60 protein-coding genes and 1 pseudogene are annotated in these 53,376 nt (G+C 66.1%); 26 read left to right on the top strand and 35 right to left on the bottom strand.

What is annotated here, in order from left to right:
• Positions 1 to 8: 8 nt before the first annotated feature.
• The 4 genes from ACTOWJ_RS20105 to ACTOWJ_RS20090 form a co-directional block, all read right to left on the bottom strand.
• Positions 9 to 737 (bottom strand): HAD family hydrolase, encoded by a 729-nt coding sequence (locus tag ACTOWJ_RS20105; protein ID WP_441336397.1) that lies wholly within the window; start codon positions 735 to 737, stop codon positions 9 to 11.
• Between the two features lie 179 nt (positions 738 to 916).
• Positions 917 to 1,297: an EF-hand domain-containing protein gene (locus ACTOWJ_RS20100; protein WP_441336396.1), complete on the bottom strand. Its 381-nt coding sequence runs from the start codon at positions 1,295 to 1,297 to the stop codon at positions 917 to 919.
• Between the two features lie 640 nt (positions 1,298 to 1,937).
• Positions 1,938 to 3,038, bottom strand: a complete 1,101-nt coding sequence (locus tag ACTOWJ_RS20095) for a winged helix DNA-binding domain-containing protein (protein WP_441336395.1) — start codon at positions 3,036 to 3,038, stop codon at positions 1,938 to 1,940.
• A gap of 239 nt (positions 3,039 to 3,277) precedes the next feature.
• A complete protein-coding gene (locus ACTOWJ_RS20090) occupies positions 3,278 to 3,466 on the bottom strand; it encodes a CPXCG motif-containing cysteine-rich protein (protein ID WP_441336394.1) in 189 nt (62 codons plus the stop codon).
• 343 nt (positions 3,467 to 3,809) lie between these two features.
• Between ACTOWJ_RS20090 and ACTOWJ_RS20085 the strand changes: the two genes are divergently transcribed.
• Positions 3,810 to 4,259 (top strand): hypothetical protein, encoded by a 450-nt coding sequence (locus ACTOWJ_RS20085; protein ID WP_441336593.1) that lies wholly within the window; start codon positions 3,810 to 3,812, stop codon positions 4,257 to 4,259.
• Positions 4,260 to 4,499: 240 nt separating this feature from the next.
• Complete coding sequence (locus ACTOWJ_RS20080) at positions 4,500 to 5,663, top strand: PQQ-dependent sugar dehydrogenase (protein WP_441336393.1); 1,164 nt, start codon at positions 4,500 to 4,502, stop codon at positions 5,661 to 5,663.
• Between the two features lie 130 nt (positions 5,664 to 5,793).
• Here ACTOWJ_RS20080 and ACTOWJ_RS20075 read toward each other — a convergent pair whose 3' ends face one another.
• Positions 5,794 to 6,588 carry a lytic transglycosylase domain-containing protein gene (locus ACTOWJ_RS20075; RefSeq protein WP_441336392.1) on the bottom strand — a complete coding sequence of 265 codons (795 nt, stop codon included), beginning with the start codon at positions 6,586 to 6,588 and terminating at the stop codon, positions 5,794 to 5,796.
• A 264-nt stretch (positions 6,589 to 6,852) separates the two neighbouring features.
• The gene (locus ACTOWJ_RS20070; RefSeq protein ID WP_441336391.1) at positions 6,853 to 7,029 is read right to left on the bottom strand and encodes a hypothetical protein; all 177 of its coding nucleotides are present in this window, start codon (positions 7,027 to 7,029) and stop codon (positions 6,853 to 6,855) included.
• Positions 7,030 to 7,863: 834 nt separating this feature from the next.
• Between ACTOWJ_RS20070 and ACTOWJ_RS20065 the strand changes: the two genes are divergently transcribed.
• Positions 7,864 to 9,102, top strand: a complete 1,239-nt coding sequence (locus ACTOWJ_RS20065; RefSeq protein ID WP_441336592.1) for an APC family permease — start codon at positions 7,864 to 7,866, stop codon at positions 9,100 to 9,102.
• 13 nt (positions 9,103 to 9,115) lie between these two features.
• Here ACTOWJ_RS20065 and ACTOWJ_RS20060 read toward each other — a convergent pair whose 3' ends face one another.
• A complete protein-coding gene (locus ACTOWJ_RS20060; RefSeq protein ID WP_441336390.1) occupies positions 9,116 to 11,284 on the bottom strand; it encodes a TonB-dependent siderophore receptor in 2,169 nt (722 codons plus the stop codon).
• A 451-nt stretch (positions 11,285 to 11,735) separates the two neighbouring features.
• Here ACTOWJ_RS20060 and ACTOWJ_RS20055 point away from each other — a divergent pair, with 451 nt between their 5' ends.
• The 3 genes and pseudogenes from ACTOWJ_RS20055 to ACTOWJ_RS20045 form a co-directional block, all read left to right on the top strand.
• Positions 11,736 to 12,311: an NADPH-dependent FMN reductase gene (locus tag ACTOWJ_RS20055; RefSeq protein WP_441336389.1), complete on the top strand. Its 576-nt coding sequence runs from the start codon at positions 11,736 to 11,738 to the stop codon at positions 12,309 to 12,311.
• Positions 12,308 to 12,820 carry a RidA family protein gene (locus ACTOWJ_RS20050; protein WP_441336388.1) on the top strand — a complete coding sequence of 171 codons (513 nt, stop codon included), beginning with the start codon at positions 12,308 to 12,310 and terminating at the stop codon, positions 12,818 to 12,820. Before ACTOWJ_RS20055 ends, ACTOWJ_RS20050 begins: the two co-directional genes overlap by 4 nt.
• A 33-nt stretch (positions 12,821 to 12,853) precedes the next feature.
• Positions 12,854 to 12,922, top strand: a pseudogene (locus tag ACTOWJ_RS20045) (DUF6053 domain-containing protein); the annotation flags it as partial.
• A gap of 89 nt (positions 12,923 to 13,011) precedes the next feature.
• Here the strand turns inward: ACTOWJ_RS20045 and ACTOWJ_RS20040 are convergent.
• A complete protein-coding gene (locus ACTOWJ_RS20040; protein WP_441336387.1) occupies positions 13,012 to 13,797 on the bottom strand; it encodes an N-acetylmuramoyl-L-alanine amidase in 786 nt (261 codons plus the stop codon).
• A 266-nt stretch (positions 13,798 to 14,063) separates the two neighbouring features.
• Here ACTOWJ_RS20040 and ACTOWJ_RS20035 point away from each other — a divergent pair, with 266 nt between their 5' ends.
• Complete coding sequence (locus ACTOWJ_RS20035) at positions 14,064 to 14,255, top strand: hypothetical protein (RefSeq protein WP_441336386.1); 192 nt, start codon at positions 14,064 to 14,066, stop codon at positions 14,253 to 14,255.
• Positions 14,256 to 14,312: 57 nt separating this feature from the next.
• Here the strand turns inward: ACTOWJ_RS20035 and ACTOWJ_RS20030 are convergent, their stop codons facing one another.
• The 6 genes from ACTOWJ_RS20030 to ACTOWJ_RS20005 form a co-directional block, all read right to left on the bottom strand.
• Entirely contained in the window at positions 14,313 to 14,804 is a 492-nt protein-coding gene (locus tag ACTOWJ_RS20030) for a hypothetical protein (RefSeq protein ID WP_441336385.1), read from the bottom strand.
• A gap of 280 nt (positions 14,805 to 15,084) precedes the next feature.
• On the bottom strand, positions 15,085 to 16,332 hold the full coding sequence (locus ACTOWJ_RS20025) for a glycosyl hydrolase family 8 (RefSeq protein ID WP_441336384.1): 1,248 nt from the start codon (positions 16,330 to 16,332) through the stop codon (positions 15,085 to 15,087).
• A gap of 283 nt (positions 16,333 to 16,615) precedes the next feature.
• Entirely contained in the window at positions 16,616 to 17,917 is a 1,302-nt protein-coding gene (locus ACTOWJ_RS20020; RefSeq protein WP_441336383.1) for a DUF1624 domain-containing protein, read from the bottom strand.
• A 104-nt stretch (positions 17,918 to 18,021) separates the two neighbouring features.
• Positions 18,022 to 18,927, bottom strand: a complete 906-nt coding sequence (gene gnd, locus ACTOWJ_RS20015) for a phosphogluconate dehydrogenase (NAD(+)-dependent, decarboxylating) (protein WP_441336382.1) — start codon at positions 18,925 to 18,927, stop codon at positions 18,022 to 18,024.
• Between the two features lie 160 nt (positions 18,928 to 19,087).
• Positions 19,088 to 19,528 (bottom strand): hypothetical protein, encoded by a 441-nt coding sequence (locus ACTOWJ_RS20010; protein WP_441336381.1) that lies wholly within the window; start codon positions 19,526 to 19,528, stop codon positions 19,088 to 19,090.
• An 81-nt stretch (positions 19,529 to 19,609) separates the two neighbouring features.
• Positions 19,610 to 20,689 carry an alpha/beta fold hydrolase gene (locus tag ACTOWJ_RS20005; protein ID WP_441336380.1) on the bottom strand — a complete coding sequence of 360 codons (1,080 nt, stop codon included), beginning with the start codon at positions 20,687 to 20,689 and terminating at the stop codon, positions 19,610 to 19,612.
• Positions 20,690 to 20,968: 279 nt separating this feature from the next.
• Between ACTOWJ_RS20005 and ACTOWJ_RS20000 the strand changes: the two genes are divergently transcribed.
• Complete coding sequence (locus tag ACTOWJ_RS20000) at positions 20,969 to 21,376, top strand: YciI family protein (protein ID WP_441336379.1); 408 nt, start codon at positions 20,969 to 20,971, stop codon at positions 21,374 to 21,376.
• A gap of 46 nt (positions 21,377 to 21,422) precedes the next feature.
• A complete protein-coding gene (locus ACTOWJ_RS19995; protein ID WP_441336378.1) occupies positions 21,423 to 21,962 on the top strand; it encodes an SRPBCC family protein in 540 nt (179 codons plus the stop codon).
• Positions 21,963 to 22,128: 166 nt separating this feature from the next.
• Here the strand turns inward: ACTOWJ_RS19995 and ACTOWJ_RS19990 are convergent, their stop codons facing one another.
• From ACTOWJ_RS19990 to ACTOWJ_RS19980, 3 genes are all read right to left on the bottom strand, one after another.
• A complete protein-coding gene (locus tag ACTOWJ_RS19990) occupies positions 22,129 to 23,031 on the bottom strand; it encodes an aldo/keto reductase (RefSeq protein WP_441336377.1) in 903 nt (300 codons plus the stop codon).
• Positions 23,032 to 23,085: 54 nt separating this feature from the next.
• On the bottom strand, positions 23,086 to 24,051 hold the full coding sequence (locus ACTOWJ_RS19985) for a GGDEF domain-containing protein (RefSeq protein WP_441336376.1): 966 nt from the start codon (positions 24,049 to 24,051) through the stop codon (positions 23,086 to 23,088).
• 140 nt (positions 24,052 to 24,191) lie between these two features.
• On the bottom strand, positions 24,192 to 24,617 hold the full coding sequence (locus ACTOWJ_RS19980; protein WP_441336375.1) for a RidA family protein: 426 nt from the start codon (positions 24,615 to 24,617) through the stop codon (positions 24,192 to 24,194).
• 176 nt (positions 24,618 to 24,793) lie between these two features.
• Between ACTOWJ_RS19980 and ACTOWJ_RS19975 the strand changes: the two genes are divergently transcribed.
• A complete protein-coding gene (locus ACTOWJ_RS19975; protein ID WP_441336374.1) occupies positions 24,794 to 25,072 on the top strand; it encodes a pentapeptide repeat-containing protein in 279 nt (92 codons plus the stop codon).
• Between the two features lie 22 nt (positions 25,073 to 25,094).
• On the opposite strand, the gene ACTOWJ_RS19970 is transcribed toward ACTOWJ_RS19975, so the two are convergent.
• On the bottom strand, positions 25,095 to 26,609 hold the full coding sequence (locus tag ACTOWJ_RS19970) for an amidohydrolase family protein (RefSeq protein WP_441336373.1): 1,515 nt from the start codon (positions 26,607 to 26,609) through the stop codon (positions 25,095 to 25,097).
• A 185-nt stretch (positions 26,610 to 26,794) separates the two neighbouring features.
• Here ACTOWJ_RS19970 and ACTOWJ_RS19965 point away from each other — a divergent pair, with 185 nt between their 5' ends.
• Positions 26,795 to 27,478, top strand: a complete 684-nt coding sequence (locus ACTOWJ_RS19965; RefSeq protein ID WP_441336372.1) for an SIR2 family NAD-dependent protein deacylase — start codon at positions 26,795 to 26,797, stop codon at positions 27,476 to 27,478.
• A gap of 138 nt (positions 27,479 to 27,616) precedes the next feature.
• On the opposite strand, the gene ACTOWJ_RS19960 is transcribed toward ACTOWJ_RS19965, so the two are convergent.
• The gene (locus ACTOWJ_RS19960; RefSeq protein WP_441336371.1) at positions 27,617 to 28,042 is read right to left on the bottom strand and encodes a hypothetical protein; all 426 of its coding nucleotides are present in this window, start codon (positions 28,040 to 28,042) and stop codon (positions 27,617 to 27,619) included.
• 131 nt (positions 28,043 to 28,173) lie between these two features.
• Here ACTOWJ_RS19960 and ACTOWJ_RS19955 point away from each other — a divergent pair, with 131 nt between their 5' ends.
• The 3 genes from ACTOWJ_RS19955 to ACTOWJ_RS19945 are packed head-to-tail and all read left to right on the top strand — an operon-like array spanning position 28,174 to position 29,790.
• Positions 28,174 to 28,671, top strand: coding sequence for an SRPBCC family protein (locus tag ACTOWJ_RS19955; RefSeq protein WP_441336370.1), 498 nt, complete (start codon positions 28,174 to 28,176; stop codon positions 28,669 to 28,671).
• Complete coding sequence (locus tag ACTOWJ_RS19950; RefSeq protein ID WP_441336369.1) at positions 28,671 to 29,555, top strand: sterol desaturase family protein; 885 nt, start codon at positions 28,671 to 28,673, stop codon at positions 29,553 to 29,555. The genes ACTOWJ_RS19955 and ACTOWJ_RS19950 overlap by 1 nt, the downstream gene beginning before the upstream one ends.
• A 37-nt stretch (positions 29,556 to 29,592) precedes the next feature.
• The gene (locus ACTOWJ_RS19945; protein ID WP_441336368.1) at positions 29,593 to 29,790 is read left to right on the top strand and encodes a hypothetical protein; all 198 of its coding nucleotides are present in this window, start codon (positions 29,593 to 29,595) and stop codon (positions 29,788 to 29,790) included.
• A 19-nt stretch (positions 29,791 to 29,809) separates the two neighbouring features.
• Here ACTOWJ_RS19945 and ACTOWJ_RS19940 read toward each other — a convergent pair whose 3' ends face one another.
• The 3 genes from ACTOWJ_RS19940 to ACTOWJ_RS19930 all read right to left on the bottom strand — a co-directional run bounded on the left by ACTOWJ_RS19940 (position 29,810) and on the right by ACTOWJ_RS19930 (position 32,663).
• A complete protein-coding gene (locus ACTOWJ_RS19940) occupies positions 29,810 to 30,265 on the bottom strand; it encodes a hypothetical protein (RefSeq protein WP_441336367.1) in 456 nt (151 codons plus the stop codon).
• A gap of 239 nt (positions 30,266 to 30,504) precedes the next feature.
• The gene (locus ACTOWJ_RS19935) at positions 30,505 to 31,122 is read right to left on the bottom strand and encodes a glutathione S-transferase family protein (protein WP_441336366.1); all 618 of its coding nucleotides are present in this window, start codon (positions 31,120 to 31,122) and stop codon (positions 30,505 to 30,507) included.
• A gap of 23 nt (positions 31,123 to 31,145) precedes the next feature.
• A complete protein-coding gene (locus tag ACTOWJ_RS19930; RefSeq protein ID WP_441336365.1) occupies positions 31,146 to 32,663 on the bottom strand; it encodes a M20/M25/M40 family metallo-hydrolase in 1,518 nt (505 codons plus the stop codon).
• Between the two features lie 199 nt (positions 32,664 to 32,862).
• Between ACTOWJ_RS19930 and ACTOWJ_RS19925 the strand changes: the two genes are divergently transcribed.
• From ACTOWJ_RS19925 to ACTOWJ_RS19915, 3 genes are all read left to right on the top strand, one after another.
• Entirely contained in the window at positions 32,863 to 33,339 is a 477-nt protein-coding gene (locus ACTOWJ_RS19925; RefSeq protein ID WP_441336364.1) for an Lrp/AsnC family transcriptional regulator, read from the top strand.
• 84 nt (positions 33,340 to 33,423) lie between these two features.
• Positions 33,424 to 34,470 (top strand): pyridoxal-phosphate dependent enzyme, encoded by a 1,047-nt coding sequence (locus ACTOWJ_RS19920; protein WP_441336363.1) that lies wholly within the window; start codon positions 33,424 to 33,426, stop codon positions 34,468 to 34,470.
• Position 34,471: 1 nt separating this feature from the next.
• Entirely contained in the window at positions 34,472 to 34,642 is a 171-nt protein-coding gene (locus ACTOWJ_RS19915) for a hypothetical protein (RefSeq protein WP_441336362.1), read from the top strand.
• 217 nt (positions 34,643 to 34,859) lie between these two features.
• On the opposite strand, the gene ACTOWJ_RS19910 is transcribed toward ACTOWJ_RS19915, so the two are convergent.
• Complete coding sequence (locus tag ACTOWJ_RS19910; RefSeq protein ID WP_441336361.1) at positions 34,860 to 36,005, bottom strand: fatty acid desaturase family protein; 1,146 nt, start codon at positions 36,003 to 36,005, stop codon at positions 34,860 to 34,862.
• A gap of 7 nt (positions 36,006 to 36,012) precedes the next feature.
• Positions 36,013 to 37,119, bottom strand: a complete 1,107-nt coding sequence (locus ACTOWJ_RS19905; RefSeq protein WP_441336360.1) for a ferredoxin reductase — start codon at positions 37,117 to 37,119, stop codon at positions 36,013 to 36,015.
• Between the two features lie 100 nt (positions 37,120 to 37,219).
• Between ACTOWJ_RS19905 and fabR the strand changes: the two genes are divergently transcribed.
• The gene (gene fabR / locus ACTOWJ_RS19900) at positions 37,220 to 37,879 is read left to right on the top strand and encodes an HTH-type transcriptional repressor FabR (protein WP_441336359.1); all 660 of its coding nucleotides are present in this window, start codon (positions 37,220 to 37,222) and stop codon (positions 37,877 to 37,879) included.
• 28 nt (positions 37,880 to 37,907) lie between these two features.
• On the opposite strand, the gene ACTOWJ_RS19895 is transcribed toward fabR, so the two are convergent.
• Positions 37,908 to 38,378, bottom strand: a complete 471-nt coding sequence (locus tag ACTOWJ_RS19895) for a hypothetical protein (protein ID WP_441336358.1) — start codon at positions 38,376 to 38,378, stop codon at positions 37,908 to 37,910.
• Positions 38,379 to 38,718: 340 nt separating this feature from the next.
• Here ACTOWJ_RS19895 and ACTOWJ_RS19890 point away from each other — a divergent pair, with 340 nt between their 5' ends.
• The 3 genes from ACTOWJ_RS19890 to ACTOWJ_RS19880 are packed head-to-tail and all read left to right on the top strand — an operon-like array spanning position 38,719 to position 40,237.
• Complete coding sequence (locus ACTOWJ_RS19890) at positions 38,719 to 39,408, top strand: glutathione S-transferase family protein (protein ID WP_441336357.1); 690 nt, start codon at positions 38,719 to 38,721, stop codon at positions 39,406 to 39,408.
• Entirely contained in the window at positions 39,405 to 39,770 is a 366-nt protein-coding gene (locus ACTOWJ_RS19885; RefSeq protein ID WP_441336356.1) for an ArsR/SmtB family transcription factor, read from the top strand. The genes ACTOWJ_RS19890 and ACTOWJ_RS19885 overlap by 4 nt, the downstream gene beginning before the upstream one ends.
• The gene (locus ACTOWJ_RS19880; protein WP_441336355.1) at positions 39,767 to 40,237 is read left to right on the top strand and encodes an SRPBCC family protein; all 471 of its coding nucleotides are present in this window, start codon (positions 39,767 to 39,769) and stop codon (positions 40,235 to 40,237) included. The genes ACTOWJ_RS19885 and ACTOWJ_RS19880 overlap by 4 nt, the downstream gene beginning before the upstream one ends.
• Positions 40,238 to 40,374: 137 nt before the next feature.
• Here the strand turns inward: ACTOWJ_RS19880 and ACTOWJ_RS19875 are convergent, their stop codons facing one another.
• Both ACTOWJ_RS19875 and ACTOWJ_RS19870 read right to left on the bottom strand, forming a co-directional pair.
• Complete coding sequence (locus tag ACTOWJ_RS19875; RefSeq protein WP_441336354.1) at positions 40,375 to 41,391, bottom strand: hypothetical protein; 1,017 nt, start codon at positions 41,389 to 41,391, stop codon at positions 40,375 to 40,377.
• A gap of 529 nt (positions 41,392 to 41,920) precedes the next feature.
• Entirely contained in the window at positions 41,921 to 42,178 is a 258-nt protein-coding gene (locus ACTOWJ_RS19870) for a hypothetical protein (RefSeq protein WP_441336353.1), read from the bottom strand.
• Between the two features lie 232 nt (positions 42,179 to 42,410).
• Here ACTOWJ_RS19870 and ACTOWJ_RS19865 point away from each other — a divergent pair, with 232 nt between their 5' ends.
• The 3 genes from ACTOWJ_RS19865 to ACTOWJ_RS19855 all read left to right on the top strand — a co-directional run bounded on the left by ACTOWJ_RS19865 (position 42,411) and on the right by ACTOWJ_RS19855 (position 45,989).
• Positions 42,411 to 44,075 (top strand): alkaline phosphatase, encoded by a 1,665-nt coding sequence (locus ACTOWJ_RS19865; RefSeq protein ID WP_441336352.1) that lies wholly within the window; start codon positions 42,411 to 42,413, stop codon positions 44,073 to 44,075.
• Complete coding sequence (locus ACTOWJ_RS19860) at positions 44,075 to 44,791, top strand: hypothetical protein (RefSeq protein ID WP_441336351.1); 717 nt, start codon at positions 44,075 to 44,077, stop codon at positions 44,789 to 44,791. Before ACTOWJ_RS19865 ends, ACTOWJ_RS19860 begins: the two co-directional genes overlap by 1 nt.
• 229 nt (positions 44,792 to 45,020) lie before the next feature.
• A complete protein-coding gene (locus ACTOWJ_RS19855) occupies positions 45,021 to 45,989 on the top strand; it encodes a DUF2268 domain-containing putative Zn-dependent protease (protein WP_441336350.1) in 969 nt (322 codons plus the stop codon).
• Between the two features lie 158 nt (positions 45,990 to 46,147).
• On the opposite strand, the gene ACTOWJ_RS19850 is transcribed toward ACTOWJ_RS19855, so the two are convergent.
• The 7 genes from ACTOWJ_RS19850 to ACTOWJ_RS19820 form a co-directional block, all read right to left on the bottom strand.
• Positions 46,148 to 46,432: a DUF6959 family protein gene (locus tag ACTOWJ_RS19850; RefSeq protein ID WP_441336349.1), complete on the bottom strand. Its 285-nt coding sequence runs from the start codon at positions 46,430 to 46,432 to the stop codon at positions 46,148 to 46,150.
• Between the two features lie 216 nt (positions 46,433 to 46,648).
• Positions 46,649 to 47,254, bottom strand: coding sequence for an energy transducer TonB (locus ACTOWJ_RS19845; protein WP_441336348.1), 606 nt, complete (start codon positions 47,252 to 47,254; stop codon positions 46,649 to 46,651).
• A 399-nt stretch (positions 47,255 to 47,653) separates the two neighbouring features.
• On the bottom strand, positions 47,654 to 48,148 hold the full coding sequence (locus ACTOWJ_RS19840) for a hypothetical protein (RefSeq protein WP_441336347.1): 495 nt from the start codon (positions 48,146 to 48,148) through the stop codon (positions 47,654 to 47,656).
• A 143-nt stretch (positions 48,149 to 48,291) separates the two neighbouring features.
• Complete coding sequence (locus ACTOWJ_RS19835; protein ID WP_441336346.1) at positions 48,292 to 49,743, bottom strand: XVIPCD domain-containing protein; 1,452 nt, start codon at positions 49,741 to 49,743, stop codon at positions 48,292 to 48,294.
• Positions 49,744 to 49,793: 50 nt separating this feature from the next.
• Positions 49,794 to 50,525 carry a hypothetical protein gene (locus ACTOWJ_RS19830; RefSeq protein WP_441336345.1) on the bottom strand — a complete coding sequence of 244 codons (732 nt, stop codon included), beginning with the start codon at positions 50,523 to 50,525 and terminating at the stop codon, positions 49,794 to 49,796.
• Positions 50,526 to 50,757: 232 nt separating this feature from the next.
• Complete coding sequence (locus ACTOWJ_RS19825; protein WP_441336344.1) at positions 50,758 to 51,204, bottom strand: hypothetical protein; 447 nt, start codon at positions 51,202 to 51,204, stop codon at positions 50,758 to 50,760.
• A gap of 8 nt (positions 51,205 to 51,212) precedes the next feature.
• The gene (locus ACTOWJ_RS19820) at positions 51,213 to 51,455 is read right to left on the bottom strand and encodes a helix-turn-helix domain-containing protein (protein ID WP_441336343.1); all 243 of its coding nucleotides are present in this window, start codon (positions 51,453 to 51,455) and stop codon (positions 51,213 to 51,215) included.
• A gap of 561 nt (positions 51,456 to 52,016) precedes the next feature.
• Here ACTOWJ_RS19820 and ACTOWJ_RS19815 point away from each other — a divergent pair.
• The gene (locus ACTOWJ_RS19815; RefSeq protein ID WP_441336342.1) at positions 52,017 to 52,859 is read left to right on the top strand and encodes a serine/threonine-protein kinase; all 843 of its coding nucleotides are present in this window, start codon (positions 52,017 to 52,019) and stop codon (positions 52,857 to 52,859) included.
• Between the two features lie 10 nt (positions 52,860 to 52,869).
• Positions 52,870 to 53,292: a hypothetical protein gene (locus tag ACTOWJ_RS19810; RefSeq protein WP_441336341.1), complete on the top strand. Its 423-nt coding sequence runs from the start codon at positions 52,870 to 52,872 to the stop codon at positions 53,290 to 53,292.
• On the opposite strand, the gene ACTOWJ_RS19805 is transcribed toward ACTOWJ_RS19810, so the two are convergent.
• Positions 53,284 to 53,376, bottom strand: a 93-nt coding sequence (locus tag ACTOWJ_RS19805) for an IS3 family transposase (RefSeq protein WP_441336591.1), incomplete at its 5' end; no start/stop codon positions are given. The two genes, ACTOWJ_RS19810 and ACTOWJ_RS19805, sit on opposite strands and share 9 nt — an antisense overlap.

Raw genomic sequence — 53,376 nt, 5'->3', positions numbered from 1 at the left:
GCCGCCGTTCAGTCGGCCGCGGCGCGGGCCAGTTCGCGCACCGCCTGCGGCAGCGCGGCGGCGTGCTCGACCCGGCGCAGGCGCGGCGCGTCGGCGGCGATCTCCGCCTCGTTCTCGTGCGCCCAGGTGGTGTGGTACGGCACGTGGATGCCCCAGCCTCCCAGCGCCAGCACCGGCGCGATGTCCGAGCGCAGCGAATTGCCGACCATCACGAACTGCGAGGCCGGCAGTTCGAACTCGCGCAGCAGCCGCGCATAGGTCTCGATGTCCTTCTCGCTGACGATCTCGATGCGCCGGAACAGATCGGCCAGACCGCATTGCTTGACCTTGGCCTCCTGGTGGAACAGATCGCCCTTGGTGATCAGCACCACTTCGTATTCGGCGGCGATCTGCGCCACCGCCTCGGGGATGCCGGGCAGAATCTCGACCGGATGCCGCAGCAGGTCCTTGCCGAGCTCGACGATGCGATGCAGATCGGCGGCGCTGATGCGCTGGCCGGTGATCTCCACGGCGGCCTCGATCATCGACAAGGTCATGCCTTTGACGCCGTAGCCGAACACGCCGATGTTGTTCTTCTCGATCGCGTACAGGCGCTCGTGCAGGCGCGCGTCGTGCAAGTCGACGTAGGCGCCGACGATGGCTTCGAACTCCAACTGGGCCTGATCGAAATAATCCTGGCTGCGCCAGAGCGTGTCGTCGGCGTCGAAACCGACCATGCGGAGGGAGGAGGTGCTCATGGCCGGCATTATCCCGCATCGCGGCGCCGATCCGGCGGTCGGTGGAACGTGCTTGCCGCCCTACTCACCCCGGGCGCGCTCGCTGGTCCTGTTCCGGCAGTCGAAGCAAAAAAGAAGGGCGGCCGAGGCCGCCCTTCGCACAACGCAGGAATACCTGCACCCCAAGGATGCGGCCGGAATCAGCCGCCCTTCTTGCCGCCGCCGTTGGATTGCACCTTGGCGACGTAATTCTTGTATTCGTCCGGCGTCAGCGAGCCATTGGCGTCGGCGTCGGCCTGATCGAATACCTGACCCAGCGCAGGTACCGCGGCGGCTTCGTTCTTGCTCAGATTGCCGTCCTTGTCGCCGTCGACATCGGCCCAGCTCTTCTTCTGCGGGGCGGCGGCCGGCTGCGCCGCGGTGGCCGCGCCTGCGTCCTGGGCGGCGCTGGTCGGGGTCGCGGCGTCGCTGGCCGGCGGCGCCTGGTCGGCGGTGGATTGGGCGAAGGCGAGCGGCGTCGCCAGAGTGGCGGCCAGAGCCAGAGCAGCGATCAGGGGCTTGCGGGACTTGATGTTGTTCATGAGTCGGTCTCCTGGAATGAGTGTGCTGGGCTGCGCGGTTGCATCGTCTGGTCGGACTGGTGTGGAGCCGGCCAGTAGGTCGCGCAGTGGCGCTTACCGCACGGCCCCAACCTTGCCGATGCGCGTCTGAACGAAACGGCGCGCGCGGGTGTTAAAGCTACGTTCGCTTAACCACAGGCCGGCGCGTGCGCGTTAGGCCGTCGGCGAAAGTCGTGGACGGAACACGGCAAAACGTGACCTGGGGCGGCAAATCGTTAGCGCTTCGTTGCCGCGGATTCGCTGAACAAAACACAACGTTTACGAATGGACGTGTCAACGCGGTTGCCGCGGCGATGCGGGCTGGCTCGATTGGGCCGCGAATGGCTGTGAGGCGATGGGGCGATGGCCTGGGCTGAGGCCGCCACCAGACGGTGTTGCGATCGGACCGAAAAGCGTCGGGGCTGAAGCCCCTCCCACAAAAGACTTCACGCAGTGCTTGAGCTTGAAGCCCTGTCGCGGGGGTCTTTCGACATTGAACCTAAGGCTTATCGCTCCATCGAGGATGCGATGGCCGGCTTCGGGTCAGCGGCGCTTTTGTGACAGGGCCTTCAGGCCCGACGCGTTTCGAGCCGTTGCGGTCGAATCGCAGCCCGCGAGCCTGTCACGTCCCCGCCGCGGCGAGGCGCAGCTCATGGCGCGTCTGCCCCGACGCGGCCACGCGCAGGCAGTCTTGCGCTTCGCACTCCAGCGCCGCGCGATCGGCGGCCTTCAAGCGTTTGAACGGCTGGATCGTCAGCGTCGCCGTGTCGGCCTGGCGTTGCAGCTTCCACACGCCGGCGACGAAACCGTCGATCAGCACGGTGGCCGCGACCAGCCCGTTGCGGGTGAAGATCGCCCCGCGCACCGACTCGTCGAAGATCCGTGCACGCTGCGCATGCGAGAGCAGCACGTTATCGAACTCCGGCAACAGCCGCGCCGGCGCCGGGCTGTCGGCGTCGGGACGCGGCGCATCGGCCAGATCGAACAATTCGCTGCCGTTTTCGTCGCGAAATACCCGCAGACGCGGCCGCAAGCGCTGCAAGTGCTCGCGGGTCGCGGTCAGTCCGGACCACACGCCCGCATCGCGCGCGCTGGCCGGGCCGAACGCGCCCAGATAACGCAGCAGCATCGCATCGATCTGCGCGGTTTCAGGTTCATCGGCGATCTGTGCGCCGAGCCAGTCGTGCGCGGTGGCGAAGCTGGCCGCCTTGTGCGAATCCCACAGCCCGGCCGGCGGTACGTGCACCAGCGCCTCGACGCTGCGCACCAGCAAGGCCAGTCCGGCGGTGTCGTGGTTAGGCCAATGCGCGCGCAGCGCCTCGCCCAGCGCGGTCGCGCTGAGCGGTTGCGCACGCAAAGCGGCGACACCGGCTTGGCGCACCTGGGCCAGGTCCAGGTCCTCGAGCGCCTTGGCATGTCCGCTTTGCAGCGTCAGACGTTTCAGCACCGGCTGCAACACCGGGCGCAAGGCGCGGTAATCGCGTGCGCTGACCAGATGCAAGGTGCCGCGCATCATCGTCGCGCGCACGATCTCGCGCGCCTGCATCGCCTGGCTGAGCTGGTCGAGGGAAAACTCGCGCAGCCGCGTCCACAGCCCCAGATACGGCGGATTGGGCGCCTGCGCCTGCAATCCGATCAGTCGCTCGATCATCTCCAGCGGCGACAGCGCGCTGCGCTCAAGCAGCAACTGGCGCGCCAGCAAGGCGCGATTGAGTGCGCGCACATTCAGCGTCTCGGACGAGGCACTCGAAGCCGCGGCGGAAGGCGATTTACCTGCCATGCGACGGCCTCAGCGCGACCGGGGACAACACCGCGGCCGGTTCGCGTCGCCGCGACCGTCGCGCCGCGGGAACAATTCGCAGGACCGCGAGTTGTTCAGATCGTGCGCGGACAACACCGAATGCCCGCCAGGCGCCGACCTCGCGCACCCGCCGATGGCCGGCCGGCGCGGACCGGCGTGGCTCATGCTTCGTCCTCGCCGAACACGTCCACCTGCGGCTCGCCGTCTTCGTCCAGGCTCACCGACACCACGATCGGCCGGCAGCAGACCTGGCAATCCTCGATGTAACGCTGATCGCCGGCGGAGTCGTCGACAATCAACTCGATCGGCTCGCCGCAGTACGGGCATAGAACTTCGACGCTGGGCAGCATGGCGGGCTCCATGGGTGGGGACGGCGACCGAGGCAGGATGCGACGCGACCGCATCGGCGTCCAGTGACGTTTCTCATTGGGTACGCCTCGGTCGCGGCCTCGTTCGGCGACGCCCGCATCGGCGGCGCCGCTGCGTTCAGCGCCGCGATATTCGCGATCACCTCGCGCTAACCCGCACAGGCGGAGCCTGATGTCCACACGGCCCGGGCTGGCACCAGCCGCCGTGCCGGCCCGGTGCGAACGGCGTTCCCGGCGAACGCCCACGGCGGCCGCGCGCGGAGAGCGACCATGAAAAACCCGCCATGTATTGAGCACGCCCGATCTGGCCACCGCGCAAGCGGCGATGGACGCCGCACGCGAAGCCGGCGTGCACGACGACGACATCTTGCTGATCGCGCGTTCGGACATCGAACTCGAATCGATTCCGAACGAGCGCAAGGAAGCCGACACCGACTTGATGCCCGCGGCGCTGCGCGGCGCCGGTTACGGCGGCGCGGCCGGTCTGTTGGCCGGACTGGTGGCGGTGGTGGTCACGCCGATCGGGCTGACCTTGGCCGGCGCCGCAGCAGCCACCGCGGCCGGCGCGATGATCGGCTGCTGGGCGTCGGCGCTGATGGGCTCGGCCCTGCCCGATCCGATCCGGCGCAAGTTCGACGCGCACATCCGCGCGGGTCGGATCCTGGTAGTGATCGACGGCGACCGCGACCTGCTTGGCCAGGCCGAAGCACGGATGCTGGCCAATACCGTCGGCGCGGAGATTCTGCCGTTCGATGCGCCCAAGGCGTTCGCTTAGCGCAATCTCACGCGCGGCGTGACCTCAGTGCAGCATCGATGTAGCCGTGTTCACGGCGCGATCTCGCCTGCTTACGATTTCCTAGCGCGCAAGCCTCATTGCGCGCGTGATCGCGGTTGAAAATCGCGGGCGGTGCGCGCGGGCGCGCCGCGAACTGCCGAGCCGGTCGCAAGAACGCCCCGGCTTCGATGGCACTCTCGGCCGGCCTCAACAACCCCCATGCCCAGCCGGAGAACCGCAATGAAACGTTCGACGCTCTCCCTGCTCTGCTGCACCGTCCTGCTGGCCGCGTCCGCCGCGCCGGCGATGGCGGCGCAGGACGATTCGCAAGGCGCCTTGTCCGCTGCCCAGACCGATGCTCAGGCCGTCAAGGCCAATCCCTTCAACGCGGCCGAAGTGGCGCGCTTCAACGAACCCTGGGCGATGACCTTTCTGCCCAACGGCCGGTTGCTGGTCACCGAAAAACGCGGCGTGCTCAAGGTGCTGACCATCGGCGGCACCGCGCAGACCATCACCGGCGTGCCGGCGGTGGCCTACGGCGGCCAGGGCGGATTCGGCGACGTGATCCTGCATCCCTCCTACGCCACCAACGGCCTGATCTATATCAGCTACGCCGAGAAAGGCAGCGCCAGCGGCACCGCCGGCGCCACCGTCGCGCGCGCCAAGCTCAATCTCACCAGCACCGGCGGTTCGCTGAGCAATCTGCAGATCATCTGGCGCCAGCCCAAGCTCAGCGGCAGTAATCACTACGGCCATCGTCTGGCATTCGGACCCGACCGCAAGCTGTGGATCACCTCCAGCGAGCGGCAGAAGTTCGATCCGGCGCAGGATCTCAACTCGCCGCTGGGCAAAGTGATCCGGCTCAACGACGACGGCAGCGTGCCCACCGACAATCCCTTCTACAGCCGCGGCGGCGTGGCCGCGACGGTGTGGTCCTACGGCCATCGCAATCTGCTCGGCATCGCCTTCGATGCGCAGAACAAGCTGTGGATCCACGAGATGGGGCCCAAGGGCGGCGACGAACTGAACCTGATCGAACGCGGATCCAACTACGGTTGGCCGCTGGTTTCGCAGGGCGACCATTACGACGGCACGCCGATCCCGCGCCACAGCACGCGCCCGGATCTCAACGCGCCGGAGGCGTGGTGGAACCCGGTGATCGCGCCGGCCGGCTTCGTGATCTATTCGGGCACGCGCTTTCCGAACTGGAGCGGCAGCGGCCTGATCGGCGGCCTGGCTTCGCAGGCGCTGGTACGGGTGAAGTTCAACGGCAATACCGCGGCCGAAGCCGAACGTTATCCGATGGGCAAGCGTATCCGCGAAGTCGAGCAAGGGCCGAACGGCGATGTGTGGCTGCTGGAAGACGGCACCAATGCGCGCTTGCTGCGGTTGACGCCTCTCTGAGATTGCCGCCCTCACCCAACCCCTCTCCCGCAAGCGGGAGAGGGGCTTGAGAGATTCGGTAATCGGCGAGCGTTCTTCCCTTCTCCCGCTTGTGGGAGAAGGTGGCCCGAAGAGCGGGATGAGGGCGCGGTTACTGCGCGGCCCGCAACACCGGCTTACGCGTTCCCATCGCCAACTGATAGCGCTGATGCAGCGCCTGCACCTTGGCGATGTACTCCTGGGTTTCGCGATACGGCGGCACGCCGCCGTAACGGGTCACCGTGCCGATGCCGGCGTTGTACGCCGCCGCGACCAGGGTCAGATCGTTGTTGTAACGGCGCATCAAGGCCTTGAGGTGGCGCGCGCCGGCATTGATCGATTCGATCGACGAAAACGGATCGGCCACGCCGTATTCCTTCGCGGTTTCCGGCATCAACTGCATCACGCCCTGCGCGCCCTTGCTCGACACCGCCTTGGCGTCGAAACCGCTTTCGGCGTGGGCGATCGCGCGCAACCACGCATCGTCCAGGCCGTTGGCCTTGGCCGCGCTGCGGAACTGCACCGGAAACTTGTCCAGCTGCGGCTTGCCGACTTTGCCCAGGCCCGGATGCGCGGGCTCGCCGGGCGGAGTTTCCACGGTGAAACCCATCACCCGCACCGAACCGGGCAACTTGCGCGTGCTGTAAACGGTCTTGCCGTCCTGTTGGCGCTCGTAGAGGCTGCCGTTGATCACGCCCATCTCGCCCCACAGGTTGGGCAGCTTGACCGCGTTGTCGTCGATCTGTTTCGGCGTGCAGCGAGAGCCCGGCTCCGGCGCGGTCGCCAGGCTGACGGTGCCGTCGCGCACGCAGCGATAGACCGTGCGCGCCTGCGCGCCGGCAGCCATCGCCAGCAGCACCAGGGCCGCGGCCAAGCGCAGGTCCGAACGGGGTGAACGGGGGCTCATGGAGCGCAATTTTAGGGCCGCGCGGGCCCGGCGCCAGCACTGGATGTCAGCTGGACGGCGCTGCGTTCACGAATGCGCAGAACGCGTTCAGCCAACCGGTCGTAACGACTGCTCCCTGTAGGAGCGGCGCAAGCCGCGACCGCGACATCCGGCTTAGGTCGAATCTGAGGTGTCGCGGTCGCGGCTTGCGCCGCTCCTACATAGGGTATCGGCCGAAAACGCCACCGGCCGCCGTCCAGGAATGCGGCGACCGGTGGCGTGGACTCAGCCGCCGTCGCCGCTGGTGGGCGGCGGCGCGCTGGCGTCGGCCGGCGCGGCCGGCGTCGGAGCGCTGGACGTGGCCGGCGCATCGGTGGTTTCGCCGGGGCTCTTGCACGCGGCGAGCGACAATGCGCTCAGGGCGACCAATGCATACAGCGCGTTACGGATTTCGATCTTCATGGATACGGTTACCTCCGGAGGATGGGCCGGGTTCGCGGGGCGCAACGCCGGTCGGACTTCGATCGCGGCCGCGCGGGACGTGGTGCGGGGGAACACCGTAGTCGTCCGCACATCAGCCGATGGCGCGTGCCGCGGGAAGCGAGCGGCACGCGCTGCACGTTGCCGTCACCGGCATGAACAAAAACGGACAGGGCGCGCGCCGGGCTACGTTTGTTTAACCGCGCGCCTGTGCGCATGCGTTAGCGATGCGCCCGCGAACGCGGCAAAGCGTGAGCGCGACCTCGTTTGCACGCGTCGTCGCGCCTTGCGCGCGGCTGAACGCAACGAAACGTTTACTTACAACGCTGCCAAGGCGAGTTCTGCGTGTCGGCGCGCGCCGACTTCGCTTGCTTGGCGACGCGACTCGACGCGTGTCGTCCGCTTTCGACGACACGCGCATCGACTGGATGCCGCAACTTCGCCGCGATTCTGCCGGTACACGGCGCTGCATCGTCGGCGAGCATCGCCGCTGCCCGAGCAGCCTCGCGCCAGCGCGGATCCGTCACGCTCGCGCAAGTCGGCGCGACCAGCCCCCTGCCGATCGCGACTCCCCAACGCCGAGCATTGCCAGCGCTGGCTTATATCGCCATGCCGCAGTGCGGATTGAAACCCGCCGCCGACTCGGCCTAAGGTGCGGGAGATCGGCGCCGTGCGCCGCACGCCACCGAGCGAGGGGAACACCTTTTGAGCCAGCCGCCGAGCCAGCCGACGCCGTCGCGCGCGTCCGATCCGTCTTCCAGTACCGGATCGGACGCTCACTCGCCCGGCACCGTCCGCGCCGTCAGTCGCTGGCAGATCGTCGGCCTGTCGATCAACGACGTGATCGGCAGCGGTATCTACCTGCTGCCGGCCACCGCGGCGCTGCTGTTGGGCCCGGCCAGCCTGTGGGCGGTGCTGCTGGCCGGATTCGCGGTCGCGCTGCTGGTGCTGTGCTACGCGCAGGCGGCCAGTTACTTCGATCAACCCGGCGGCGGCTATCTGTATGCGCGCGAGGCTTTCGGCCCGTTCGCCGGTTTCGAGGTCGGCTGGATGCTGTTGGTCACCCGCATTTCCACCGCGGCTTCGCTGAGCAACGGCCTGGCCGAGGCGGTGGCGCTGTTCTGGCCGGCGGCCAAGGGCGGCCCGGCGCGGGTATTCGTGGTCGCCGGCTCGCTCGGCCTGCTGGTGCTGATCAACGTGCTGGGCGTGCGCACGGCCGCGCGCGCGGGCGTGGCGCTGGCTGTCGGCAAGCTGGTGCCGCTGGTGTTGTTCGTGGCGATCGGCGCGTTCTATTTCGACCCCTCGCTGCTGCATTCGGACGCGCCGCTGAAGATGGAAAACCTCGGCGAAGCGGCGTTGTTGCTGTTGTTCGCCTACGCCGGTTTCGAGAACCTGCCGGCCGCGGCCGGCGAATACCGCAATCCGCGCCGCGACGTGCCGTTCGCGTTGCTGACGATGATCACGCTGGTCACGATCATTTACTTCACCGTGCAGCTCGTCGCGCTGGGGACGCTGCCTGACATCGCGACGTCGTCCAGTCCCTTGGCCGAAGCCGCCGCGCACTTCAGCGGTACCGGCCTGGCGCTGGTGCTGACCATCGGCGCGGCGATCTCGATCCTGGGCACCAACAGCAACACGGTGATGATGGGGCCGCGCTATCTGCTGGCCTTGTCGCAGGACGGCTACGGCCCGCGCGGGCTCGGCGCGATCCATCCGCGCTTCCACACGCCGGCGCGGGCGGTGCTGTTCATCGGCGTGATCGCGCTGATGCTGGCGCTGACCGGTTCGTTCCAGCAACTGGCGCTGCTGTCGGTGGTCGCGCGCCTGTGCACCTACATCGGCACAGCGGTGTCGGTGCTGGTGCTGCAAAAGCGCCACCACGGCCGCGAGGGCGCGCTGCACCTGCCGGGCGGGCCGCTGATTCCGATCGCCGCGATCGTGCTGTCGCTGGGCCTGCTGGCCAGCGCCAGCACGAAGAATCTGATCGCCGGCGCAGTCGCGCTGCTGGTAGGCGCGGCGATCTACAAGCTGCGGCGCAAGCCCGAGGCGGCCTGAGCGCGCGGCGCGCTCAGAACTTCCACTGTACGCTGGCCACCACCGTCCTCGGCTCGCCGAAGGCGGTGCGCGTGCTGCTCGCGCCGCCCGGTATGTAGCGCTTGTCGAACAGATTCCTGAAATTCAGCCGCGCATTCCAGCGCAAGGCGTCGTACGACAGCGCGGCGTCGAAGGTGGTGTAGCTCTTGAGCCGGAACGGGCGCTGGTACGCCGGGTCGAGCGGTTCGTAGTTGTTGGCCAGCCGTTCGCTCTCGGCGTGCGCGCCCACGGCGATGCCCAGGCCGCTGAGGCGTCCTTCGGGCACGGTATAGCGTGCCCACAGATTGGCGCTGTGGCGCGGCACGCCGGCCAGACGCGCGCCCGCCGGCAAGGTGTGATCGCGGACGATCTCGGCCTGGGTCCAGGCGTAGGCGAAGCTCAGCTCCCAGTCGGCGTCGGGCCGCCATTGCCCTTCCAGCTCCAGCCCGCGGCTGCGTTGCTCGCCGCGAGTAACGTAGAAGTTGGGATGCTGCGGATCCTCGCTGGCCATGTCCTGGCGAGTCAGTTCGAACACCGACAGCATCGCGTCGACGCGCCCGTCGTGCGGCGCGTATTTGAGTCCGATCTCGTTGTTGACGCCGCGCTCGGGCGGCAAGGGGTTGCCGTCGAAACTGCGGTAGCTGCCTTGCGGCGCGAACGAACGCGAATGATTCAGATACACCGCCAGCTCCGGCCGCAAGGCATAGGTCAGCCCGGCGCGCGGACTGAACTGGCGGTCTTCCACGCGTCCGGCGCCCACGCCGCTGGCGGCGACGTCCCAACGTCCGCCGAGGGTCGCGCTGACGCGCGCGCCGAGTTTGAGGTGATCCTGCAGATAGATGCCGCGCTGGCGCGTGGCCTGATCGATGCGCTTGCCGTCGATGAAGGCCGGGCGCAAGCCGCTGCGTCCGTACACCGGCGCGAATATGTCCAGATCGTACGGGCCCGGATCGAACGTATTGACGTAGCTGGAACCGCGCTTGCTGTAGTCGTAGCCCAGCAGCCAGCGATGCTCGATCGCGCCGGTGTTCATGCGCCACGACACGCTGGTGTCCGAGCGCAGATCGTGGCCGCGTTCGTCGTAAGGCCCGTAGTAGAGTCGCCCGACCGTGCGCAGATCCGGGGCAACATCGCCGACGAACAGCCAATGGTCCCAGCTGTCGTGGAACTCGGAATAACGCACCGATTGACGCAACACCAGGTCTTCGCTGAAGCGATGCTCGAAGCTGTAACCGATCGCGTCGTAGTCGCGGTTCTGCACCGCCGGCGCGTCGCGCTCGTTGATCGCGCGGTGGCGCGGCAGACGTCCGTTCGGGTTCGGCAACGCGCTACCGTAAGCGGTGGTCGGCGACCACGGATTGAGTCGATCGCGCTGCCAGGTGCCCAGCACAGTGAGCGAAGTCGCCTCGCCGATGCTCCAGGTCAGCGACGGCGCGAGGTACTTGCGCTGCGCGCCGGAGAAATCGACGAAGAAATCCTGATCGCGCCAGGTCGCGTTCAACCGCGCGAGCACGCGTCCTTCGCGGTCCAGCGGGCTGTTGGCGTCGATGCGTACCTCGCGCAGATCGTAGGAACCCGCGGCCAGGTCCACGGTGACGAAACGCTGCTCCTGCGGGCGTTTGCTGACCAGGTTGACCAGACCCGACAACGGCCCCTGCCCGTACAAACCCGAGGCCGGCCCCTTCACCACCTCCAGCCGGTCCAGGCCGCTGAGTTCGGTCGTCGCCATCGCGTTCGACCACAGCAGGCCGTCGAGATAAGTCGCGCCGGCCGAGGCATCGAAGCCGCGGATGTTGAAACCGTCGAAGAAGCCGTAGACATCGTTGCTGGTCACGCCGGCGACGTTGCGCAAGGCTTCGCCGAGTCGGCGCACGCCTTGCTCGTCGAGGGTTTCGCGGGTCACCGTCGACACCGCCTGCGGCGTTTCCAGCGACGGGGCATCGAGCTTGAGCGCCGCGCCGGTTTCACGGTGGCGCTGCCCCCGCACGACCACGTCGCCCAAGGTCACTGCGGCGCCGCCGTTCGCGCGATCCGCGGGCGTTTCATCGCCCGCTGCGCGTGCGCGCAGCGCCGGCACCAGCGCGGTCGCGACGGCGAGCGCAAGCACCGGGCCGCGGCGCGCGGTGGCGGACAAACGCGGGGAATCGGACGGGGAAAGGCGCATGACGGGCTCCGGACAAGGAAAGCGCCGTCTGCCGCTCGGGCCTGAGGCCACCGGGCACGTGTGCGTGAAAGTGCGCCGCGCAGGGTCACGCGGCGCGCGAATCATAGGCCACTTGCCGAATCGGTCGCAAATCTTCGCGGCCGCGGCGACGGCCTGAAACGAGGATCGCCTGCCGGTCCAGAGCCGCGCGGCCGGCCTGGGTCATTGCGTTTGCGCCTGGGATCGATCGTTTCACTGGATCGCACACTGTGTTGCGCCGCGAGCGCAGGGGAGCGCGGATGGGAGATCGCCAGCGGGCCGAACCCTTGGCCGACAAGGCATCGCGCTGCACGGGCGCGCCGTCGCCGATCGCTTGCGATGCGCCTGTCGCGAACGGGCGATGCCGTGGCGGCTTGACCTCAATCGGACTTGAGGTCTTAGCCTGCGGCCCTTCTCACTAAGAGTTTCAGCCATGACCTCTCCCCTGCGACTCGCGCTGATCTATGGCAGCGCGCGCGAAGGCCGCTTCTGCGACGTGGTCGCCGAATGGGCGCAGCGACGCGTCGTGCGCCACGGCGGTTTCGAGATCGACCGCATCGACCCGCTCGACTGGCCGCTGTCGGGCCGCATCAACCGCGCCGACGAAGCGCAACTGCAGCAGTTGCGCCAACGCCTGCACGCCGCCGACGCGTTCTTGGTGGTCACGCCCGAGTACAACCACGGCTATCCGGCGGCGCTGAAAGCCTTGATCGACGCGTGCTACGAGCCATGGAGGGCCAAGCCGGTGGCCTTCGTCAGTTACGGCGCCAGTTCCGGCGGGCTGCGCGCGATCGAACAATTGCGCCAGGTCTACGGCGAATTGCACGCGGTCACGCTGCGCGACTGCGTCAACCTGGTCCATGCCTGGCGTCAGTTCGGCAGCGACGGCGAACTACGCGAACCGCAGGCGGCGCATCAGGCGATGACCACCGTGCTCTCGCGCTTGAGCTGGTGGGGCTGGGCCTTGCGCGATGCGCGCAACGCCATGCCGTACGAGGCCGCGGCATGAACGCCCGCTCGCCGACGCGCGGCGCGCGCGACGACGTGCGCCGCCATGGCTTCGACGAAGGCTCACATGCGCAAGGCCCGCAAGCGGGCGACCGCCTGCTGGGCTCGGGCGGCACGCTGCCCTTCCTGGCCGGCGTCACCGTGCCGGCGGGGCGCGATCTGCTCCTGCTCAGCGGCCACACCCCGCCGGTGATCGATGCCGATGCACCGGCCGACAGCATCGCCGCCTTCGGCGATACCTATGCGCAAACCGATGGAGCCTTGCGCGAGTTGCAGCGGACCTTGCACCGGCTGGGTTTGACGATGGGCGATCTGGTGCAGTTGCGCGTGTATCTGGTCGGCGATCCCGCGCTTGGCGGGCGCATGGACAGCGAAGGATTCTCGCGTGCGTATGCGCGCTGGTTCGCGACGGCGGAGCAGCCGCAAACCGTGGCGCGCACGCGGGTGCAGGTGGTCGGCCTGGTCAATCCGGGGTGGCTGGTGGAGATCGAGGCGGTGGCCGCGGCTTGAAGCGGGCGATGGCGGCGATGCGGGTGATGCGGGCGATCGAAGAGCGTCGGGCCTGAAGGCCCTCCCACAAAATGCTTCGCTGCTGCGAGAAGGCCGTGGTAGTGAGTCGATCGTGGTCCCGACGGGGCTGATCGGAAAGCGTCGGGCCTTCAGGCCCGACTCGATCCGATCTCCGGCAACCGCCCAGGCACTCAGCGCAGCGGCGGCGCCGGCAACGGTTGCGGCGCGCCTTCGGGCAAGGCCATCAGCTGGCGCTGCAGGTCGTACAGGATCTCCGCATCGCCCGGCTGCCACTCGCGCGCTTCGTTGCCGCGAAAACGGCGATGGAACGCGGCCAGCGCGGCGGCAGGTTCGCGCAGGTCGTAACCGACCAGTCGCAGCGCCGCCCAGGCGTCGAAGCCGGGCGGCGGCGGCGCGGGGTTCTCGCGCGGCCACAGGCCGAAACCGGCTTCGGCCAGACGCCGCCACGGGAACAACACGCTGGGATCGGTCTTGCGCGTGGGCGCGATATCGCCATGGGCGACGATCATGTAACCCGGAATGCCCAAGCGTTCGGTGATGTCGGCCAACAGGCGCAACAGGCTCTGGATCTGCGCTTGCGCGAACGGCTCGCTGCCGTCGTTGTCGATCTCGATGCCGATCGACGCCGAATTCAGATCCCAAATATCGCCCCAACGCCCGGCGCCGGCGTGCCAGGCGCGCCGATCCTCGGCGACCAGTTGATAGATGCGCCCGTCTTCGCCGATCAAGTAGTGCGCACTGACCTGCCCCTGTGAATTGCGCGTGCTCAAGGTCCGCAGCGATTCTTCGACGCTGTCTTGTTGCGTGTGGTGCAGCACGATCAGCTGCGCGCGACGTTCGTTGTGGTTCGGCGAGCCGCGCCATTGCGCCAGCGGATTATGCGGCGGCACGCTCGCGCACGCGGCCAGCGCCAGGACGAGGGATCCGGCGAGAAGGACGGGCAATGGAAATTTCATGCGGCCACGCTCGTGCTGCGGACGAAAACCGAGTGTAGAGGATGCGGCGTTGCGCGATGCGCTCGCGGCCACGCCGCGCCCGTACCGGTGCGGCGGTTACAACTGTCATCCGGCTCGGCTTTGGTGACGCGCTGGACAGTTCGCGCCGGGCGCCGGGCCTACAGTGCCGCCGACGCGGGCCCCGCCCGCGCCGCGGTGGCCGCGACGGATCGAACCTCGTCGATCGCGCGGCATCCGCACTCGTCGCCACGACAGGAGGATCGCGCATGAAACGCAAGACCTACGGCTATCTGGCCGCGTTCGCGTTGGCCGCTTTCGGATTCGGATTCGGCGTGCAGGCCACCGATTCGGCGCCGCCGGACAAGGCGCTGTGCAGCATCAAGATCTGCCAGGACCGCTGCGGCGGCATGCCGGGCTGGAGCCCGGGCAACGGCCAGCCCTGTCGCTGTTGCGACTGAACGCGATCGTTTCGCCAAGCCGCGCGGGCGTGGCCCGCGCGGCTTGAACGGCTGCGCTCAGTTGCGCACACCCGGAGTGTCGAGCTTGGGATCGACGCGGTTCTTCTGCTCGTCGCGCCGTTGCGAGGCGGTCTTGCAGACGCGCTCGACCCGGTTGCTGCCGATCGCGCGGACCCGCTCGCAGATCAGCCGCTCCTCGGCCTTCGCGCTGCCGGCTTGCTGGATCCAGGCCAGATCCTGATGGGCCTGATCGCGATCGGCGTCGCTGAGTTCTTGGTAACGCCGCCCGTCGAGCAACTTGCCCAAGCGGTCCTGGCGCGAGCGCAGTTCCTGCCGGGTGGCCGCATTCAACTCGCCATAAGCGCCGCGGCCGGCTTCGGCGTCGCTGCGGATCTGCTTCTGCTGCTCCAGCACCGCCGCCGCATCGAACGGCGCGGGCTCGGTCGCGGCGACGGCGGTGGCGCAGGTGGTGGCCAGAAACAAACCCGCCAGGATCAGGCCGGCCTGAGTCTTGCCCAACCAGAACCGCTTCAATTCGTTGTTACGCATGGTTCCATATGCCTCGTCGGTGCGGCTGCCAACGCCGCGGAGTGCGGACCGTGCGGGTCCGTTCGCCTTCCATAGGGGTGCCGCCGGTACGTCTTGGGCTGCGTCGCAGCCGATGCCCCACCGTACCGGCGTCCCGATCCTAATCGAGACACAGCCCGCAAATCCATGGACTTTCGACCTATTCGGCCAAGCCCGACCTTGCCGAATCTGCCGGCAAGCCACCGCCGCCCGGACCGGACCGCGGCATCGCCGCGGACCGGCCGTCACCGATCGGTAAGGATCAGGGTTTGATCCAGTTGTTGGACACCGCGAGCATCGTCAGCAGCTTGACGCTGTCGCCGTAGTAATCGCCGGGGCTGCCGTTGGCCATGTAGCTCCACAGCTTGTCCAACCAGGCCTGATCGGTGTCGACCGCTGCGGCGGCCGCGAACGGCGCGGTGAAGAACACGCTGTTGTAATTTCCCATCGCCGTGCCATCGAGCTTGTAGACGCTGCGCAGGTTACTGGGGTTGTTGCCGGACTTGGACTTGGCCCATTGGTTGAGCTTGCGCGCCGCGGTGCGCGAACGGCTGTCGCCGCTGACCGCCGCGTCGATGCCCAGGCGCCACGGCACCCGGCCGGCGTTCCATCCGTACCAGCCGTCGTTTTCGCCCTCCAGGAAATCGGGGTTCGCCGGTCTGGCCGTGGTGTTGGTATTGACGATGAAGTCCGGCAACAGCCCGGTGTTGGGCGCGTAGGTGCTTTGCATCCGCGACAGCAGGTTCTGGTGCGCGTCGAGCACGCCGGTCCAGTAGCTGTCGCCGAGCTTGGCGCCGAACGCGCGGAAATGGCCGAGCATCCAGTCCGAGCTGCGGGTGGAGTTGTAGTGCGTCGCCGAGCCCGGGCTGACCCAGTCGCCCAAGTGCACCAGCTTGTTGTTGGGATGGATGGTGCTGGCGCGGATAGCCGCGATCACCTTGCGCGCTTCGCTGAGGTAGTTGATCGAACCGCCCGAGCCCCACTGCGCATCGGCCAACAGCAATGCGTAGGCGATGTCGAGATCGCCGTCGCTGGCCGAACTGTTGCCGGCCACGTTGTTGCAGTTGATGTCCTGCGCCCACGACAGCAGATCGCGGTTGCCGCCGCTGGGATGGCCGCGGTTGTAGCGGTGCAGACCGTCGAACAAGGTCTGCGCTTCAGGATCGTTGCCGGCCATCATCACCGTGACCAGCATGCCGTAGCCCTGACCTTCGGAGACCACGTAGGCGGTGTCGGTCTGGGCCGCGACCCGATACTCGCCGGCCTTGCACGCGGGCTTGAGGTAGCGCTGCTTCCAACTGCGATAGAACGAAGCGGTGGACTGATCGGCCGCGGCGCGGCCGACGCTGGGACTGAGGGTGCCGCTGACATAGGCCTGGCGATGGCTGCCGAAGGGATAGTTGGGCGCCGCGCTCGCGCTGCCGATGGCGGCCGAGGTGGCGGCCACCAGGGCCAGCGTCTGCAAACAGCGCCGCAAGGTCGGGCGCGAAGCGATTGTTTGGAAATTCATGAGCGTCTCCGGAAAGAACAGCGAAGGGACCTCGTCGCGCGCGCGCCATGGTTCGCATGCGCACGGCGCACACGGCCAGGACGGCATTGATGGCGACACAGGACGACGCACTGGCGCCAAGGCACAGTGCGGGCGGACTAATACGCAACGCGCGCCGCGCATGCCACGGCGCCCGATGCAGGTTCAGGCTAGCGCGCGGCGACCGCGCACATACGTAACGGCCGTGACGGCACGCGTGAAATCGCTATGCGCCGCTTCGCAGATAGACCAAGGTCTTACGCGCTTACAGGTAGCTCAGCCACCAATCGCGGCGGCGGCGCTTGAACGCGGCGAAGGCGCGCGACAGCGGATACAGCGCCACCAGCACCAGCAGCCATAGCGCGTACACCCACGCCAGTCCGAGGCCCCAGCCGGCATCGAGCAAGGCCTTGCCGTTGCCGACGAAACCGATGAAATCGCTCGCCGGCACGCCGAACATCGTGCCGATCAGCAAGGCCAGGCCGTGCACCAGGTAGATGTGCAGCAGATAGGTGAACAGCGGCGTGCGACCGTAGGCGAGCAAGGCGCCGAGCACGCCGTCGGCGCAGCGCGCGATCGCGCCGCCCCCGCCTTCGTCGCGGCGGCGATCGCCTCCGCGCAGCGCTCGCTCCAGCAGCAACATCACCGACAGCGATATGCCCAGGGTGATCAACACGTACGCCGGCGACGGCGAATACTTGGTGACGTTGATAAACGACATCGCATCCAACAGCGGATCGTCCATGCGCCGCCACGGCGACGGATCGCCCCAACCGATCGCGCCGCGCAGCAGCGCGAACGCCGTCAGCATCGCCACCGCCAAGGCCGCGATGGCGCGGCGGCGCGCGGCCGGATCGAGCGCGAACAAGGGGCCGAGCCCATAGCCGATCAGCAGAATGCCGACCCATGGCAGCGCCGGATACGCGACGAAGCCGTCGATGCCGGGCACGACGCCGCGTTGCATGGCCAACGTCCATAACGGCGCGAATGCGCCCAACGCCTTGCTGTCGATGTGATCGAACAGGCCGTGGCTGGCCACGATCGCCACGCCCAAGGCCAGCACCGCGATGCGCGGCAGCCACACCAATGCGGCCATCGCGATCATGCCCATGCCGATCGCCCAGATCACCTGCAGAAACAGGAACGGCCACCGGAAATGAAAGCCGAACACCACCACGGTCAGCTCCAGCAGCACCAGCCACGCGCCGCGGCTCAACGCCAGTCGCGCCACCTGCGCGCGCGACCGGCCGTTGGCGCCCTGCAGGAAAATCGAAACCCCGGCCAGAAACACGAAACTCGGCGCGCACAGATGGGTGATCCAGCGCGTGGCGAACACCAGCGGCGTGGTCTTGTCCAGGTCGGTCGGGTTGAACGCGAACGACGGCCCGTGGAAGTAACCGCGCACGTGGTCGAGCACCATCAGCGCGATCACCAGGCCGCGCAGCGCATCGATCATGTCCAGACGCGGCGCGCCGCCGCGGGTCAGCGCGCTGGCGCGGGGATCGGGCGATGGCCGCGCCGGCGAGGACGGCGCCGACGACGCGGGCGGGTAAGGCGAAGTGGACATGCGCGGCCCCGATGCGCCGTCCCGACGGCGACCGGGGGCAGGATAACGCGGCCGGGCTCAAGCGCGGGACGCAGCCGCGGCCCGTCGCCCGGACGCGTCGCGGTTCACTCCTTGCGGATCGCGTGTCCGCCGAACTCGTTGCGCATCGCCGCGAGCAGCTTGTCGGCGAAGGAGTCCTTCTCGCGCGAACGCAGGCGCTCCAACAGCGAGGCGGTGATCACCGGCGCCGAAACATTCAGATCGATCGCCTCGGCGACGGTCCAGCGGCCTTCGCCGGAATCCTCCACATAAGGCGCGATGCCTTCCAGGCCGGGGTTCTTGCCCAGCGCGTCGGAGGTCAGATCCAGCAGCCACGAACGCACCACGCTGCCATGGCGCCAGATCTCGGCGATCTGGTGCAGATCCAGGCCGAAATCGGCCTTGCGCCCCATGATCGCGAAGCCTTCGGCATAGGCCTGCATCAGGCCGTATTCGATGCCGTTATGGACCATCTTGGTGAAATGGCCGGCGCCGCTGGGCCCGACCCGGCCCCAACCGCGATCGGCCGCCGGCGCCAGGGTTTCGAAGATCGGCCGCAGCCGTTCGACCGCGCTTTCCTCGCCGCCGATCATCAGGCTGTAGCCTTCCTGCAAGCCCCAGACACCGCCGCTGGTGCCCGAATCGACGTAGTGCAAGCCATGCTCGGCCAACTGCGCCGCGCGGCGCACGGTGTCCTTGTAGTTGGAATTGCCACCATCGACGATCGTGTCGCCGGCGCTCAGCAGCGGCAACAATTCGGCGATAGTCGCATCGACCACCTTGCCGGCCGGCACCATCAGCCACACTGCGCGCGGCGCGGGCAGCGCGGCGATCAATTCGGCCAACGAAACCGCCGCGCCGATGCCGCGCGATGCGGCTTGCTCGCGTGCGGCATCGCCCGGGTCGTAACCGACCACGCGATGCCCGCCGCGTACCAACCGTTCGGCCATGTTGGCGCCCATGCGCCCGAGGCCGACCATGCCCAGTTCCATGCTGTCTCCTTGGTTTGAATGCGTTCGGATGCGCGGCGGCGGCGGCCTGAGCGCGCGTCGCCGCGAAGTCGCCGATGTTCCGGCTTGTCGCGGTAAAGAAGTGTGAGCGCATTTGGCAAAACAAAGCCCGCGCGGGCCGTAACGCTCTATTCCAATGCGATCAGCCCTCGCCGAAACCCGGCGGGTCGGCGATACCGGCGGCGGCGCGGCGTTCGGCGCGGCGGCGGTGGATGGCGTGCAGGCCCAGCGGCAGAAACGCCAGCGCCAGCAGCACGATGTCCAGCCCGGCCAAGGCCGCGGTAAGCGCCGGCTCGCGATGATCGATCAGCAAGGCGATCAGACCGAGCGCCGGGCCGGCAGCGGCGATCCAGACATGGCGCACCGCGGCGCGTTCGGAACGGTAAACATCGAACAAGGCGATCACGGCGATCACGGCGATCACGGCGATCACGGCGAAGGCTAGCAGGTTCAAACCCGCCCAGATCATGACCGGGCCGTGCGCCAGCGCGCTCCACATGCCGCGCATGTCCGAGGCCCACGCCGGCGCGGCGGCGAGAACGAGGGCGATGCCGCAAGCGGCAGCGATGGGTTTGCAGGCCATGATCCGCGTTCCTTGCTATCGCCCGAGCTTGGCAACCGCCGCGGGGCTTGGCAAGCCTCGCCGGAAAAGCCTGTCTGCGTTCTAGCGCTCGGCCGCGCGCTTGCGCATTTCCATCGCCTCGAACACCGCGATCGCCGGCGCCGCCGGCTGGTCGCCGGGGATGTCGTGCGAGCTGTTGGCGATGGTTACCCGCTTGGCCAGGCGCGAGGTCGCGATCAAGGCCAGATGGGTCTGTTCGCGCGCGGCGGTCAAGGCTTGCAGATCCGTCGGCGGCGCGCCGGTGTAGGGCTGGTCGGCGCTGAGCACGATCACCGGCTTGCCGTCGTGGCGCTCGGTCTTGGGCACCGCGCTGCCGTACATCGACAGACGATCCTGCGAGCCGGAGATCATCGTTTCCCAGAACGCCGGCTTGGAACGCCAGGCGCGGATGGCGGCGTTCAACTTGTCGCTGTAATCGGGATTGGGACCGCGCAGGCAGTTCCTCAGGCTCGCCGGCAGCTTGGCCGCACCCAGACGTCCGTCCTTGGCGCCTCGCTCGCAGGCGCGGTACAGCGCGAGCATCTTCGGCGCGATCTGGGCCTCGGCCTTGGCGTATGACGGCGAGAACTCGCCGACGTTCTGCTCCGGCGGGTCGACCAGCACCAGCGCGGCCACCTGCTTGGGATACAGCTCGTCGAAACGGCGCGCGATCTGGCTGCCGTAGGAATGGCCGACCAGCACCAGCGGCGTTCTCAGGTCGGCCGCGTCGATCAGGGCGTGCAAATCGGCGACGTCGGCCGCCAGATCGCGCGGCAGCGGACCGGCATCGCTATAGCCCAAGCCGGCGCGGTCGTAGGAACACACCCGGTATTGCACCGCGATCTGCGGCTGCGACTTGGCCCAGGCCAGCGAATCGGCGCCGAAACCGGCCTCCAGCAGCACGGTCGGCTCGCCCCGGCCGGTGCAGCGCAGATTGAGGCGACGGCCTTCGCCGATGTCGACCCGCTGGTCGGCCGCGGCATAGATGTCCAGATCGGTATCGGGCGCGGGCCGGGCGGCGGCCTTGCTCGCGGCCGCGGCCGCCTTGGCGGGCGCCGGTTCGGCCCGGACCGACGCCAGGCTCAGCCACAGGCCGGCCAGCGCGCAGGCCGCCACGGTGCGCATCGCGAACGTGTCGATCATTACCGCCCTCGGCTTCGGCCAATGAAGGCGCGATGGTAAGCAAGTCTCTCGCCTTGTCCGCGCTGTCGGCACACATGCAAGACAGATTCGATTCAGTTCCGCGACGCCCGCGGCCGGCTCCGGAACGCTTGTGCGACGCCGATGAAAAAATTATCGGCCGTGTCGATCCGCCGCCTGATCGTTCGTCGTCCTTACAAGAACACGGCGATGCGACAGGCTTCGGCACCCGCCGCGCCGCATCGCCCGAACCGGCCCGCCACCCAGAACAGGACAAACCCCATGCGTTTCATGATGCTGATGATTCCCCAAGGCTACGAATCCGCCGAACCCGGCGCCCTGCCCAGCGCCGAGCAGGTCGGCGCGATGATGGCCTACAACCAGGCCCTGCAGGAGGCCGGCGTGCTGATCGCGCTCGACGGCCTGCACCCGCCGTCGATGGGCGCGCGGGTGAGTTTCCGCGGCGGCAAGCCGACCGTGACCGACGGCCCCTTTCCGGAGGCCAAGGAAGTGCTCGGCGGCTATTGGATGATCCAGGTCGCTTCGCGCGAGGAAGCCATCGAATGGGCCCGTCGCTGCCCGGGCTCAGACAGCGAAACCATCGAAATCCGCCAGGTGCAGGAGATGGAGGATTTCCCCGCCGACGTACAAAAAGCCGCCGCCGACTTCGAAGACATGCAGCGCCGCTGAGCGCTGCCGATCCTTTCCGACGAAAACCCATCAGGACCATCCGACCATGCTCACCATCGTTCTTGCCGTACTCGCCGCACTGATCGCGCTGTTCGTCGTCGTGGTGGCGATGCAGCCCGCGCAGTTCCGGGTCGCGCGCAGCATCCTCATCGACGCCCCGGCCGCGGCCGCTTTCGCCCAGGTGCAGGATTTGCGCCGGTGGCCGGCATGGTCGCCGTTCGAAAAAATCGATCCGAATCTGCAACGTCGCTACGACGGCGCGGCCGACGGCGAAGGCGCGATTTACGACTGGGTCGGCGACAAGAACGCCGGCGAAGGCCGCGCGACCATCGTCCAGACCCGCCAGGATGCCCGCGTGGCGGTCCGGCTGGATTTCCGCAAGCCATTCCAGGCCAGCAATCTGGCCGAGTTCGACTTCAAGCCGCGCGGCGATCAAACCGAAGTGACCTGGGCGATGAGCGGCCGACGCAATTTCATGTTCAAGGCCATGGGCTTGTTCATGAGCATGGACAAGATGGTCGGCGGCATGTTCGAGCAGGGCTTGAAAGAGCTCAAGACGCTCAGCGAAACCAACGCGCGGGCCTGAGATCGCGCATACGCCGGGCCGCCGTCGCCACGACAGCGGCCTTGCGCGGCCAAGCGCTCTGTGGACGGCGGTTATGCGAGCGCGTTGTTGCGAGCGAACGCTGTTACGAGGGCGCGCTGCTACAAGCGCCCGCTGTCACAAAAAGCCGACCGCCACGCCGGCAAGCTCAAGCCACTTCGCGCTGCGCCGCGGCCTGCCAGATTTCGTACCAATCCTGCGCGCTGAGCCGGATCGCCAATGCCGCCACCGCATCGCGCAGGCCCTGCACGCGGCCGCTGCCGGTGATCGGCCACGGCCGCGAGGGATGCCGCAGCAACCAGGCATAGGCCATGGTCGCCACCGATGCTTCGCCATGGCGCGCGCCGACCGCGGTCAGCGCCGCGCGCATCTGCGAGGCATGCGCGTCGCCCTCGTCGAACAACCGGCCGCCGCCCAGCGGCGACCAGATCATCGGCCGCATCGCCAAGTCCTGGCATTGATCCAGGCTGCCGTCGTCCAGCGGCGCCAGATGCAGCGGCGACAGCTCGATCTGATGCGTGGCCAGCCGGTGCCGCGCGTTCAACAGGGCCAACTGCGACGGTGTGTGGTTGGACACGCCCACGTGCAGCACCTTGCCCTCGGCCTTGAGTTGCTCGAAGCAATGCGCCAACGCGTCGGCGTCCATCAGCAGATCGGGACGGTGGATCAACAGCAGGTCCAGTCGGTCGGTGCGCAGCGCGCGCAGCGAGTTCTCGACCGATGCCCGCACATGCGCGGCCGAACTGTCGTAGGACTTGATGCGGTGTTCGGGACGTTGCGCCGAGGTCAGCTTGATCCCGCACTTGCTGACGATCCGGATCCGCTCGCGCAGCCCGGGCGCGGCCGCCAGCGCCTCGCCGAACAGCGACTCGACCCGGTAATCGCCGTAGATATCGGCATGATCGAAACTGTCGATGCCCAGCTCCAGCGCCTGTTCGATCCAGTGCAGCCGCTGGCCGACATCGAAGTTCCAGTCGGCCATGCGCCAGGCGCCGGCGACGATGGGGGACAATTGCAGGGCGGGCGCGGCGGTTTGGGTATGAGCGGACATGGCGAGCAGGCGGATCGGGGGAACCCAGTCTATCCTGCGGCGCTCGCGCTGCTCCTACATGGCCTGATCGCTGCCGCGTTTGCGCCGGTACATCAGCCGGTCGGTGCGCGCGATCCATTGCGGCCAATCTTCGTCGGGCTCGCGCCGGCTCATACCGATGGTCGCGCCGACCGACCACTCCCGCCCGTCGATCGCGACCGGCGCATCGAACAGCGCCAGCAAGCGCTCAAGCAACGCCGGCTCGCCGTGCGGCGCCGGCAACCACAGCACGAATTCGTCGCCGCCCATGCGCACGGCCAACCCGTCGTTCTCCACCGCGCCGCGCAGCCGCCGCGCGATCGCCCGCAGCACTTCATCGCCGACGGTGTGGCCGCCGCGGTCGTTGATGGTCTTGAATCCGTCCAGGTCGACGCAGGCCAGCAGCCGATCGGCCGGCTGCTGCTCGATCGGCAGGGCCGAGAACACCCGCCGGTTCGGCAGGCCGGTCAACGCGTCGTGGGTGGCCAGCCGATGCAGGTCGTCGGTGGCGCTGCGCAGTTCCAGCAGACGCATCACCAGCGCCGCCAGATCGGTCAACCCGGCGCGTTCGCGCTCGCCCAGCTCGCGCACCACCTCGTCGTAGACGCGGATGGTCCCGATCGGCAGGCCGTCGCGGGTGGTCAGCGGCGCGGCGACGAACATCCGGATCGGCGGTTGGATCAGCTTGAGCACCGGCATGTCGGCGAAACGAGGATCGACCTGCACATCGGCGCTGTGCACCAGTGCGCCGTCGAGGATCGCGCGGGCGCACAGCGACACGCTGCGCGGCGCATCCATCGGCGGCGAACCGAACGAGGCGATGGTGCGGTGCATGTCGCGGTCGATCACGCTGACCGAACCGTAGGGCGCGCCGCACAGTCGCGCGGCCATGCGCGCGACCGCATCGAGTTCCTGGATCGGCGCGGCGTCGAGCACGCGCAGCGAGTACAGCGCCGCCAGCCGGTCGGCCTCGCGCGCGTGCAGGAGCGAATCGGCGCCCATCGCCACCTCGTAATGCCCTTACCTCGGCATCCTATACCCGCGGCGCGGATCGCGGTCCAGCGCCGCGGGCACGAAGGGGCGGGAAAATCCGGCGCGATATCACTGTACGCCGACGCGCCCGGTTCAAGTCGCCCTGTCGGTCAGTCCGCCAGCGCGGCCATCGCTTCGATTTCGAACAGCATCCCGTCCAGCGCCAATCGCGGCACCGGGATCAGAGTGCAGGCCGGACGGTGATCGGCGCCGAACGCGGCCGCCAGTTCCTCGCCGAACACGTGCAGCCGCTGGTGGGAGTGATCGACCACCAACGCGGTGAGCTTGACCACGTCGCGCGGGCCCGCATCGCCCGCGGCCAAAGCCGCGACGAGATTGCGCAAGGCCTGGCGCACCTGCGCACGGAAGTCCGGATCCAGCGCGCCGTCAGCGGTTTCGCCGCCCTGCCCGGCGACCAGCAGCCAGCGCGCGCCCGCTTCGACCTGGGCCAGATGCGAGTAGCCGTTGGGCGCCGGGTCGTACAGGCCGGCGGGATTGGACAGGGCGAACACCGGCTTGGGATTTGCAACGTTCATGAAGGTTCCTTGCGATGGAGAATCGGAATGCGAACGGCCGCCGCGGCGTTCAACACGCGCGTCGCGATCGCTCACATCGGTACGACGATCCGTCGCCCGCCGTCGTGACGCGCGCGGCCGGCGACGATGGAACACAGCATTGCGGCGTTGCTGCGCGCTCCAGCCTGTATTGGGCCGTGTTCGCAACCAGCGACTTATCCGAATGCAATTTCGAAGGCGCCGATCTGGGTGGTGCGAATCTGATCCGCGTACGGACGACCTGCGCCAATCTGCGCGATGCCGATCCGGGTCTGGACGCACTCGGCCGTGCGACTCAGTTGCAGGGCGCGCATTTCAGCGGCGCGCCGTTGCACGGCTGTCGCTTGCAGGGCGAGCAATACGACGAGCGCACGCGTTTTCCCGCCGGCTTCAATCCGCAGGCCGCCGGCATGGTCGAGACCGAGCCGCGCGAATGATCGCGCGGCGACATCGACGGCCTCAGTGCGCCGCGTGCTTGCGCCTGCGGATCTGCTGCTCCAACTCGCGCTCGAACGCCTCGCCCTGCGCCAGTTTGCGGTCGATCTCGGCCATCGGCAGCCAACGCCCTTGCGCGAACACTCCGGCGATCTTGGACACGTTCTGGATATCGGCCAGCGGATCGGCTTCGAGCAAGACCAGATTGGCGTTCTGACCTTCGCGCACCGCGCCGCTGCCGGCCTGGGGATCGAACAAACGATGCGCGTTGATCGACGCCGCGCGCAGCACCTCCACCGGCTTGAGTCCGATCTCGCCCAGTTCGATCATTTCCTGCTGCACCGACACGCCGAACGCCAAGCCCGGCAGCGCCGCGTCGGTACCGACGGTCAGCGGCACGCCGCGCTTCCACAACGCGCGAGTCAGTACGCGGGCGAAGTCGTAACCGGCGGAAAAGGTGTCGGCGCCGTCCTGCTCGCGGAACGCCCGGCTCAGGTAGCGATTGGCCGGCGGCACCCAGTCAAGACGGGTCACCGGATCGACCGAAGCGGCCCAATCGCCCGGCACCGCGGGCACTTGGCGATGCACGTACATGTCGACGATGGTCTTGAGCGTAACCAAGGTCGGCGTCACCGACATGCCGCTGGCCGATACCGCATCGGCCAGGCGCTCGACATCGTCGGGCGACAGATCGTGTTCGACCCGGGCGAAGCGCGCCAGCTCTTCGCTGTGGGCGATATTGGTCATGGGATGGGCGAACACGAAAGCGCGGTCGGCGCAGCTCGCGCAACCCAGTTCCGGCAGGTGCCCGGTAGTGATCAAGCCCCGGCGCGCGGATTCCTCGACGATGGCCCGGTAGGTCTCGCGATTGAGGAACTGATAGGGCTTGATGAAGTCGTAGCCGCGTTCGCGCGCGCGCCGCACCGCGGCGATGCCGTCGGCAGCGGTGCTCGGCGATTCAGGTTTGGATGCCGGCGCGGGTTGAGTGGGCTTGATCGCGACCGCCGCGCGCGGGCCGTTGATGCGCTTGCCTACGTAGAGCTTGGGGCCGTCGATGCGGCCGGCGTCGATCTCGCCGCGCAGCCGCAGCAGGTCCTCATCGCTGCCGGCACTGCCGCCGAGGTTCGCCGCGCCGGTCACTCCGGCCTTGAGGAAGCGCAGCATGATCTGGCGGTCGTAACGGTGTTCCTGGCCCAGGTCCAGGCCGGCAATCGCCGCATCCTTGCTGTCGCGGATCGCGCCTTCGGTGGCGATGTGCAGATGCGCGTCGACGAAACCGGGCACCAAAAACTTGCCGCGCCCATCCACCACCGTCGCGTTGTTGACCTTGGCCTTCGTCCCCTGCGGAAAAATGCGCGCGATCTTGCCGTCGCGGATCACCACCGTGCGATGCATCCACACTTCGTCGGTATCGGCCGGGATTACGGTGACGTCGCTGACCACCCACGTGCCGGCCGGCGGCGCGGTCGTGGCCGCAGTTTGCGCGGCGGCCGTTGCCGGCGCTGCACCCAGGGCCAAACCCAACAGATAAGCGAACATTCCCGTCTCCTGACTCGTTGCATGTCGATGATAAACAATGGTCCGCGGCGGGCACCGGCCGAACGTCGCAGGCTCCGGGCGGAACACGCCTCCGGCCAGCCGCCCTAACCAGATGCGCCGAACGCGGGTATGGTTGAAAGTCCATGCCACGGTCGCCGCGCCGGCCCGATATCGAGTCGTTCGCCATGAAAGAGAAAATCGTCGTCTTCACCGGTGCCGGCGTCAGCGCCGAAAGCGGCCTGAAGACCTTCCGCGACATGGGCGGTCTGTGGCACGAGTACCGTCTGGAAGACGTGGCCTCGCCGCAGGCGTTCAAGCGCGATCCGGCCACGGTGCTGCGCTTCTACAACGAGCGCCGCAAGGACGTACTGGCGGCGTACCCGAACGCCGCGCACGAGGCGATCGCGCGGCTGGAGGAAAAATACTGGGTCGTGGTCATCACCCAGAACATCGACGACCTGCACGAACGTGCCGGCTCGAGCGACGTAATCCACCTGCACGGCGAACTCCTCAAGGCGCGCAGCAGCGCCGACGAATCGCGTATCTACACGCTCAAGGGTCCGCTGATCGAGATCGGCGATCTGTGCGAACTCGGCAGCCAGTTGCGCCCGGACGTGGTCTGGTTCGGCGAAAACGTGCTGCATCTGGACAAAGCCGCGCAGCACTTCTCCGAGGCCGACAAGGTGCTGGCGATCGGCACCTCGCTGACCGTGTTCCCAGCTGCGGGTTTGGTCGATTATGCGCCGCCCAGCGCCGAGCGCGTATTCGTCTCGCCGGAACTGCAGGAAGTGCCGCGCCATTACCGCTTCCTGCAAGGCACGGCGGTGGAGACGGTGCCTGCGTTGGTGGAGCAGTGGTTGTCGGGTTGAGCACCGCACCCGCCCCAGCGCGTGTTCGAAGCCCGCGAACGACGCACACGACGCTGGATTTTCCTGATACACCAAGCCGTGCCAATGAACCGACACTTGCCTTCAAATAGCAAGTTGCTCTTGGCGGATCGGAGATACTTATTGCGCCTGTGGCGGTAAATCCACCAATTCCGGCGCATCCGGGATCGGCACCGGCGGCTCATTTGCAATTATCACATCGTTGCAACGGTCGATCTTCATCAACGTAATCGGTTCACGCGGAAAGGCAGCACAAGTCTCCTTACTCCCGTAAGAGCCGTAATAGAAGTGCGTAGCCGATTGCAACGCGGCTTTGTCGCCAGCCTTCGGCGCAACGATTTTCTCAGCGAGTGAGCAAGCCACAGGACGCGCGGCAATCGCTCGGGCCTGGATCCTCATCCAGTGACCGCCCTTGGGCATCGGCGCGACCGAACATTGCGTTGGGGTGAAGGTAACCGCCCAGCAAGTGGTCGCTATGCAGATGGCCGACGCCGGCGCACAGAAGCCGAACAACGCGAACGCCAGCCCAGCTTTCATCACATTCATTTGTCCTCCCGCTCCGATCGAAGATTTCGGCGAACCTAGCAAGCCGTGGCAGCATCAGCAATTCGGCAACCATGACCCAAAACATACGCAAGCGTGTGGACAGCCCCCAGCCCGGCTTCTAGACTCGCCCCATGCGCCTGACCCTCACCGCCGAACGCCGCATCGCCGCCGCGCCCGAGGCGGTGTTCGCGCTGGCGCTGGACAGCGAACGCTTCCCGGCCTTGTTCGACGGCTACGGCCCGATCCCCGGCCTCAAGCGCATCACCCCGCTGGCGCCGGCCGCGGTCGGCAGCCTGCGTGCGTTGGAGAACCGCGACGGCTCCAAACTGATGGAGCGGATCACCGCGCTCGAACCGCCGCACCGCCATGCCTACGTGCTCAGCGGTATGCGCCCGCCGCTGGCGTGGTTGGCGCGCGAGGGCCATGCGCAGTGGAGCTTCGAAAGCGAGCGCGACGGCAGCGGCGAATCGACCCGGGTGGTGTGGCGTTATGAATTCGAATTGACCAGCGCGCTGGCCTGGCCATTGGCCGCGCCGCTGTTGCACGGCTTCATGCGCAAGGCGATGCAACGCTGCCTGGACCGCATGGCGCACACCCTGGAAGCGGCTTGGCGGCGGGAGCGCGGCTGATGGAAGAATGGATTTTGCTCGCGCTGGCGCCGGTGTTCTTGCTGCTGATCGCGCTGGAAGCATGGTACTGGCGCAAGCGCAGGCCGGCGCAGTACAGCCTGCGCGATACCCTGTCCAACGCCGCGCTGGCGTTGATGCATCAGGCCAGCGATGCGGTCGCCTGGCTGGTGGTGATCGGCGTTTATTACCTGGTGTACGCCCATCGCCTGTTCGAGTTGCCGGCGGCGTCGGCATGGACGATCGCGGCGTTGTTCGTGGCGCAGGATTTCTTCTACTACTGGTTCCACCGCGCCAGCCACCGCGTCCGCTGGATGTGGGCCTCGCACGTCACCCATCACTCCTCCGAGCGCCTGAATCTGTCGACCGCGTTCCGCCAGAGCCTGACCTACCCGATCTCGGGCATGTGGCTGTTCTGGTTGCCTCTGGCCTGGATCGGCTTCGAACCCAAGCACATCGTCGCGGTGGTGGCGATCAATCTGGCCTTCCAGTTCTTCGTCCACACCCAGGCGGTCGGCAAGTTGGGCTGGCTGGAGAAAGTGTTCAACACCCCCTCGCACCATCGCGTGCACCACGCGCGCAACGCCAAGTACATCGACCGCAACTACGCCGGCGTCCTGATTATCTGGGACAAGCTGTTCGGCACCTATGTCGAAGAGGACGAGGCCGTGCCGTGCGAGTACGGCATCATCGGTCAGATACACAGCCACAATCCGATCAAGCTGACCTTTCACGAATGGATCGCGATGTTCGGCGACGCGTGGCGCGCGCACGGCCTGCGCGCTGCGCTAGGCCAATTGTTCGGGCCGCCGGAGCGGTCTTTGTCGCATCTCTCGCCTCGGCCGGAATCCGCGATTCCGCCCGCCACGGTCGCTGCGCAGGAGTGAAGATGAGCCGCTACCCCGGCGCGAACCGATGAGCCCCGTGCGCAAGCGATTTATCGCCGAATTCTTCGCCTTCGAAGGCGGCCGACACACGCGCCATTACGCCGCGGCCAGGCGCGAAGTCGTCGATTGGCTCGGCATCGACGGGCCGCGTTCGTTGTATCCACGGCTGCAGCGACTGCGCGACGGCGCTGCGCTGGACGCACAAGACATCCAAGCCGCCAGACCAACCGACTAGCCGCAGCGCGAACGGATGCTCACTTGTTGCCGGGCTGCAGACCGAAATACGCATAGGCCGCCGACACCGCCAGCCCCAGCCATGCCTGTCCGTGGGTGGTAAGCACCGGCAGCACGCCCGGGTGATACAGCCCGACCAGGAACGCGGTCAAGCCGGCGCCGATCCACACCAGCACGAAGGCGATCGACACCGCCGCCACCGTCCGCGTCGCGCCCACCGAGGCATCCTGGGCCAGCGCCCGCACGGCCGGCGCTTCACCGGGCTTGGCCAGGGCCAGTTCGGCGATCACCAAGGCCGATACCAGACCGCCGATCACCGACAGCGCCTGGGCCATGCCGTCGTTGAAGAACGAGACCGGATACTCCGTGGCGCAGGCCGCGCCGGCGCAGTTCACCACCTGCACCGCGACCATGATCAGATGCACGTACACGCCGAGCAGGATCACCGATATCAGGCCGCCGAAGATTTTGTTCATGTCCTGCTCCCCGGTTGCGCAGCGCCGCCCCCCACGCCGCCCGCGATCCAGCGGGCGGCGGCCGCGTCGCGGCCCGACGATCACCGTGGTCGCCGGGCCGACTGCTCATATCTGAATCAACGCAACCGAGGCGGACGGCAGGACAGCACCGCGAGCCGCACCGACGCTCATCGCCGCCATTACACGCCGGGGCGATGGCCGGAATATTGCACCGCCATGTCGATGCGCCGCAGCAGCGATCAGTCCTGGGTTTCGCCCGACAGCGGCGTGGCGCGCATCGACGGGCGCTGCTCGAACGCGTCGAGCCACGCGCTCAGCCGCGGACGCCCGTCGCGAAAATCGGGCAGTTCGCGGAATTCCAGCCAGCTCAGCGCAGTCGCCACGGCGATATGGCCCACGTGCAAGGGTTCTTCGGTGCTCAGATCGCGTTCGAGCCAGTCGTAGCTGTCGATCAGCTTGAGCGTGTAGCCATCGCGCAAGGCCTCATAACGCAGCGACTCGGGGCGGCGCACGGTTTCCCAGCGCACCTTGATGCCGAAATCGGCGAGGCCCTGCGCCACCGCCTGCCACTGCAACGCGCGCCACCGCGCCTCGCCTTCGCCCGGGATCAGCGGCGCGCCGCCGTGCAGAGTGTCCAGATAAGCGCAGATGATGTCCGAGTCGAAGATCGGCGCCAGACCGGGACGGATCAGCACCGGCACCTTGCCCAACGGGTTCTGCGCGTACACCTCCTCGTTGCGCAAGGTGGGGCTGGTTTCGTGATGGACCACATCGATGCGATCGGCCAGTCCGACCTCATGGGCGAACACCAGGGCCTTGCGGGCGAACGGGGAATGGGTCTGATAGAGCAGTTGCATGGCGGACCTGTGGGATGTGGGAATCAGAAGACGGGCGTGGCGGCGCTCATCGTATCGGCGGTTCCGCCGGCGTCGGCGTGCGTATCGGGCGCGCGGCCAGTTTCGCCGCGCACCGCATCGTGCAACACCTGCGCCAGCGCCGCGGTGAGCCGGCGCACGGTCGGCAGATGCAGGAACTCGTTCGGACCGTGCGCGTTGGATTGCGGCCCCAGCACGCCGGTGACCAGAAACTGCGCGCGCGGATAACGCTCGCCGAGCATGGCCAGGAACGGAATGCCGCCGCCCCCGCCGATCACCGCGCTGCCGCGGCCGAAGGCGAGCCGCGAAGCGCGCTCCAGACTCGCCGCGAGCCACGGCGCGGCCGGCGGCGCGTGCCAGCCGCGGCTGGCGAAATCCAGTTCGAACGAAACCGCGCTGCAGTACGGCGGATCGGCCTCCAGCAAAGCGCGCACGCGCCGCGCCGCCGCTTCGGGGTCCAGCGTCGGCGGCAGGCGCAGGCCGAGCTTGAGCGCGGTGTACGGCTGCATCACCGCGGCCGCGTCGGCGACGCGCGGCGCGCCATCGATGCCGGTGATCGCCAGTTGCGGCCGCCACGCGCGATTGAGCGCGAGTTCGCCCGGATCGTCGGCGACCGCGCGGGTGTCGCCGTGGAACGGGAAACCCTCGCGCAGCTCCTGCCCCAACGCCGCGCCCGCGGCCGCGGCTTGTTCGCGGCGCTGCTGCGGAATCTCGACATGAAAGTCGGCGACGATCTCGCCGCTGTGCGGATCCTCCAGCCGCGACAACAATTGTCGCGCGATGCGGAAACTCGACGGCACGATGCCGGACGCATCGCCCGAATGCACGCCCTCATCGAGCACGCGCACGGTCAAGGTGCCGGCGACCTGGCCGCGTAATGAAGTCGTCGTCCACAGCTGATCGTAGTTGCCGCAACCGGCATCCAGGGCGACGATCAGCACCGGTTCGCCCAGCCGCGGCGCCAGCGCCTCGATGTATGCGGGCAGATCGATGCTGCTCGATTCCTCGCTGGCCTCGATCAGGATCTGGCAGCGCGGATGCGCGCCCCCGTGCTCACGCAGCGCCCGCAGCGCGGCGATCGCGGCGAAGATCGCATAGCCGTCGTCGGCGCCGCCGCGGCCGTACAAGCGGTCGCCTTCGAACACCGGTGTGAAGGCATCGCGGCCCGGCGCCCAGCCCGGCATCGGCGGTTGCTTGTCCAGATGGCCGTAGATCAGCACCGGCGCATCGGGGTTCGCATCGCCGCCCGACGCGGGAATCTCGATGAAGATCAGCGGAGTGCGGCCCGGCAATCGCAGCACGTCGATGCATGCGCCGGCGACCGCGCTCAGCTGCTCGCGCGCCCAGTCGGTCATCAATCCGACCGCGCGCTCCATATGACCGTTCTCGGCCCAATCGGGATCGAACGCCGGCGATTGGCAAGCGATGGCGATGTAGTCGCACAGCGCCGGCAGGATGTCGTCCCGCCAGACGCGGTCGATCGTCCGCTGCAATGCGGGGAAATCCAGTTCGGAAGCGTGCATGGGTGTGCCTTGGGGTAAGGCGGAAAGGCTAGCGGCGAGCGGGCGCGTTTCGGCGGCGTAGCGAGGGGGCCGGATGCGGTTTTCCGGCGGATATGGGCGCACGACGGGCTGTTTTCGCCGTCGGGCCGGGGGCGGAGTTCGGCCTGTTTGTTGGGTTGTGCGCTGTTCGGGTTGTTCGCTTGAATCTAAGATGCAGACCATGAAACTCGACCGCTTCGACCGCCAATTACTCAACCTGGTGCAGCACGACGCCGGCCAGACCGCCGATCGCCTGGCCGAACAAGTCGCGCTGTCGCCCTCGGCGATCCAGCGCCGGCTGCGGCGCATGCGCGAAGACGGAGTGATCCTGCGCGAGACCGCAGTGCTCGACCCCAGGCAGGTCGGCAAACCGACCTTCTTCATCGTGTCCTTGCAGGTCGAGCGAGAACGGCCCGAACTGTTGGCGCAACTGCGACGCTGGCTGTCGGCGCACGATCAGGTGCAGCAAGTGTTCTACGTCACCGGCGAGGCCGACTTCGTGCTGGTGGTGACCGCGCCGGACACCGAGAACTTCGACGCGCTGATGGTCGGCATGGTCGAAGAAAATCCCAACATCAGGCGTTTCACCACCAATGTCGCGCTGAGTCTGGTCAAGCGCGGACTGAGCATTCCGGTCGCCGAAGACGAACCCGACTGACCCCGCCGACCGCGCGCGTTTTTTCGGCGCGCGGCACCGCCACAACGCCGCCGGCGCGCGCGACCGGCGTTCTAGACTGGGGTCATGAACGTATTGTGGCCTTCCGACCCGGCCGAGTTGTGGCCGGACCAAGTTCCCACCGATCTGCTCGAACTGCCCGTACTGGCGCAGCGCTGCGGCGTGCGGCAGGTGCTGGCGAAAGCCGAGAATCAACGCGCGCTGGGCAGCTTCAAATCGCTGGGTGGCATGTACGCCGGCCTGCGCGCGCTGAGCCGGCGCACCGGTGCCGCGTCGCTGACGCAATTGCGCGCGGCCTGCGCCGCGTCGTCCGCACCGCTGCGCCTGGTCTGCGCCAGCGACGGCAATCACGGCCTGGCGGTGGCCGCCGCCGCGCATCATGTCGGCATCGCCGCGCGGGTCTTTCTGCCGGCGGCGGTGGCGGAGGCGCGCGCCGCGCGCATTCGCGCGCTCGGTGCCGAAATCGCGCGCGTGCAAGGCGATTACGAAGACGCTGTGCTGCAGGCCGAAGCGTTCGCGGCGCGCGGCGAGGGATTGCTGATCGCCGACACCGGCAGCGACCCTCACGACCCGGTGATCGCCGACGTGCTCGCCGGCTACGGCCTGCTGGCGCGCGAGCTGCGCGCGCAATGCGCGCAGGCGCCGACCCACGTCTATGTCCAGGCCGGTGTCGGCGTACTCGCCACGGCGCTGGCCGAAGGACTGCACGATTGGCTGCGCGCGCCGGCGCGCCTGGTGGTGGTGGAACCGGACAACGCAGCCTGCGTCGGCCACGGCCTGCGCGTGGGGCATCCGCAGCGCATCGCCGGCGATCTGGCCACCGTGGCCGGCATGCTCTCGTGCGGGCAAGCCGCGGGCGTGGCCCTGGCGAGCTTGCAGCGCCATGGCGCGCGCGCGATGCGCGTGGACGAAACCGGCTTGAGCCAGGCCCCGGCGGCGGTGAACGCGGCCGGCGGTCCCGACAGCACGCCTTCCGGCGCCGCCGGCGTGGCCGGCCTGCTGCACGCCGCCGTAGATCCCGAATTGCGGCGCGCGCACGGACTCAACAACGACAGCGTGGTGCTGGTGGTGATTACCGAGGCCGCTTTGGTCGAATCCGCCGAGACCTGCTGAAGTGGCAGCGCTGTTGTGGGAGGGGCTTCAGGCCCGACGCTTCAAGCTGGAAGCCGACCCGGCGGTGATCTTCGCCCACTCCATCGAGCAACAGCTGCCGGCGATCAGCAGCGGGAAATTCGAGGGCGAGGTGAGCATCGAAGAGGCGTTGGGGTTCAAGCGCGCGGCGTGATCGTTTTGCGGCACGTCAAGAGCAAATCCCCCCTAGCCCCCTTTTTCAAAGGGGGGAATGCTTCGGGAGGTGGCGGGGGGTGGACGTGGCGTCGACTCTGATCGAGACCACTGTGCGATGCACGCGCCGCCCGAAACCGATGTTGCCGTTGCCCCCTTAGAAAAGGGGGCGGCGTTCGCGCAGCGAACGCGGGGGATTTGAGCTGTTGCTGTTGCTCTTACCCCTGAACCTCCACCACTTCCGCCGCCCGCGTCAGCGGACGCCGCTTGCCCGGCCGGCTCGGGAAGGCGTGGCGAACGATCCGCCAGATCACCTGGCCGAACTGCTTGGGCATCGAACCGGTGTCGTAGTGCTGGCCGTAACGCTCGCAGATCTCGCGCACTTCCACCGCCAACGCCGAGTAACGGCGCGCGGGAATGTCCGGGTAGAAGTGATGCTCGATCTGATGGCTCAAATTGCCGGTCATCAGGTTCATCCACTTGCCGCCGGTCAGATTGGCCGAACCGCGCAGCTGGCGCAGATACCAGTGACCGCGCGACTCGTTGCGCACCGACTCTTTCGGGAACACTTCGGTATCGGTGGTGAAGTGACCGCAGAAGATCACCGCGTAGGTCCACACGTTGCGCATCAGGTTGGCGACCAGGTTGCCCAGCAGCACCGGCAGGAAGAACGGGCCGGCCAGCAGCGGGAACAACACATAATCCTTGAGCAACTGCTTGCTCATCTTGCGGCCGACCGGCGCGAACTTGCGCCACATCTGCCGATGGGTGGTCTTGCCGGCGAGCCAGCGGCCCACGCGCAGTTCCTGGATCGCCACGCCCCATTGGAACAACAGCGCGAACACCACCGCGATGAACGGCTGCAGCAGGTAGAACGCGCGCCAGCGCTGCTCCGGAAACAGACGCAACAGGCCGTAGCCGATGTCGTCGTCCATGCCGCGCACGTTGGTCCAGGTGTGGTGCTGATAGTTGTGCGAGCGGCGCCAGTTGTCGCCGGTGGCGACGATGTCCCACTCGTAGGTCTTGCCGTCCAGATGCGGATCGCGCATCCAGTCGTACTGGCCGTGCATGACGTTATGGCCGACTTCCATGTTCTCCACGATCTTCGACAGCCCCAACAACACGGTGCCGAGGATCAGCGCCGGCCAGAACAGCCAGGACACGAACGCGCCGCCGACGGCGCCGACGAACAGCAGCAACCGGGCGAGCAGGCCGGTGTAGCGCACCGCGGCGACTACGCGGCGGATGTAGTCGGCGTCCACGCGGCCCAGTTGAGCCACGGTGCGCGCACGCAGCGCGTCGAGTTCTTCGCCGAAACGATCGAGTTCGGGCGGGGTCAGCGGACGATTGCGGGCAGTGGTCATGGACGGATCACAGATCGAGGACGAGGTGGCTGGTCGCGCTGTTCACGCACAGACGCAGCGAAGACACCGGTTCGGTTTGTTCCGCGCCGGTGTGCAGATGACGGGTGCTGCCGGAAGACTTGCCGCAGGAGCAGGTATTGCACAGCCCCATCCGGCAGCCCGAAGGCAGGTTCAGACCGTGCGCTTCCAGCGCGGTCAGCAAGGATTGGCCACGCGGCAGCGCCAAGGTGCGGCCGCTGCGCGCGAGCACGACTTCGACCAAGCCGCCTTCTTCCACCGCGCGCGGCGGCGGGGTGAAGGCTTCGGCCTCGAACGCGCGCACCTGCACCGAGGCGGACTCGCGCGCCTGAGCGACGAAACCGCCCGGACCGCAGGCGTAGACCCGATGCGCGGACAGATCGTCCACATGCTGGGCCAACAACTGCGCATCGATGCGGCCGGCGTCTTCGTCGCCGTGCTGCGGCGCCTGCCGGGTCAGCAGGAAACGCACGCGGAAATTCGGATGCTGCGCGGCGAGCGCGCGCAGTTCGTCGACGAAACACAATTCTTCGCGACGACGCGCCCAGTACAGCAGCGTCAGCGGCGCAGGCATACCTTGCGCGGCCAGCTCGCGGGTCATCGCCATCAACGGAGTGATGCCGCTGCCGGCAGCGAGGAACAACCACGCGCTGTCGCTGCGTTCGGGCAACACCATCTCGCCGAAGGCTTCGCCGATCTCGAGCACGTCGCCGATTTGGGCGTGATCGTGCAAATGGCGGCTGAGCTTGCCGCCCTCGATCGCCTTGACCGTGATCGCGATGCGGCCGTCGCCGCGCGGGGCGTCGGACAGGCTGTAGCTGCGCGAGACCAGGGCACCGTCGATACGCGCGCCGATCATCAGATGCTGGCCGGCGCGGGCACCGGCCCAGTGCCGGTTCGGGGCCAACAGCAGGGTCACCGCATCCGCCGAGGCCGGGCTGCGCTCGACGATGCGCGCCAACGGGCGCTCCCAGGTCCAGGTCGGATGGAGCCTGGATGCCCAGAAATCAAAGACTTGCGGGACGACCAACGGCGCGATCAGGCGTCGAAGACGGCTCTGGGGGCGGCGGGTGGAAGGGCGGACGGCAGCGTTCATGACGGCACTATACACATATCCGCACAGATGTGTGCACAACCGTATATTAATACCCTGACCGGAGTATCATGTGTTTTGCCCGACCGAGCGCCAGCCACCCGTGAGCCAACGCTTTCCCAGCGACATCGACGTCGATACGCACCCGGGCCGCAAGGCGACGATCTCCCGTGAGGACCTGATCGCCGCCGCGCTGAAACTCATCGGTCCGCATCGCAGCGTCTCCAGCCTGAGCCTGCGCGAGGTCGCGCGCGAAGCGGGCATCGCGCCCAACAGTTTTTATCGCCAGTTCCGCGACACCGACGAGTTGGCGGTCGCATTGATCGATCTGGCCGGCCAATCGCTGCGCAAGATCGTCGGCCAGGCGCGCCAACGCGTGGCCGCGCGGCGCAGCATCGTGCGCAGCTCGCTGGAAACCTTCATGGAACAGCTGCGCGCCGACGACAAACTGCTGCACGTGCTGCTGCGCGAAGGCACGGTCGGCTCGGACGCGTTCAAGCGCGCGGTCGACCGCGAGCTGTCGTTCTTCGAGGAAGAGTTGCGGGTCGATCTGATCCGCCTGGCCGCGATCGACAAAGTGACCTTGTACGAACCGGCCTTGGTCTCGCGCTCCATCACCCGCCTGGTGTTCGCGATGGGCGCCACCGCGATGGACATGCCGCGCGAGAAAGATCCCGAGCTGATCGAACAGATGAGCGTGATGGTGCGGATGATACTGGCCGGTTCACGGGCGATGGCCAAGATGGGAAAGATCCCGTACTAAAGCCCGGCGCGGCGCGCGGCCGGCGCCGCTAACGCAGGTCTTTCACCTCGATCCCGCGTTTGCGCAAGCGCTCGATGATCTGCGCGCGATGGTGCTTCCACAAATCGCCGGCCACCACTTCTTCGCGGCTGCCGTCGGTGTAGATCGCCGTCCACACCTCATCGGTCACCCGACGTCCGCGTCTCGCGGTGCGTTGTTGTTCGCCGATGACGATCTCGCGCACCCGCGGCAGATCGAAACCCTTGACGCCGTAGTCGGGCATGAACCAGATCCCGTGCGAGCGCTCCAGGCGTTGCTCGTCGATGGTCACCCGATCCAGGAACATCCCCGGCGCCATCACCCCGCCCACCACCGCGGCCATCAGAAAACACACGAACGCAAAACGCAGCGCCAGTTTCTGCCGATGCCGGCGCCTGACGAAGAACCAGCCCAGCCCCGCCAAGCCCAGGGCCACCGCGGTCACCGCCAGCGGGATGTAGAGCGCAAGCGTGTAGGTCATCGCGTGTGGTTCCTCCGATGCGTTCGCCGGGCGAGGCGCGAACCGGCGCGGATGGTCGCACGCGCGCACCGCGCGGCGCTGCTGGGGCCAACCCGTGGTTGAAGCCGCGATGTCCGACTGTGTAGGAGCGGCGCAAGCCGCGACCGCGAAACCACGCTTGCATCGCTGCTGAGAGGTCCCGGTCGCGGCTTGCGCCGCTCCCACAGTCGGGCTGCGCGGCCCCATCGCCCATCGACCGCCCGTCGGAATACTAAGCCAATCAAGAAACTGTTCTTGCGCCCCCGCGGTCGGCATGGCAATACTTAGCCAACAGGGAAACCGACAATCCGACGAGCCCGCCATGTCCTTGCATCTCTACTCCCACCCCTTGGCGTCGTTCTGCCACAAGGTGCTGATTGCTCTGTACGAACAAGGCACCCCGTTTGAGAACCACTTGGTCGACCTCGGCGATCCCGACGCCAAGGCCGATTTCCTGGAGCTGTGGCCGGTCGGCAAGATGCCGGTGCTGCGCGACCAAGCGCGCGACCGCACGGTGCCGGAGACCACGGTGATCGTCGAATATCTGCAGCAGCACTACCCCGGCGCGCGGCCGCTGTTGCCGGCCGACGAGGACGCGCGCTTGCACGTGCGGCTGTGGGATCGGTTCTTCGATCTGTACGTGCAAACGCCGATGCAGAAGATCGTCGCCGACCGCAGGCGGGCGGACGACGAAAAAGATCCACGCGGCGTCGCCGAGGCGCGCGCCACGCTGGCCACCGCTTACGGCATGATCGAACGCCAGGCCGGCGAGCACGGCTGGATCTGCGGCGAAGACTTCAGTCTGGCCGATTGCGCCGCCGCGCCGGCGCTGTTTTACGCCGGCATCGTCGAGCCGTTCGCGCGCGAGCACACACGGCTGGCCGGGTATCACGATCGCCTGATGGATCGCCCCTCGGTCCGCCGCACCTACTCCGAGGCCCGGCCCTACTTCCATTTCTTTCCGTTTCAACACCTGATTCCCGCGCGCTTCCTGAAGGACGACACGCCATGAATCCCGCGCAGATAACCGATGCGGTGCGCCTGGACCGGATGTTCCAGGCCTTGGCCGACAGCAGTCGACGCAGCATGATCGAGCGGCTCAGCGAAGGCCCGGCCTCGGTGTCCGAACTCGCCCGCCCGTTGGCGATGGCCTTGCCGTCGGTGGTCAAGCACCTGGCGGTGCTCGAATCGGGCGGGATCGTGATGTCGGAAAAAGCCGGGCGCGTGCGCACCTATCGCATCGCGCCCGACGCCTTGTCGCTGGTCGAAGGTTGGCTGGCCGAGCGCAAAGCCAGATGGCACCGCCAGTTCGACGAACTCGGACGTTATCTGTTGTCGCAGGCCGGCGATGCGGCCGACGGAGATCCCTCGTGAGCGAAACGTTTACCGTCCATGCCAGTTTCACTATCGAGCGCGAGTTCGCCGTGCCGCCGCGCAAGGTGTTCCGCGCCTGGGCCGATCCGCAAGCCAAGCGCCAATGGATGACCTGCGAGCCGGGCATGGTGGTGGTCGATCACCGCGTGGATTTCCGCCCGGGCGGCGACGAGATCATCGACGTGCGCGGAACCGACGGCGCATTGCATCGGTTCCAGGGCCGCTACTACGACATCGTCGAAGACCGGCGCATCGTCTACAGCTTCGGCATGCACGTGGATGCCGCGCATCTGTCGGCGTCGTTGGCGACCGTGCAGTTCGCGGCGTCGGTAGCGGGCACGAAGATGACGTTTACCGAGCAGATCGTGTTTCTGGACGGGCAACAGCAGCTCGACGAACGCCGGCTCGGGACCGAGGCGGGGTTCGACCATCTTGCTTTGTATCTGCACGAATCCACGCGGCAGTAGAGTTCTGCGGGCGCGGCGATCGAACGGAAAGCGTCGCGCTTGAAGACCCTCCACAAGATCGCGCCGCAACCGCCGCCGCTCACAGGGAGAACGGCGACGGCCGCGACGCGACCTGACTCATACCGCGCGCTACCGACTCATTCGACCTTGGACAAGCCGCGCCAGGTGTTGCCGCCGCCGAACATCACGTCGTCCGGCCAACCGATCCAGAAGTTCAGGTTGAACCAGTCTTCGTCGTCCTGATGCACCCAGCCGTTGCTCAGCGCCCAGGGCCTGGGGAATGCGGAGGGCGCGTGGACGCCGTGGGCGAAGCCCAGCTTCGGGAAGCTCGACATGTGCCCGAGCCAGGACGAGGCGGCGCCGTCGAAGTGGCAGTACCAGGTCAGGGTGAACGGACGCAGCGACAGGCTCGGCATGGTCGAGGGGAGGCCCGAGCTGGAGTTCTGGTTGTTCCAGATCTCGTTTTCCTGGAAACGCATCACCCGGCGCGCGCCTGAAGGACAAAAGACGCCGAGGTTCAACACCGAATAGTCGTAGCGATTGCCCGCGTACGGCAGCGGCCGGTACGACAGCGACTTGTACGAATCCACGCGGCAATAGCGCCAGGTCGTATTGTTGTTGGAGGTGGTCCCGCCGATCCAGCCGCCGCGCGAATTCGCATTCCGACGGTCTTCGTCGTCGTGGTAGAACCAGGTCAACGGATACTGGCTGGGGCAGTAGGTGCGCTCGGGAATGACGCCGATGGCGAACAAGCGCGGATCCAGCCAGCTCCACCAGCGCGCGATCGCCGCTTTGTTGGCTCGCGCGGCCGGCGCATGGGGCACGAAGGTCTCGACTCCGTCCTTGACCTCGATCACGCAGGGGCCATCGAAGCCAGCGGCCTTGCAGTACGAAGTCGCGAACGCTTCGCCTTCCTCGGTGAGGAATTTTTCCGGATCGACCTGGGCGCTGTCGGGATAACGCTTGTCCAGATCGGCGACGTAATCGACGAACTGTTTGATCCGCTCCGGCATCGGCTCCAGCTTCTCGGCCGCGTCGCGTTCTTCCTGCGGCGTCTCCTCCTGCGAATCCTCGGCGAACGCCGCCGGCGAAACCGTCGCAGCCAGCGCGCACAGTGCGAACGGCAGGGCGTGGGACAACAGTGACTTCTTCATAGGATTTCCTTTGCTCCATGGGTATCGATCTGCGGCCGCATCCGACGGCCCGCGGTCCCACTCGGCATCCGTTGCGACTCCGATCGCCGGCCTGCGCCGGCACGCATGTCTCGCGCGTCGATCGGTCCGAATCGCCGAACCGGCGCAAGCGCGCCGGCACCTTCACGCTAGGCGGGCGATCTGCGCTTTACGAGGAAGATTCCGGGAACGAATCGGGCCGTATCGGGACAGCGCACGGCGAGATGCGCCGTGCGCCGAATTGGAACTGCGATCGGCATCGCGTTCGTTCATGCGAGGTCTCTGTTGGAGAGGCTTCAGCCCCGACGCCTTCGAGGTCTTTTGTGGGAGGACTTCAACCCCGACGCTTTCGAGGTCTTTTGTGAGAGGGCTTCAGCCCCGACGCCTTCGAGGTCTTTTGTGGGAGGGGCTTCAGCCCCGACGCTTTTCGGGCAGATCACCAAGCAGGAACCAAAAGCGTCGGGGCTGAAGCCCCTCCCACAGAGACCTCGGCACTCAGGTGTTCAGGCGTTCACGCACTCGCGGAGGGAACACGCTCGAGCGCGACTTCGCCGAACCTCCAATGGGCGCTGACATAAGCGAAGTACTTGTCGGGATCGATGGACGCTCCCCAGTTCCAGTAGCGCGGGTTCTCCGCCAGCTCCCCGGCCGACGGAAAGTAGCGGTCGAAACTTCGCGACCAGCGCCGGAACTCGCACATCACCCGCAGCCGGTACGGCGGCGGGCGGTGTTTCTTGTTGCGCAGGCGCGCATGGGCTCGGCGACGCATCGCGGGATCCTGAACCGTGCGGCCTGGCAGCCTAGCCGCGACGCGGCCGCCGCAACAAGCCTGTTGCCGGCCGGCCTGGTGCCGGCCTGTCCGCCGGCGCCGCATCCGCGTCCCGGCCGTCGGCCAAGCCCCACCGCGATCGCGTTTTCGCAAACACAGTCCCAGTCAGTCATGCGACTGAAACGCGGGTCAAGCAAAGTGACGCTCCCTCGATCCCCCCGAGCCACATTCCATGCGCCAGACTCCGTCTTCCACCGCCGCAACCGTCCTGGGCTGCGCCATCTTCACCGCTCTGATCGCCGTGCCCCTGCTGTCGGCCGATGCATTCGCCGCGCCCAAGCAGACCGCGCCCAAGTCACCGGTGCGCCAGGAAAGCGCCCAGCGCTGGTTCGAAGAAGGCGCGCAGACCGCGCGCGACGGCGCCAACCTGCGCCCGAGCCCGTTCAAGGCCAAGAACGTCATCCTGTTCGTCGGCGACGGCATGGGCATCTCCACCATCGCCGCCGCGCGCATCCGCGAAGGCCAGCTCAAGGGCGCCAGCGGCGAAGAGAACGCGCTCTCGTTCGAACGCCTGCCCTACGTGAGCCTGTCCAAGACCTATTCGGTCGACGGCCAGACCCCGGACTCGGCGCCGACCATGACCGCCATGGTCACCGGCATCAAGACCAACCAGGGCGTGCTCAGCGTCACCCAGAAAGCCAAGTACGGCGACTGCGCCTCCGCGCGCGGCCAGGGCGTGGTCAGCATGCTGGAACTGTCCGAGGCCCTGGGCCTGGCCACCGGCATCGTCAGCACCGCCCGCATCACCCACGCCACCCCGGCGGCGACCTACGCGCACACCCCCAACCGCGATTGGGAAAGCGACGCCGAACTCTCCGCCGAAGCCCAGACCAACGGCTGCAAGGACATCGCGCGCCAGCTGATCGAATTCCCCTACGGCGACGGCCTGGAAGTCGCCCTCGGCGGCGGCCGCAGCTACTTCCTGCCGGCCACCGTGAGCGATCCGGAAGACGCCGGCGCCGCCGGCCGCCGCAAGGACGGCCGCAACCTGCCGCAGGAATGGTCCGCGCGCCCGGGTTCGCAGTACGTGTGGAACAAGGCCCAGTTCGACGCGATCGACCCGCGCCGCACCCAGCACCTGCTCGGCCTGTTCGAACGCTCGCACATGGAATACGAACAGGACCGCCCGAAGGACGCCGGCAAGGAGCCGAGCCTGGCCGACATGACCGCCAAGGCCATCGACGTGCTGGAAAACAACAGCCGCAAGGGCTACTTCCTGATGGTCGAAGGCGGCCGCGTCGATCACGCTCACCACGCCGGCAACGCCAGCCGCGCGCTGACCGACGCCATCGCCCTGTCCGACGCAGTGCGCAAGGCGCTGGAGAAGACCTCCGAACGCGACACGCTGATCATCGTCACCGCCGACCACAGCCACACCTTCACCGTCGCCGGCTACCCCGACCGCGGCAACGACATCCTCGGCAAGGTGGTCACCAACGGCCAATTGGCGCTGGACAAGAACGGCAAGCCCTACACCACGCTGGGCTACATCAACGGCCCCGGCTACCGCGGCCCGAACGCGCGCCCGGACCTGACCGGCGTCGACACCGCCAACCCGGACTTCCTGCAGGAAGCCGCCGTGCCGCTGGGCGATGAAACCCACGCCGCCGAAGACGTCGCCATCTACGCCCGCGGTCCCGGCGCGCACGCGTTCCAGGGCGTGGTCGAACAGAACACGATCTTCCACGTGATGGCGCAGTCGCAGCGCAACACCAGCATCTTCCTGTGCACCCTGCTGGGCCAGTGCGGCCACGGCCGCAACCGCTCGGTGATCGCAGCGCCGCTGATGGAAGAAGACCTGCGCGCCGGCATGGCGCGCCAGTCGGCCAAGCTGTAATGCAGGAAAGCGTCACCTTGCGCACGCTGGCGTTGTCCGTAGTTGCATCACTCGCGTTCGCCGGCCCCGTGTGGGCCGGCGACGCGGCGGACGCGCCGCAAACCGCCATCGCGCCCAATACGCAGGCCGTCGTCGCGCATTACCAGATCCGCGACCGCAAGGGCGAACGCACGCTGGTGCTGGTGCGTTCGGACGATCGCATCGAATACCGCATGCAAGGCGAACCGGTCGAAATCTGGCGCAAGACGCCCGACGGCATCAGTCGCCTGGAACTGTTCGCCAAGGAACAACGCAGCGTCGCCTGGTCGCCCGGCGACCTGCGCACCACCGGACAGATGCCGGACTGGAACCAACTGGCCAGCGTCATCAATCCCGAACTGCGCACCGTCTTGAAGAGCAACGGCCAGACCAAGGCACTCGATACCCGCGCCGCGCGTTACTCCGGCGAAAGCGCCGAAGGCCAACCGATCGCGCTGGAGTGGATCGAAGCCGACGGTTTGCCGTCGTACTACCGAACCGGCAAGCGCAAGGCCAAGGCGGGTGAGGTCGGCGCGTATGAGATTCGCCTGAGCAAGCTCGAACGCGTCGCCGCGGCGACGGCGTTCACCGCCACCGCGGAGTATCGCGAGACCGATTACGCGGATCTGGGCGATATGGAGTTGGATCCGTTTGCGGCGGCTTATCTCAAGCATCGCAGCGACCGCCACCAGCACTGAGAACCGGCGGGAAATCGCCGGGCTCATCCCCATCGTTCCGGCAAGCGCCGGAACCCATCGGGCCGCTGGCAATAGCGGCAACGCGTCGCCCGGTACCGACGCGGCCCTCCCCGAGCGCGTTTAAACCTTAAGCCCCGTCCGCGCATCCGTTACCGGCAGCGACCTCGTCCGACGCCGCCGCCTGGAGCGCCCCATGAACCGCTTAGTCGCCCAATTATGTCGATGGACCTTGATCGCTCTGGTCGCAGTAAGCTCAGCACCCGCGGTCTGCGCTGAATCGCCGCAGGTCATATCCGACGATATCGAGCGCTTCTGGTCGGCCTACGATCGCATCGCCGCGATCACCGACCGGGCACAGCAAAAACAGACGTTGGAACGCGAGTATCTTCTGCGCGGAACCTCGGGGCTTGAGGCATTCGTCGCGAAAAGGAAATGCACGGCCGATCGCTATCTCGACGCGATCAACCGATACCCACGTTTCTGGGCCAGCATCCGCCCGCACACGTTGGCGATCAAAGCCGATCTGCCGGCGATCGATGCGCATCTGCACAAGTTTCGTTCGATCTATCCGCAGATAAAACCGGCCCGCCTGTACGCCGTCATCGGCTGCCTGACGTCGGTCGGCACGGCCGAAGGCGACAAAGTCCTGATCGGCGCGGAGATCGCAACCGGCGATCCCGACGTCGATCTATCCGAATTACCGCCCGATCTGCGCGCGCGTCTGTCGACGTATTTCGCCACGCATCCGGCGAAGAACCTGACGTTGTTGAGCATGCACGAGTACGTGCACACGCAACAGGTCGCAGGATACCCGGAGCACCTGCTCGGCCAGGTATTGGCCGAAGGCGCGGCCGACTTCGTCGCCGAACTGATCACCGGACAGCTCCCGCCGCTGGAGTACATGCGCTATGGGCCGGCGCACAGCGATGAGATCAAGCACAAGTTCGCGCAGGACATGGATAAGGATTCGTACCGGGACTGGCTCTACAACGGCACGGACAATGCCTTCGGCGTCGCCGACTTGGGCTATTACGTTGGTTACGCGATCTGCGCGGCCTACTACCGGCGCGCGACGGACAAAGGCAGAGCACTGCGCGACATCCTTCGTTTGAACTATCTCGATGCCGCTGCCGCGCACGCATTTATGGATGCATCAGGATTCATGCCGCAGAACGATCGCGACTCCACAGCCCCTTGATCAGGGATAGGCTCCTGAGCGAGCCGCTGTCGCCGCGGGCCGCCGGGACGTGCCATCTGTGGCGAGCACGGCGAAGGCGCAACCTATCAATACAAAACATAGCGCGAGCAGCTTGACTCCGCTCCATGGAGACTCTTCGTCAATCGAATGTCGGACGACTAGAGACCGTAAGTCTCATCGAATGGCAACGGCATCCGATGTTCGTCCAACACTGCTTTGTAGTGGCTCAGATAGCTCCGCAGCCAATTTCGCAGGTCATCGATCTCCTCAAACTCTTCATCGGCCAGCTTCCCCCTTGCGAGGTCGCAAACACGGTCGGCCTGCATGCAGAGCGAGTGGAGCGTATCGCCTTGAATCAGCATCCCGGGGAATCGACGCCCGGGATGGCGCATGATGGCTGCGTTGGTCTGATCCGAGTAAATCTCGACTTCCTGAATATGCACGGCCTGCTCCCTGATGCCCGAATGGATCTTTGTCGTCAGGCGTGATTCGACGCCAACCGACGCTCCAGCGCCAGCATGGCCCGCCGCAAATCGCTTTCGAGTCAGTCTGAGGTACTGCGATGCCTCGTCGATCGTACTGAAGACGTCCGCGACGACAGCACCGCATTGCGATGATATCGATCCCGAGCACACCCTCCGTACAAACTGGCACGCGGCTCAACCGCGAGCGATACCCGCAGGCAGCACGAACTCGATCGGCACCCGCGCCACCGCTTGCACCGCCTCGCCGTCGCGCACCTGCGGCTGGAAACGCCAACCGCCCAGCACCGCGGCCAAGGCCGCATCGTCGAGCGCGCGGTGGCCGCTGCTGCGCACGATCCTGGCCGACAACGGCTTGCCGTCGGCGCCGACCACCACTTCGATTTCGACCGAACCGCTTTGCCGCGCGTACAGCGCTTGGCGCGGGTACGCCGGCGCGGGCGAAACCATCGCTTGCAGCGGCACATCGAACCGCGCCCGGCCGACATCGGCGGAGGCCAGATCCAGACCGTCGAGCACGCTCGGTACAGACAGCGCCATCGCGGGTACGGGACGGATCGACACGCGCAGATCCTTGCCGATGGCGGCCGCATCCGCTGGGCGCTCCGGACGCCGGAACCCGCAACCCGTGGGAGGCGGGAAAGGCACATGCATGGGGATCAAGAACAGATCGTCGTCGCGCACCGTCCGATCGCGTTCGAACGGATTGACCGGCAACGTCAACGCGAACAGCAATGCCGCATGCACCGCCACCACCCCGCCGATCGCCGAGGCGCGCAACACACTGGGCCGCTCGCCGTGTCGCGATGCCGACCGCCCGTTCAACTTCCCGCCTTCGCCTGCCCTGTCCATGAGCCCCCAAATATCTGTGTGATTCTGGTCACAAGAATATGCGCATCTGACGGGCAGACCGCAAGCTCGGAGAACGCTATCCAGAACGGGTTCCGACGGGTGGCCACCATCCCTGTTTACCTGTCGAACGCGCCGTGCGTCGAATCGGTGCCAAACGCTTGTTCGCCACAGCCGGTAGCGACATTGCGACCGGACATGCGGACTACGGCTTCGAGAATTCGGAAGTGCGGATCGCACCTTACCGGCGAGTACGGTGGGAGCGAATGCTCGAGGGCCATAGATATCTACAAGCAATCCGCCGCTAACCCGGCCGCGCGACCGGCGGGCGTTTCACGCCACGCCACTGCGCAACGTACTGGCCGGCAACACCGCATCCAATGCTTCCACCGCCCGCTCGAACGCCGCCTCCAACGGCCTCCAGGATTCGCCTGGATCGCACCACCAATGAAACTGCGCGCCGAACCAGGGGTTGCCCAGCGCAACGCCGTACCTCACCCCGTCCAGACCAAAGTCCTGCTGAATCCGCGTCGGCAGCGTGAGCGATTCGAACTCTCGAAGCAGCTCATCGGCCCTTGTTCGATCAATCCGCGCCTCGGCCCCATAAACATCCGGCTCCGCGATAGCCAGGGGCTGGCGAGTACGGTCGTACTCCAGGCGCCGGATCCAGCACGCCTCACGTTCGATGAAGATCGACCATGCGCTGTAAGGCTGGAAGGACGGAAAGCGCCACAGCAGCAATCGACGGTCGAGACCGGAGCGTGGAGGCAAACTGGCGAAGCGCTCGGGGTGACGCAGTGAGCTCTCGGCGTCCTTGTCGTAATCCACTGGGTTCGACATCCTTGATCCCGACGGTAATGTGGGTGGACCGACAGCTTGCCACCCGGACGGTCCGCCGTAACCTGTTCAATCCGGGCATCGCTCAAAGCGACTCCGCTCTCAAGGCGGCAATCGTGATTCCTCCCACTCCGCTAAGCCCGGATTACTGGCCCCTTCTCTTGCTCCTGGGCCTGCGGCGCATGCGTCAGCGCGGACGGCGATACCTGCAAAGCCTCCAGCTTGCGCAGCGACTCATCGACCGGAACCTGAGCTGCTGCTTGCCCAGCCACATCCACACGGTGGCTTGCCGGATCACGCACCTCACCCACGACCGCGAAAACGTGACGTCCCGACCCGTCGGCCGCTGGATTACCGACGACTACATGATCGGGGCGTTCGATGCCTTGTAGGCGGCACTCGACAGCCAGGCAAGTCGCGATGCGATCCAGATCCGCCTCGGGCGGCACTGCCCCGTGACTTGCGAAAGCCTGCGGCAGACGCTCTCTTACAGCGCTCACCAAAAATTCTGCGCCCGTCGATGAAGGCGCCGCCGAGAAGACGGGGTCTATCGGTCTGCGACGCTCGGTTGCTTCCTCGATTTGCTGCGGCGTGAGCGGCGCGCAGGGCTGATTCTCCGACCCACTCCCGAACGGATGCGGTAACGGCGCGTAAGGCAGCCCCGGCGACGGGACGCCTTGGATCGCAGGGTCGAACGGTTGCGGCGTGCGGGCCGGCACGGCCTGCAGCATGTCCCGATCGATGTCCCCGGTTGGCGACAGGCACTGTTCGCGTTGGTAATCCAACACCGCGCGTTGCATGTTCAAGCGATAGACGCCATCGGCCACCAGCGGATTCCCGTCGGCGCCGATGTAGCCCAGGCCGTTCAGATGTTCTTGAACATCGCGGATGCGCAAACTAGATTCGCCCAGCCTGAGAACACCGTCATCAACAACCGGGCGAGGTTGAACGCCCACGCGCTTGTCGTCTTGCACCGGAAGGCGACCATCCGCTAAGTCGGCCACATAGTTCTCGAACTGTCGGTAGTACCGCGTGTCCATTTCAATATGGACATGGACGCCGCCTGTCTGAGCGTTGCCTTGGGTGCCTAGCCTTTGGCCATATACCACTGTCTCAGTCTCCGCTACGGAGACGGGTTCCATGTGACGCACTCTGGCGATCAGGTCACCACCTTCCCGATCGTAAATGTCGACAAGTCCCTGAGCATGATTGATGCGCCCGACATAGCCTGACACGGGAGAAGGCACGGAGACCTGGCGAGCCCGGGGGTGGTTTTCCGGATGCCTAGGATCCTCAAGCATGAAATCTTTCTTCAACAGGATCTGGTCGGGCTTCAGACCACGATAGTCATTGCCGTGCCTGGCCACTTCAATTTCCTGAATCTCCGCACCGATCACCGCATGCGCGCGCCCACCCTGCCCATCCACTACCAAGCCTCTCTCCAGCTTGGCGTGCCGATTGTCTTTGGGGTGGTGGGTTACGAGTCCGTCGAAATCCGAAACGGCCTCGTTGGTCTGAACATTACTAGCTCCCTTAGGAGCACCAAGCTGTTTTACCCGATAGGTGATACCCGCCTCATCGCTCATCGTGATTCCTTTCCGATTTGAGTGCCACAATCAAGCTAGTAGAAAGCCAGTCAATCTTCCGTAGGCTCTGCTTCGTACTCGCGCAAGCGCCGACATTCGTCAGGCCACTTGCAGTTGACGATTTCCTCACGCTCCCACTGTTCTTCAAGGTGCCAACAGCCAGCCTTCATGACATAGGAATCGGTTCCGCTACGGATGTAGTCCACTTCGTATCGGGCGGATGAGACACGACGCACCTTGAAGTACGGCAGCGGCGAAACCCGCCGCTTGCCTCTATCGCCGTCCTGGATGCTCCAGACCTCGCCGACCTTCAGCTCCTTGTCGTCCCAGACGTATTTCTTCGACAGTTCGTCGTAGCGGTAGTTGATGCTCGGCATGACCACCTTCGACTCCTGCGTGATCCATTTGGGATAACGCGGGTCCCCGGGCTCGGTGTTGTGCTTCCAGTAGTAAGGAGACTTGACCTTGATAGGCCTCAGCGTGAACGCGTCTTGTACGTCCAATCGATTGGCGAACACCTTAAGGAAGCCGCTGAAATTCTTGGATGGGCAGACCGCCATGGAGAGCTTCTGAGCGGGCGCTGGAACAGGGGCCAGGGGCGATGGCTGAGCATTCGACAGCGCCACAGCCGGAGGCGCCGCTTTGCGCTCGCCGTTTCCCTGCCCCTGCGATCCCGCCCGGCCACAAGCCAGCGACGAAACAACCAGCACCAATCCGGTTCCGGCCAACAATTGCCGTGCCAGCTGCGAAGCAGCGCTCCTTGATTTCCGCCAAAAGAACATGCACCGCCTCCAATCACGCTCGCAACTGAGTCTTGAGACTACATCTGCCGGACGCAAGGCCGTTTCGGCTTTCCGTCATTCCTGACCCGCAGATCGTTTTATGCCCGACTGGCGGTGAAAAGAGAAGACAGCACTTTAGATAGCGGTAGTGCAGTCCAGGCCACGGCGCGGCGCGGCGATGTGCCACCCTGCTGCCTTCTGAACGCATTTTCGCATCGAGGCGCGACCCGGCTTAGCGTTTGCACGACGCGGTCCGCGCTTCACGCTCTGGGCGGACATCACTAGCCCGTGAACTCACCCGCACCTTCAACTCCACCGCAAGGCGGCGCTGCTCGGCCTCGGGCAGCAGGCCGAAGGCGAGGATCACTTCAGCCAAGTCGGCGTTGTCGGCGTACAGATAGGCGAGCGGAACGCCGAGAGTGTCGGCCCAATTACGAGCAATGGCGAGGTTGGCTTCGGCTACGACGAACTCGAAGCGCTGAAGCGGCGTGACAGCTGATGCGGGTGACGCGGGAACTGACATGTGCGGCTCCTTCCGATAGTTGCTGTGGCTGTTTGCGGCGACCAAAGCAGAGGGCACCGCAATCCTTATATCCTGTTTTGGGGTATTTTTAACCCATTTTGGGATATTTGTAGCAACAAAAAATGGAAGTCCACAAGAAGCGTGGAACGCGAACATGCAGATGGTTACTTGCGGGACTTAGCGACCTGTCGGATGACGTCGCCGGGATCGACACCGAGACAGGCGCACACGTGCATGAAGTCGATGACATCGAGCCGGCGCTCGCCTAGTTCGTACTTGGAGACGAACGACTGAGCGCGTTGCAGCTTCTCGGCTACTTGGCTCTGCGTAAGCCCGGCGCGCTCGCGAGCCTCTACCAGCAACTGGCGTAGGCGGAAGTACTCGGGCTTGTTGAGGACTGTAGGCACCTGGAAAGCCTAAAGCCCAGATCGGAATAACCCATTTTGGGGTAATTGACTCCCTCCAAATGGCAGATATGCTTTTATATCGGCCAGTTTTAAAGAGACCTCCCCATATGCCCCCCATGCCAATTCGAACAGGGCAGCTTTCGGAGTTCCACTCAGAAGCGGATTTCGTGGATCAATTTGTGCACGTTCTGAGCGCAAAACGGTCGAAATTTGGACGCCTTGAAGTAACCAGGGAATGGGATCACGCTGCTGGCGTAGTAGATGTACTAGCCCTTGACCGTTCTAAAGCACTTATCGCGTTTGAGGCTAAGCTGACTCATTGGAAGCGGGCCTACTATCAGGCCTATCGAAATACTGCCTACGCAAATCGGGCGTATGTACTTTTGCCTCACAGTGTTTCTCATCGCGCATTTCGGAACAAGGAAGATTTTGAGAACAGGGGGATTGGCCTATGCAGCTTCGACGGGAAGCGCATTTGCATACTTATCGAAGCTACGGAGCACGAGCCATTGCTGGGCTGGGTCCGCAACAGGGCGCTCAAGCATTTCAATGGGCTAAACGATGAGCAGCGCGATCGACCTCAGGTCCGTGGCTGCGGAGATTTGTCGCCAGTACTCGCTTGAATTTCTGGGCGATCTGGGTCAAGGGGCGTTCAAAAGCGCTTTCCTCGTACGACAGAGCATGGAAAAGGTTGCTCTAAAGTTATCAATTATTTCCGACGATACGGAACGACTTGAGCGAGAAGCCCTAGCATTGATGGGCTGCTCGCATAGAAGTATCGCAACGCTTCGACATGCCTTCGCTGCCGATGCGCAAGGCCACCTCACGTGGGTAGTCATCGAGGATTTCATTCCCGGCGGGACCCTCGAGAAGAGACTTCTTGAACGCAAAGTATCCAGCGAGGAAGTCCGTTACATAGGCCTCTGCCTTGCGGACGTACTACACCACCTCCACGAGCGCCGACTAGTACATCGCGATATCAAGCCGGCAAACATCCTCTTCGACGACGATGGGCAGACACCGGTCCTAACCGACTTTGGCGTAGTTAGGATGCTAGACAAACCATCCCTTACTCGCGATTTTGTTGGGCTCGGTCCTGGCACACCTGCCTATGCGGCTCCTGAACAACTTAACAACGAAAAGCATTTAATTGATTGGCGGACCGATCAATTCGGGCTTGCTGTGGTGCTTGCCGAATGCCTACTTGGCCACCACCCCTTCATGGAAGGCGGTGGAGATATTCGCAGGGCAATCATGTCTGTTGCTTCAAGAGCGCACCTTCCACCCACACCGGCCAAGACACTCAATGACCTTGGATTTCAGGCATTAGTTTCAGCCCTGTCAGCTTGGCCGATCTCAAGATTTAGGACCCCACCTGATTTCATAGCTGCGCTATCCATATAAGGACAGACCGATGGCAATGTACTTACAGCTTGGACACGAGTCTTGGAGTTTACTGGATGAAGTGGATGAGAACAGCTACAAAGGCGTAGTACTGAGCCCTGTAAACGATGGCCCTGCTTACGTAAACGAGCGCCTATCGCGCCTGAAGAACAAAAGAAATCTATACGAAGTCATTCTTGATCCGCAGCTCTACAACCCTGCCAGCCAGAAGGGGAAGCTCAATGAATGGTCGTTCTATCCGTCAGACTTCGAAACAGCGGATAGAAGCGCGTCTAGATGGTGGATACAAAGAGCGACAGAAGTCAGCCATCAGGCAGCGACCATGAAGGCTGACGCCATCTGCTCTCCGGCCTTCCTAGATAAGAAGTACTCGAACGAGTACTACAAATTTGGACTGCCCAGGAATTTAAGACACTCGCCAGCCTCAAATTGAGGCACGCTCAAAGGCCTCAGGACTGACGCCGCCCAGATGGCTGTGGCGGCGGGTGGGGTTGTAGAACATTTCGATGTAGTCGAA

Origin of the sequence: Lysobacter sp. CA199 (genome assembly GCF_052078715.1) — a bacterium.
Classification (GTDB): Bacteria; Pseudomonadota; Gammaproteobacteria; order Xanthomonadales; family Xanthomonadaceae; genus Lysobacter.
The sequence above is the reverse complement of the archived record's forward strand: the minus strand, read 5'-3'. Positions and strand labels throughout refer to the sequence as shown.

What these genes read in the sequence shown, in the direction of transcription:
- ACTOWJ_RS20055 (WP_441336389.1), top strand. Translation starts at nt 11,736, where the DNA reads ATGACCTCTCCCCTGCGACTCGCGCTGATCTATGGCAGCGCGCGCGAA.
- ACTOWJ_RS19875 (WP_441336354.1), bottom strand. Translation starts at nt 41,391, where the DNA reads ATGAAGAAGTCACTGTTGTCCCACGCCCTGCCGTTCGCACTGTGCGCG.
- ACTOWJ_RS19970 (WP_441336373.1), bottom strand. Translation starts at nt 26,609, where the DNA reads ATGTTCGCTTATCTGTTGGGTTTGGCCCTGGGTGCAGCGCCGGCAACG.
- ACTOWJ_RS19955 (WP_441336370.1), top strand. Translation starts at nt 28,174, where the DNA reads ATGCGCCTGACCCTCACCGCCGAACGCCGCATCGCCGCCGCGCCCGAG.
- ACTOWJ_RS19895 (WP_441336358.1), bottom strand. Translation starts at nt 38,378, where the DNA reads ATGACCTACACGCTTGCGCTCTACATCCCGCTGGCGGTGACCGCGGTG.
- ACTOWJ_RS20010 (WP_441336381.1), bottom strand. Translation starts at nt 19,528, where the DNA reads ATGGCCTGCAAACCCATCGCTGCCGCTTGCGGCATCGCCCTCGTTCTC.
- ACTOWJ_RS19890 (WP_441336357.1), top strand. Translation starts at nt 38,719, where the DNA reads ATGTCCTTGCATCTCTACTCCCACCCCTTGGCGTCGTTCTGCCACAAG.
- ACTOWJ_RS19830 (WP_441336345.1), bottom strand. Translation starts at nt 50,525, where the DNA reads ATGTTCTTTTGGCGGAAATCAAGGAGCGCTGCTTCGCAGCTGGCACGG.
- ACTOWJ_RS20080 (WP_441336393.1), top strand. Translation starts at nt 4,500, where the DNA reads ATGAAACGTTCGACGCTCTCCCTGCTCTGCTGCACCGTCCTGCTGGCC.
- ACTOWJ_RS19960 (WP_441336371.1), bottom strand. Translation starts at nt 28,042, where the DNA reads ATGAATGTGATGAAAGCTGGGCTGGCGTTCGCGTTGTTCGGCTTCTGT.
- ACTOWJ_RS20030 (WP_441336385.1), bottom strand. Translation starts at nt 14,804, where the DNA reads ATGCGTAACAACGAATTGAAGCGGTTCTGGTTGGGCAAGACTCAGGCC.
- ACTOWJ_RS20000 (WP_441336379.1), top strand. Translation starts at nt 20,969, where the DNA reads ATGCGTTTCATGATGCTGATGATTCCCCAAGGCTACGAATCCGCCGAA.
- ACTOWJ_RS19835 (WP_441336346.1), bottom strand. Translation starts at nt 49,743, where the DNA reads ATGAGCGATGAGGCGGGTATCACCTATCGGGTAAAACAGCTTGGTGCT.
- ACTOWJ_RS20070 (WP_441336391.1), bottom strand. Translation starts at nt 7,029, where the DNA reads ATGAAGATCGAAATCCGTAACGCGCTGTATGCATTGGTCGCCCTGAGC.
- ACTOWJ_RS19920 (WP_441336363.1), top strand. Translation starts at nt 33,424, where the DNA reads ATGAACGTATTGTGGCCTTCCGACCCGGCCGAGTTGTGGCCGGACCAA.
- ACTOWJ_RS19965 (WP_441336372.1), top strand. Translation starts at nt 26,795, where the DNA reads ATGAAAGAGAAAATCGTCGTCTTCACCGGTGCCGGCGTCAGCGCCGAA.
- gnd (WP_441336382.1), bottom strand. Translation starts at nt 18,927, where the DNA reads ATGGAACTGGGCATGGTCGGCCTCGGGCGCATGGGCGCCAACATGGCC.
- ACTOWJ_RS20020 (WP_441336383.1), bottom strand. Translation starts at nt 17,917, where the DNA reads ATGTCCACTTCGCCTTACCCGCCCGCGTCGTCGGCGCCGTCCTCGCCG.
- ACTOWJ_RS20060 (WP_441336390.1), bottom strand. Translation starts at nt 11,284, where the DNA reads ATGCGCCTTTCCCCGTCCGATTCCCCGCGTTTGTCCGCCACCGCGCGC.
- ACTOWJ_RS19950 (WP_441336369.1), top strand. Translation starts at nt 28,671, where the DNA reads ATGGAAGAATGGATTTTGCTCGCGCTGGCGCCGGTGTTCTTGCTGCTG.
- ACTOWJ_RS20090 (WP_441336394.1), bottom strand. Translation starts at nt 3,466, where the DNA reads ATGCTGCCCAGCGTCGAAGTTCTATGCCCGTACTGCGGCGAGCCGATC.
- ACTOWJ_RS19825 (WP_441336344.1), bottom strand. Translation starts at nt 51,204, where the DNA reads ATGTTCGCGTTCCACGCTTCTTGTGGACTTCCATTTTTTGTTGCTACA.
- ACTOWJ_RS19870 (WP_441336353.1), bottom strand. Translation starts at nt 42,178, where the DNA reads ATGCGTCGCCGAGCCCATGCGCGCCTGCGCAACAAGAAACACCGCCCG.
- ACTOWJ_RS20040 (WP_441336387.1), bottom strand. Translation starts at nt 13,797, where the DNA reads ATGAAATTTCCATTGCCCGTCCTTCTCGCCGGATCCCTCGTCCTGGCG.
- ACTOWJ_RS19990 (WP_441336377.1), bottom strand. Translation starts at nt 23,031, where the DNA reads ATGTCCGCTCATACCCAAACCGCCGCGCCCGCCCTGCAATTGTCCCCC.
- ACTOWJ_RS20100 (WP_441336396.1), bottom strand. Translation starts at nt 1,297, where the DNA reads ATGAACAACATCAAGTCCCGCAAGCCCCTGATCGCTGCTCTGGCTCTG.
- ACTOWJ_RS19925 (WP_441336364.1), top strand. Translation starts at nt 32,863, where the DNA reads ATGAAACTCGACCGCTTCGACCGCCAATTACTCAACCTGGTGCAGCAC.
- ACTOWJ_RS19815 (WP_441336342.1), top strand. Translation starts at nt 52,017, where the DNA reads ATGAGCAGCGCGATCGACCTCAGGTCCGTGGCTGCGGAGATTTGTCGC.
- ACTOWJ_RS19980 (WP_441336375.1), bottom strand. Translation starts at nt 24,617, where the DNA reads ATGAACGTTGCAAATCCCAAGCCGGTGTTCGCCCTGTCCAATCCCGCC.
- ACTOWJ_RS19985 (WP_441336376.1), bottom strand. Translation starts at nt 24,051, where the DNA reads ATGGGCGCCGATTCGCTCCTGCACGCGCGCGAGGCCGACCGGCTGGCG.
- ACTOWJ_RS20025 (WP_441336384.1), bottom strand. Translation starts at nt 16,332, where the DNA reads ATGAATTTCCAAACAATCGCTTCGCGCCCGACCTTGCGGCGCTGTTTG.
- ACTOWJ_RS20050 (WP_441336388.1), top strand. Translation starts at nt 12,308, where the DNA reads ATGAACGCCCGCTCGCCGACGCGCGGCGCGCGCGACGACGTGCGCCGC.
- ACTOWJ_RS19910 (WP_441336361.1), bottom strand. Translation starts at nt 36,005, where the DNA reads ATGACCACTGCCCGCAATCGTCCGCTGACCCCGCCCGAACTCGATCGT.
- ACTOWJ_RS19905 (WP_441336360.1), bottom strand. Translation starts at nt 37,119, where the DNA reads ATGAACGCTGCCGTCCGCCCTTCCACCCGCCGCCCCCAGAGCCGTCTT.
- ACTOWJ_RS19935 (WP_441336366.1), bottom strand. Translation starts at nt 31,122, where the DNA reads ATGCAACTGCTCTATCAGACCCATTCCCCGTTCGCCCGCAAGGCCCTG.
- ACTOWJ_RS19885 (WP_441336356.1), top strand. Translation starts at nt 39,405, where the DNA reads ATGAATCCCGCGCAGATAACCGATGCGGTGCGCCTGGACCGGATGTTC.
- ACTOWJ_RS19860 (WP_441336351.1), top strand. Translation starts at nt 44,075, where the DNA reads ATGCAGGAAAGCGTCACCTTGCGCACGCTGGCGTTGTCCGTAGTTGCA.
- ACTOWJ_RS19995 (WP_441336378.1), top strand. Translation starts at nt 21,423, where the DNA reads ATGCTCACCATCGTTCTTGCCGTACTCGCCGCACTGATCGCGCTGTTC.
- ACTOWJ_RS19810 (WP_441336341.1), top strand. Translation starts at nt 52,870, where the DNA reads ATGGCAATGTACTTACAGCTTGGACACGAGTCTTGGAGTTTACTGGAT.
- ACTOWJ_RS19865 (WP_441336352.1), top strand. Translation starts at nt 42,411, where the DNA reads ATGCGCCAGACTCCGTCTTCCACCGCCGCAACCGTCCTGGGCTGCGCC.
- ACTOWJ_RS20085 (WP_441336593.1), top strand. Translation starts at nt 3,810, where the DNA reads ATGGACGCCGCACGCGAAGCCGGCGTGCACGACGACGACATCTTGCTG.
- ACTOWJ_RS20075 (WP_441336392.1), bottom strand. Translation starts at nt 6,588, where the DNA reads ATGAGCCCCCGTTCACCCCGTTCGGACCTGCGCTTGGCCGCGGCCCTG.
- ACTOWJ_RS20005 (WP_441336380.1), bottom strand. Translation starts at nt 20,689, where the DNA reads ATGATCGACACGTTCGCGATGCGCACCGTGGCGGCCTGCGCGCTGGCC.
- ACTOWJ_RS19930 (WP_441336365.1), bottom strand. Translation starts at nt 32,663, where the DNA reads ATGCACGCTTCCGAACTGGATTTCCCCGCATTGCAGCGGACGATCGAC.
- ACTOWJ_RS19940 (WP_441336367.1), bottom strand. Translation starts at nt 30,265, where the DNA reads ATGAACAAAATCTTCGGCGGCCTGATATCGGTGATCCTGCTCGGCGTG.
- ACTOWJ_RS20035 (WP_441336386.1), top strand. Translation starts at nt 14,064, where the DNA reads ATGAAACGCAAGACCTACGGCTATCTGGCCGCGTTCGCGTTGGCCGCT.
- ACTOWJ_RS20105 (WP_441336397.1), bottom strand. Translation starts at nt 737, where the DNA reads ATGAGCACCTCCTCCCTCCGCATGGTCGGTTTCGACGCCGACGACACG.